This window comes from Xenococcus sp. PCC 7305 (assembly GCF_000332055.1).
Lineage (GTDB): Bacteria > Cyanobacteriota > Cyanobacteriia > Cyanobacteriales > Xenococcaceae > Xenococcus.
On the sequence record NZ_ALVZ01000228.1, the window covers coordinates 1 to 57671 of the forward strand.

Genomic DNA, 57671 nt, shown 5'->3' on the forward strand with positions numbered 1-57671 from the left:
GATGAGGGATGAAGGATGAGGTAAAAGCCTTAATTATCAATTATTAATTTTTCCCCATTCGAGGACAAGCAATTTTCAATTAATTAGTCCTAAAGTACTAAAGCAAATTGGGAATATAGATCGATGTAATCAATATCCTAATTTTTTAATATTGAACTGTAAGCAATTATCAACTATGCATTAACTAGGAGCTTTCAAGATGAATAAATATATGTTTCCCGCGATCGCAACAGCCTTATTAATTTCACCCTTGGCGGTTAATGCCTTGCCCTCAAATCCGGGAACTAATAACTCGACAGAATCGCGATTGCCCATAACCCAATTGGCCCATAGAAATCAAAAAGGTGGTCATGGGAACATGAAGAAACTGCTAGAACAACTAGATTTAACGCCAGAACAATCCCAAAAAATTGACGCAATTCACGAAGAGTTTCACTCCGAAAATGAAACCTTATTTCAGGAAATGCGCAGTAACCATCAAGAATTGCGATCGCTACTAGCTAGTGATGCTTCCCAAGAACAATTGCGACAACAGCATCAAAAAATTCAAAATCTGCGTCAGCAATTAGGCACGAATCGCTTTGAAACTATGTTGCAAGTCAGAGAACTTTTAACTCCTGAACAACGCACTCAAATGTCAGAATTAATGGCACAATATAGGGGCAGAAGAGGTCATCATAATTTCCAGAATTAATATGTTATACCTCAATTCCATAGCATTTTCATTGATAAAGATCACCTGAGTACTCCAAAAAAATCACAGTCATTATCTCAAAACTCTTTCATAATTAACTCAATAATTAAGTTCAATAGATATGTTTATGACTTGAGAATAATGAAAAAACTTATTAGTAAGCTTGCAATGCTAAGTCTTGGTTTTACTGTAAGTTTGATGGCTGTGGAAACGACACAAATCAAACCAGTCCAAGCTCAAAGACTTTGTTACTCCTATAGAGTAACTCGCCCTAATGGCTTATATGTATATATAAATGGCGGAAGTCAAATTATCACAACTCTTCCTTACAACAATATCGTTAATGTGAATGGAATCAGTGCCGATGGATATTGGGCAAAAATTCAATATTTGAGGGTCGATGGCCAAATGGGTTATGGCTGGGTAGCCAGAGAATTTTTGGAATGCTACCAGGAATAAATTTAAGAAATATGGTTTGACAAGGTAAACAACGACTTAGTAGCTCTACTTGTTAATCAAGTAGGGTTTTTTTCTGCTGATTGGCCTTAAAAATTGCAATAATGATAAGGATCTTCACCGATGCAAAACCGTGGCGCAACCATTATCAGACCAATATTTCGACTTAATTGACCAAATTGTCGACAAAACTCTTCAGGGAAAAATTGCCTCTACAGAAAGGGTTTATATCATGTTAGAACGAGGGATTGAATCTGGTACGGGAGAAGTCTGGGAACGGTGCTTGGCTCAACGCATCGAGTCGACAAATAATCAATTAGATAAAAAACTCAAGGCAACAAGAGTTTTGCGAGCTTTAACAACTATTGAAACCCAGTACAAAAGATGGCAAAAAGCCCATCAACAACAAAATGCGATCGCTGATGCCACGGATCAGCTTCTTGGTTCTACCACTGAGCAGATAGTCGCAAACTGGATTCAAATTATTGATATTAATCAAAAAGAGCCTCTAAATCGCGATAAATTGCAACAATTAGCTCAAAGTTTGGAAACTTCTGTCACTAACCTTGAGAATGCTCAGTTAGCTCAGGATTGCCAACAAATAGCCACAGGGATTATTGCAGGCTTAACTACTTTTTCCCAGCTCGAAGATGATTTAATTAGCTGGATGTATGAATCGCAAAGGAGTATTGGATTTGCTAGGGAAAAACCGAACCCTTGGCGAGTTTGGGTGAAAAAAGTAGATAATCCTCTGCCAAAACAATTATTTCAAGCTCTAGCTGAGCAAAGAGCGATCGCAGACTTGGGAGGAGTCACCAACAACATCGAGTTACGAGGTTGGGTTGAGTTAGTGATTTTACTCCAATATATTCAACAAGGCTTGGTTGCCTGGTATGACAAACAGCCCTACAATGCCGAATTTGGCAAGCAACTTTCCTATAGTACTTTTTTGACTTTTGCTGTTATCTGGCTCGAATTGTCCCAAACTTTCACTAGCAATAATCGATTTCGCGAAGGTTGTTTCCAGATTATGCTACAAATTTTGCGTTTATTTGCGCTGAGGGATGATTTTCCTCTTTATAGCGGGATTTTTGTCTCTTTTTCAGGGGAATTTTTACAAAACACTTTGTCATATTTGAGCGAACCAATCCGGCAAATAGAAGGAAATAAGGAAAAAGGTCGGATTCTTACTCTGCTCGGATATTCGCAACGAACTCTGGGGCGCTATGAACAAGCATTAGCTTTTCATCAGGAGGCTATAGAAATTGCCAGAGAAGCTCAAGATAAATCCTGCGAAATTGCTAATCTCAATCATTTGAGCAGAACTTATGTGCAACAAAAAGATTACGAAACTGCGATTAACTACAGCCAAAGAGCGTTAATTATGGCGCGTCAAAGTGGCGATCGCCTAGGCGAAACAAATGCCCTAGTTAATCTTGGGTATAGCAAAGTATTTGCGGCGCGAGACATCGATGCTATGGATGCAGAGGTTTACAACGAAGCGATCCGCTATCTTGAGCAGGGTTTGCAACTCGCGGAAAAAGCTGAAGATCTGCAAACTCAGTCTTTGGTGAATAATAGCTTGGGAATTGCCTATGTAATTTTGGCGCAACCAACATCTGCGATCGCTTTTCTCGAAAAGGGGGTAAAACTCGCTACGATGGCACAAGACGTCTATTTACAAGGGCTGAGTTATAGTTATCTGGCAGAAGCTTATTACAGTATAGAAGATCTCAAGCATAGTATTTATCATGGATGTCTAGGTAGCTATCTCCTCAAACAAATTAATTCTCTCGAATGGCGCAAAAGTGCGGGGTTGATAACTATTCTTAAAGGTCAATTAGGAGATGCGGCTTTTAATCAGTTATTAGCTGAGTTGCGATCGCAAATAATCACTTTGATTGGAGTTGATGGTTACGATTATATTCCCCAACTTTTAACTGAATATTTAGAGTAAATGGTGAAAAAACTAAATTATTGGGTAGATTTGATGCTCCACCATGATACGACTTTGAGATAAGCTGTACGGTAATACCGTACGCCTAAAAGTTGTTCCAATGGATAGTATAAGTGTAAACAAGTTCCGGGAAACGTTGAAAGACTGTGTAGAAAAAGTGATTAATCAACATAACCCACTCAAGGTTACTCGCCGCAATGGGGAGGATTTTGTCGTGGTTAGTGCTGAAGACTGGGAACGGGAACAAGAAACCTTACAGGTGCTGCAAAATAGTAGTTTAATGAAACAAATTGCTAAGTCAATGGTCACCCACATGCAAGGACAGGGCTATAAACTAACTGATGAGGAGATCGATGAGATCCTTAGTGTTTGAAGGAGATACCTGGAAAGTGTATGAGGACTTGAGGCAAAAAGACCCAAAAATGCACAAAAACCTTCGTAAAATCCTCAAAGAAATGCTGAGAGGAAATCCCAAATCAGGACTTGGAAAACCCGAACCTCTTAAACATAATTTATCGGGTCTTTGGTCTCGAAGGTTATCACAAAAAGATCGGATAATCTATAAGTTTGATAGTGACTATATTTACATATTTGCCATAGGTGGTCACTATGATAATTTGGTCTAGTCTAGAATAAAATTAAAAAAACCTGCATGGGAAACAGAACCGAATATACTGGTTTAAAAATAATTAATGTGATGATTTCTCAATCTAGCCAATAAGTTTTTCGTTGAAAAGGATAGGTAGGCAGACTTATTTTTTTGCAATGACTATCTTTCATTAAAACGTCCCAATTAATCGCAACTCCTAAGACATAAAGTTGAGCTAACCCAGAAATCAATAGTTGCCGATCGCGTAATTCTGAATCTATGCCAGAATAAATCACCGTTAAGCTCTCATTAACTTCTTGGCTACCAATTGACCAACAAATCTCAGCAATATCTAAAGAAACAATCGGGGTAGCAATCAAAGATTGCGCTAAATCTTTTAAATCACCACTAACCTGCTCCACAAATTCCAGAGCAAGTTTCGGCTCTTGATTAAGATTGGCCTTACCTTGCCATAGGTCGGGGTACATTTCCTCATTAAGAAACTGAGTTAATTTTGTTTGTAACTCTTCAGTAGAAGTCGTAGTCGCAGCCAATCTATAGTTAAAATGCGATCGCCCTGTGTTAGCAGTCAAGCAGATATCTTGTATCGAATCAGTTGAAGTTATTAAATATTCTTGATAACGTTTCACCAACTCTTGAAGAGCCTTTTCACTCCTAGCCGATAAAGTAAACAAACATAAATCCTGCTCCCTTGTCTCCCCATCTCCCAATCTCCCCATCTCCCCATATCCCCAACTCCCCAACTCCCCATCACCTAAAACAACATGGGCATTCGTTCCACTAAACCCAAAAGCACTGACCCCGGCAATTCTGGGCTGTTCACTTTTTGGCCAAGCGATCGCATTTTGGGGAAGTTTAAAAGGTAAATTTTGCCATTCTATTGCCGAATTCGGCTTTTTCAAATGGAGATTAGCCGGAATCGATTCATTCTCCAAAACCAAGACTGCTTTAATTAAACTTGCGATTCCTGAAGCGGATTCTAAATGACCAATATTAGTTTTCACCGCACCAAGCATTAATTGCTGATTATTGGCAAACACAGAACTTAACGCTTCAACTTCGATCAAATCTCCCAAAGAGGTTCCTGTGCCGTGAGTTTCCAGATAACCAACTTGCTCCGCTGACACTTTGCTATTGGCTAAAGCTTGTTTAATTACGGCTTGCTGGGACAAACTATTAGGAGTGGTAATACTGCTAGTGCGGCCATCTTGATTAACAGCTGAACCGAGTAGCACAGCTCTGATATGATCTCGATCTGCGATCGCATCGCTAAGTCTTTTAAGCACCACAATGCCACAACCTTCCGATCGCACAAAACCATTAGCCGCCTCATCAAAAGTCTGGCAACGACCATCAGGAGAGAGCATTTTCGCTTGGGAAAAATTGATACTAACTTTAGGTGAAATCAAGCGATTTACTCCGCCAACTAGAGCTAAATTGCATTCGCGATCGCGTAAACTCTTGATCGCCAAATGAACTGCTACCAAAGAAGAGGAACAAGCCGTATCGAGAGAAATGCTCGGGCCAGTAAAATTGAAAAAATGCGATAAACGCCCAGAAGCCAAACTATGGGTATTGCCCGTGGTGAGATAAGCATCAATCTCGGATTGCTTTCTGCTTAATAATTGATGCCAATAATCCGTTGCCGAGATTCCAATAAATACTCCCGTTTGACTACCTTGAATTTTTTCGGCGGCGATCGCAGCATTTTCCAGGGCTTCCCAACTCACTTCTAATAAAAGTCTTTGTTGCGGATCGAGACTTGCGGCTTCCCTGGGGGCAATCCGGAAAAAACTGGCGTCAAATGACCTAAGATGGGGGACAAATCCACCATAGTTATTACAAATTTTTCCTGGGGTAGCAGATTGTGCATTGTAATATTGATCTTTGTCCCAATGTTCAGCGGGAATCTGAGTAATCGCATCTTGCTCGTTGGCTAATAATTGCCAAAATTCTTGAGGGTTATTGGCTCCAGGAAAACGACAACCCATTCCTACTACTGAGATCGGTTCATGCTGGGCTTTTTCGAGAGCGCCTAATTTACTTTGCATTTGTTTTAATGCTAGTAAAGCTTTTTTCGTAGGAGACAAGGACATAAATCAAGGATGAGGGATGAGGGATGAGGAAATAATTTTTAATTTTCAATTTCTTCAAGGAATAATTCTACTAATTCTTGAGTCGTGACGAGAATTTCAGGTTCTTGAGAGTATAAATCACGAGTGCGATAACCTTGGGTGAGAATTTTGTTCCAAGCTGCTTGTAGGTTTGCGATCGCGTCTCGTTCTCCCCATTGTTCTAGCATCATCATCGCACTAGCCAATGTACCCAAGGGATTGGCTTGGTTTTTTCCGGCAATATCGGGCGCTGTGCCATGAATCGGCTCATAGAGGCCAAATCCAGCTTCATTGAGACTGGCGGAACCAAGTAAACCAACTGAGCCTGCCAACGCACCGCCAAGATCACTTAGGATATCGCCGAATAAATTGCCTGCCAAAATTACATCAAAATGCTGAGGGTTGATCACTAATTGCATTGCCAAATTATCTACTAACATCGGCTCGACTGTAACGTCGGGATATTCCTGGGCAACTTCTGCAACTAAATCAGTCCAGGGCAAATAGGGCAAGGCATTTTCTTTGTGAGCAACTGTCAGTAAACCCCGACGTTTTTGAGCTTTGGCGAAGGCCACTTTAGCAATTCGTTTAATTTGCCAATCGTAATATTGCATGGTGTGATAGCCATAATTTCCCTGTGTATCTTCTCCTCTGCCTGCTGCTCCGAAATAGATGCCACTGACTAATTCTCTGACAAATAGGATGTCTACTCCCGATAGATAATCTCGTTTCAAACTGGATTTATCAATTAAGCTAGGAAAAGTTTTGACTGGACGAAGATTCACAAAAAAATCAAATCGTTTTCGGAGTTCGAGTAATCCGCCTTTGCTTACTGCACCAAAGAGAATACCGTCGGATTGCTCACATAATTGAGCTGTGGTTTCAGGAAAATAAGAACCATATTTTTGAAATGCCGATTTACCGATCACACCGTAATCTATTTGTAGTTGAAAATCATGTTTTTGAGCCAGTTTTTGCAAAATTACGAGGGTGGCTTCTACTACTTCTAGGCCAATTCCTTCTCCAGGTAGAGCTGCTATCCGATATTGATTATTCATTGCTAAAATATAAATTTAAGCTATTTTTATTATGCTTATTCTCTCTTAAATGGAACAATAAGAGACGCCGAAAAATTAAACAACGGCTCCTTCTATATGTCCATTAGCAGTAATATGTAAATTCAACCTACGACTGAGAAAATTAATAGCAAGGTAGAGTTCATCAGCTAAATCAACTTCTTGATCTGTAGCTAAAGAAAGCAATGTCAGTAAAGTTTCCAAGGTTTTGCGATCATCTGCCTCTTGGCCAATTGAGTACACTATTCTTGCCCATGTTACTTGGCTCACCTCAAATTTGGAACGCTCTAATAATAAATTGAGTAATTGGGGAATTAATGATTTAGTTACTAGCCATACAATTAATTCAGCGATGTCATTATGATAGTAATCTAAATCTTCTTGAGACAATAACCATAATAGCTTTTTTGATATTTCTTTAGGTTTAAAGATAGAAGCAGAATATATGACTTCTTCTACATTTCCTAAAATATCAGTCACCAAAATATCTGAATTATTTTCAAGTTCTGATATTCTGCAATTGAAATATCTTATAAACGTTAAAGCTATGGAATTATTATTTAATTTTTTGCAAGAGTCTGCTACTCGATGCCAGATATAACCTCTATAAGTGAAGTTCCTAATAAGTAAACCCGGTGGAATTATATTATTAAGTTTCTTATTGATAATATAAAAATCAATTTTATTCATCTCTTCTATTACTTCGCTCAAAAAAGGAATAACATCTTCTATCCTCCTCATCCCAAACGTTGCAGCTATTCCTGCACGAACTCTAAAATCAATATCAGGATTATCTAGTATTTTAAATAAAGATTTTAATTCCTTTAATGGAAGATTCTCCAAAGATTCAGTCAAAACAAATCTAGTTTGCCATCCAATAGATTCATCTTGAAGATATCCAATTATTGAATCAGCTAATTCCAATGTATGCTTTGAGAATTTTGCAGCCATAGCAACAGCTAATTTAGTCAGTTCATCAGCATGTTCACTTGATAGCATTGACAATAAATCTAAGGCCTGATCTAAATCGCTTAGTCTAAATATTGATTCTATAATTGCTAATCTGCTACCAAGTCCAATCGAGATCAAGGCAACTTCTCGTTCCTCTTGTTTTAAGATACTGATAAGCTCGGAAACCATAGCTTTTTCCCCTAATTCACCTAATGCTCTTGCAAGATTTGACTTAATAGAAAGAGTTATATTTGGATAAAAGTATCGCTGCCCTTTTAAAATCGATAGAATTTGAGAAGAGAGAAAACTTGCTTTCAACTTTATAAGGCTATCTATAACACCTTCAATTACAATCTCATTCGCTTTGGCCTTATCTGTCTCTTTTTTTACAAAATCTATTAAACGTTCCGAAGTTTGATGAGAACCATAATTACCAAGAGCAATCGTAATTGCTTTTCTTCGCCATTTATTTTCTTTTGAATTCTCAAGAATATCAAATAGATAATTTTCTAGCTTATTTCCTCCAATTTCCATCAAAACATTAGCGGCATTTTCCCAGTCGAATGTGTAAGTCGAATTTGATAGTAAACTTTTTACTTCAGCAATTATTTTCTCTCTCAAACCGCGTAAACGAATAATGGGTGTCCCAACAAGACATCTGGCTGCTAAAAGTAGATCGCCATGAAAAAAATTATCCTTAATTGCTAATTTACCTTTGGGTAATATTTGAGTACTAATTGAGTGACCTAAAATCCCTAACAGTAATGGTGTTGAATCTGCCATCATTCCTGACAACAGCAAAATTACTTCTGTGTACCAAGGATCTCTCCGATAAAGGATGATCTTTGGTAAACTTTCTTGAAGACGATCCTTTGCAGCTAAAGCAGTTAAATATTCTTGAAAAGTTAAATGTAGAAACCCATGCCAACCAATAGCTTGTTCTTTGAGCAAACCATATTGAGCAGCAATTTCTTGAAGAATAGCCTTATTATTATCAGGTTTAATATTAATTGCTTTTAGAAAGTTGGCAATTATCGATAATAGTTCATTCTCTGGGAAATAACGTTTTCCTTTATTATGAAAATCCCAGGCTAGTTCTTTTAATAAGTCAAGTTTGCGATCGGTAGTAAAGTTGCTAAAACGTTTGATATTGCGAGATGCATCCCATTCTCTTAATAGGACTTCCAAGCAACGTTTGTATAATTCTGCACGACGTTCAGGTAATTCTAAATCTTGTTGATAAACAATAGTAATTAGAGAAAGAATTAGAGGATTAGCAGCTAAAGTTTGCATTCGAAGATTACCCGATAATGCTCTTGTTAGTCCATATCCTCGTTCGTGATCATATTTAAACCATTTATCAATGAAGAATTGTATTTGCTTCCAACTAAAATCTAAAACCTCAAGGGTTTTGAAATTTTTTAATCCTCTACGCCAGCCAGCTTTACGACAAGTAACTATAATTGGAGCTTTTGGAAATCTTGTTTTTAATCTATTAATCTCTTGTATTGCTAAATTATAAGCAATTTGAGCTTCTTCTTCGTTTTCGCCACCTAAGACTTCATCCAAGCCATCGCAGAGGAATGCTACTTTACCACTATCCAATTGTTCAGTTAAATAATTAATTGCTTGAGAAAATTCATAGTTACGATCGCATTCGGTAGCTATAAATTCAAATAAATCATTTGTTGAACTTGCAATAAAATTACCTAAGTCTACATATAAGGGCAAGTAAGGTAACTGATTTTCATCGCGTTTTGCCATCTTCAATACTAGGAAACGTAGCATCGTGGTTTTGCCCGCACCTGGATCTCCCAACACAATAATATGAGAAAATTGTATTAAGGCTTCTACTGGCGACATAGCAGTAGTCGATTTTTCAGTGAGATGTAATTGCGACTTTTGTAGTAATGCGTTAGGGTCTCCTTTAGCTGAGGAAACAATTTCATTTTGATTTTTGTAACTTAGTAATTCTTCTTCTTTAATACTTAACTCTATGTATACACTTTCCAAACTGATTGAGCTAGGAACATTTGGCAAGTTGCAAATGCTAAGGCTGCACATTTCTGTAATAATTGTTTGACGATATTTTTCAGCACATTGTGAAGCTGTTTTTTTGAGTTCTTCCTTAGCTTTTAACTCTGTTTTTGTTTCTTTATTTTCTTTTTCTTGTTCTGTTTCTTGTTTTAATCGATGCTGTAATCTAATTTCTTCCAACTTAGATTTTCTGCTGTAACTTAATCCGTAGATGGTAAACCCACCAGTTATTAATGCAGCAGTAATCCAACCTGTCCACTTAATCCAATCCCCTTCGTTACGTTCCACAAAATTAAGATTTTTCTCAGGTTGATGAGTTGTAGGCGTAGATTTATTCGGTGTTTTTGTTGGCTGTGATGGCTTATTAGTGGGAGTCGTATTTGTAGATTTTGAGTTTACTGGTTTCTTGGGTGTTGTTGTCTGAGATGGTGAAGTGTTTTTAGTAGGAGAAGTAGTCGAATGAGGGGAAGAAGATTGTGATTGTTGAGCAAAAGAGGGAATTGCCGATAAAAAGCTAACTAAAATAGCAACCGAGAGAAAAATTTGCTTTTGATGTCCCTGCTTCATTTATCTTTGGAGGAATTGTTATTCAACTAGGTTAACTCAAACAATTAATTACCTTTCTGTTGCAAGACGCAATCAATATTCAATAAATTGAAATCTTCTGTGGATAACACAGAACAAGGTTTGACAAATTCAAGCAAGATAGGAGAAGAGCCTGATTCTAAATCTGCGATCGCGTTTCTCGTCACATCCGACCAAGAACTATTCATTAACCAATTATTATCTAGTAAATATTCGGTTGTAAAAGCTGTATTATCTAAAAGCAAATAATCGACATCGTATTGCTGAATAAGGGATTTTAAAACTTCGATATCAGGGCTATATTGAGCTTGGATTAATGCGATCACTCTTTGTTGAACTTGATTGTAATAACTAGGATGATAAGCTAGGGCAAACTCTTCTCCTACTAAAATAGATCTCTGAGTAAATGCAGGAATATTATTAATTTCCTTACTTAAAGAAGCAACAATAATGTCTTTAGGTTGCTCGGCCAAATACTCATAGATTTCCGAGTTTGTTCCAACACGCCAATTTTGAAACCCATAAATAAAAACGTAGGGCACGGCAGGAACAATAATTATAGCGAAACTAAAAAGAGTAATCAGGGTGATTTTAATTTTCTCTGATAACGTCAAAGATTTGTTTGCTCTGATTTTTTTTCTTACCCAAGTTTTGCCCAAATCGAATAGTATTGTGATGACAATGCTCGTTGCGATCGCCAAAACAAAACGTAAACTATGGTAAGTATAACGACTAGGTAAATGTAGTCTTGGCAGCAAAAGATGAGCCAGCAGAAACATCAATAAAGATGCAATAGTGATCTGTTTTAAAATAGCTATTTTCTGAGTAATTAAATTAATAACTGGCAATTTAGTCTTAAGTAACCAAGGTAAGGCCACACCTAACCAGATTATTGTGGGGAAGATCGGAAGATTGAGACCACTAGAGCCAGTAAACCAATAATCGAGCCAGCCACCACCGAAAAAGGGACTTCGACCATCAAGATTGAACTCTGGCATTTGCTGCATTTGCTGAGCGGAAACCACAGTTGCTAACTCGGCTGCTTTTTGAGTGATTGGGTAAAGCGCGATCGCAGTGACAATTAATCCTAATATCCACCAACGAAGGCAGAAGGCAGAAGGCAGCCCTAAAGGATACCGCTTCGCATAACGGCAGAAGGGTTCTCTTTTAATTTTCGTCTTGATTTTACTGTGGGGCAAAAGTTTAATTAAAAAATTACCATTATTTTCGAATAAAACCAGAGTTATAATGGTTACTTCAATCAACAATAACTGAGGATAAAATAAACCTTGCAGTAGCATTAATACTAAACAAGGAATTAATTTGTTTTGAGATAAATAATATAAAAAAGCTGCGAATAAAGGATAAAGAAAAGCCCTAGGAGTTGCCGAAACTAGATCGTCATTGAGCCAAATAAGTTGAGTAATAAATAAACTACTAAAAAATCCACAAATTCCAATGGGCAATATTTCGAGAGTAAATAAATAGACATAGATAGAAGTAATTAGCCCCAAAATTGGAGGTAAAATCTTTGCCAAGACAAGAGGTTCAATCCCAACTTTAGCTACTGAGAAATATAACGCTTTGTAGCCAACAGGAGCCAGACTTTGAAAGTAATTGGCAATAATATCTTGCGAAAATAATTCTGGATCGACAAATCTTTGTAACCAGACTACATGCTGCCTAGCATCATCTTGAATTATGTAATCTTGGCTGAAAACATAATAATAAAACCATAAGCCATAGTACAGGGCAAATACTAAACTTATCCCCAGCCAGAGATTAACAGAAGATTTTTTTTGTCGATTGTTTATTTTCTCCTACCCTCCTCAATTCTCCATCTGCCATCTGCCATCTGCCCTCAAACAATCAATACCATTTCAATTTTAAAGGTTTTCTCTTCGGTACATCCTGAGCTTTTTCTACTAACCAATCAGCCTCTTTATAAGTTCCGAAAACATGATCCCACCAATCGACTCCCAAGCCAAAATTATGATGCCATTGATCATATTCGTGATGGACATAGTGCACAGGCATTTTCATCCAAAAACAAGCCTTGGGATTATCATGCTGCAATTGATGAGCATAGGCCGCGAAAATTGCATAGGCCAATGAGCCAATGAGCCAGCTCCAACCAAGCTCCCAAGAGAAGGGAAAAAACGTCAGCATCGCTAGGCAACTAAATTTTACATACTCGACTAATTCCAAGAAAAAACCTTGTCCGGTATTTTCAATGTGATGTTGGGGATGGGGGGGGAATGCTTTGGGGTAAATATGCATTAAGCGATGAGCGAAATATTCGACTAGGCTGGATACGATGAAAGCCGCGATCGCAAATAAGATGAGTGTTAAGACATGAACTAGGTTAACCATGCAACTTTTTTGTTAGGTTTATAGTGAGAGCTATATAAATTGATAAATACTTATAATCGATAACAAGAAATTAATCAGAAATCAACCTAATTTTAGAATATTTAATGATTTTTGACGTTATCATTACTTAAAACGAAGGTCTTCTCCGCAAAATGATAGGATAATTGCTGAAAATTTCATCTTTGGAAATCATTTGAAAAAGTTTGAGTTTATAGTAGATGGACCACCCGTATCGCAGCAAACTCGGAGGCGGCAACGATTAAGAACTTGGAAAGAAAATGTGCGACAAGAAGCTGAGAAATATTGGTTGTCAGAAAACAAAATAGCTAATGGGTTCGTTATGCTACAAGTGACTTATTTTTATGATTCCGTTGCTATGGATGTGGATAATATTGTTAAACCAATTCAAGATGCCATTATTGGATTAGCTTATATTGATGATAATCAGGTGACTGATATTCTCGTTAGAAAGAGATACTTATTTGGTAAATTCACAATGGTGAATATGACTGAGACTTTACTGGAAGGGTTTGTTCATGGCAACCAGTTTTTGCACATTGTTGTAACTGATGCACCTGATCAAGAGGTGATTACTTAAATGTTAATATCAACATCAAAGATAGAAAGAAAGCAATTATTGCAAAGAGCTGAAGAATATCGAGATAAAGGTTATGAAATCTTATTTCATCCTAGCTCAGAAGACCTCCCCGATTTCCTAAAAAACTATCGTCTCGATCTGGTTGTGAGAAATAAAGATGAGACAGTAGTGATTGAAGTCAGGTCTCGTGCTTCACTGAATCCTGCTTCCACTCAATATCTACGCAATCTGACCAAAATAATAGAACAGCATCCTGGTTGGCGATTAGAGTTAGTCATGACTAACCCAGAAGACGCCATATATTCAATAAAAGCTGAAGGGTCTTTCAAGGAAGATGAAATAAAGTCCCGTTTGGCAACAGTCCGTCAGATTTCACAACATGATCTAGAATCAGCTCTTTTATACTCCTGGTCTCTAATCGAAGCATCTTTAAGACTCGTTGCGGAAAAAGAAGGACTAAGTTTACAGAAATTTGATTCAAGGCATTTATTGCAATCATTAGCAACGGAAGGAATCATTGGACAATCTGAATATCAAATACTAATGAATTCGTTTTTATTCCGTAATGCGATCGCACATGGATTTAAAACTACACCTATTCCCCAGAATCTTGTTGACGATTTAATTAAAATTACAGAACAACTACTCCAAGAATTTCATCAGTAGTATGCTCGTTAATCAATTTTTGTATTCATATTGTTTATTTGTGAGTCATACAACATGTGTAAATTATAAGGTTCTTGCGAAATTGACTGAATATACTCTGAACTTAGATAACTAGGATAGTCGGCATTTTCTGCAACATAACTTTCAAAGAAAACTAAAGACAAAATATTTTGATAATTTTTCGTAATTCGCGATGTCTCAGCTTGCGAAGATGACTGTTCTTTGGAGGCCGTTGTATTGGCGTGAGGCAATTTTTCCGAAATCACAAGATAGCGATCGCGATTGGTCAAGGCATTAAAAGCAGGAATTTGCTCATCCAACAAAGATGTTAGAAAGTCTTTATCGACAACTTGCCAGATTGTGGGAATGTCAATCTTAGCCAATTCTGCTTCCCCAAAAAGACTTTTACCAAATGGAACAAACAGAAAAGCGGCCTTAATCCGTTCATCTTTGAGCGATCGCGTTTCTCTGGGCAATTCTAGGGCACGACATTGATACAAAATCGAAATATTGAGCAGGTTTAACGGCTGAGCACAATCTTGTTCTAGTTGCTCAAAATTGATTTGCGCCCCGGCTAAGGACATTGCCGTCGTGCCACCGAGCGAATAGCCGAAAATCCCAACTTGCTTGAGATTAAGCCTCTGAGGAAACTCTACTTGCTGGGTTTGCGCCAACTCATCCAAGATAAAACTAATATCTAAAGGTCGGTCGATAAATTCTGTGGCATCAAAATTTTCTTGATATAACCAATTGCGAAAAGCCTTTTCTCGTTTGCGATCGCTACCTGGATGATCGAGAATTACGACGGCAAAACCATAGGAGGCGAGATGATGGGCTAATTCTTTAAAGCGATCGCGTTTAGCTCCCAAACCATTAGAAACCACAATTACAGAGATTTTACTAGTAGTTCCCTGGGGGAGATAGAGATCTGAAACTAAATTGCGATCGCGTTGATGATCGTAAAATTCTCTAGTTTGTTTCGTAACCGTAAATTGACCATCGGAGCTAAAGTCTGGACTATTTTTGCCGATGGCTTTTGATTCTAATGTTTGTTCTTGAATACTCGCAATAAATTTTGCGGTGTCTTTTTCGCTATCAGAGACTTGCTCAACCAATTTAATTAATTCTGGAAGATTTAGCTTAATATCTGTGGGGAAACTTTTTAAAAAATCAATAAAATTAATCCCCTCAGCAGATGCCGCAGCTTGGACGACAGAAGCTCTCAGGCCATAAAAGCCGTTGATATCATGAGGTATTTGAATAATATTTCCAATACGCTCAAATAATTTGATACCAACGGAAGTCCTCAAATAACGATAAACTAGCACCGGATCGACTTCGTAGCTTTGAGTGAGAAATTGTTGTAATTTTTTCCTTTGTTGAGGCGAAATTCTTTTGAGGTAGAAATTGAGATTTTTGGTGATTTGTCCTTGCTTGGCAAAAAGTTCTAAATCAGCAACTTTGACTTCAAAACCCAGCAAACTATAGTTGAAATTAATGATTTCTGCGGGAATAGTTGGAGATGCTAAAGCAACTGCATTAATTAAGGTCGCAAACATTACCAGCAGGCTGTACTTGGCTAATTTCAACTTTGGCAACATCGGTTTTTATTTTGATTCATGATTCATTAAAATACTTGTCTATTAACTGTTGGCTACAATTAAAATTCCTCAACACTTCTTGTAAGTCACCTCGTCTCACATTATCTTCGATTAGACTTATCGTATCTTTTACTTGTTCTAATCTTGGTGCTTTGTTTTGAGTTTTATTTAATTGTTCAAGTTTTTTTTCGAGTTCTTCTAGCTTACGACGCAGAGAAAGATCTGAGCGCAAATAATTTTTTAAATAATCAAATCCAGAATTTAAATCGTTACTAGACTGATTCAGTTCTATTTCTACATCATTCCAAAATTTAGCAGTATGGCGAGTTTGCTCCTTGGCAATCAAATTATAAGCTATATCCACAAAGAAATTATAAACAGGCTTAAGGCTAAAAGATAAAGTGCCAACCTCTGTACTTGCATTTAAAATTGCAACAAATCCAATTCCTAAGACAATAGCCTCAAATACCAGAACGATATCGATTTTAGGTTTAGAATTAAAGTCACTAATCCACCAAAATAATAAAGTTGGTGTAATAAATTGTAAGAATAACCAAAGCCAAAAACCTGAACTCTTAAGAGGCTTGAAAAAGGGGAGAAATCTGCTTTGTTTATTAAATTCCTGCCAAGCAGCAATAACATTTACTATTCCAGGAAAGATCGCAATCAGAATATATAATCCCCATTCAGTAAGAAACTTCTGCACTTTTTTCTAAGCCACCTCAATAATGGGATGGAGATAGAAATAGCCCAAAGAAGTAGTAGTCAGATAGGTATTTGTTGGATCTATTTTAGAGGATTGATTTCTAGGTATCAAAAAAGGAAAGATTTTACGTAAAGTACTTTCATGAAGAGAATCTATTTTTCTCTCTTGCCACAAACGCTTTACAATCTGATAGGTTTGCTCTTCATCCATTTCCAAACGATAAGCTAAGTTTTCCACTGTTAAAGGTCTCAATTCTAAGGCTTTAAGAATAGAAATAGTTTTTAAATCAGCTTTTGCTTGGGCATCGGAAACTGCCGTTTGCAATGTTTTGACAAATGAATCCTGACTGCCTTGCATTTTTTCAACCATTTGTTGAGCTGTAGCGAGGAAATCATTTGAGTAGAGTATTTTGTAAGCAATATCTTCTAGCGATCTGCTCTCTTCGAGTGCTAAGCTTCCACCGCCATTAATACTAAATTTATCTCGTTCCTGCGATCGATATTGCCTTTGCAAATTGGAACGTGCTGTTTGATAAAACTTACTGAATTGAGGATTTTTTTCGACTAATGGAGCTATTTTTGAAATCGCGTGACTAGGATTACTTGCCAAATCGCCAGCAATTGCTTGAACTTCTTGTTTTAACTGTTGTGGTAGAGGAGTTTCAACTTGAGTCAAAGCAATTAAGAAGGCTTGGAGTGTGGTTTGCTCGATAATGTTCATAAAAGCTTTCCGCCAGTGCAAGTAAAAGCTGCCCAATAATAGGGATCATCATAAGGTCTGTGATTTGTATCCATTCTATCTGACTTTTGTTGAATGTCTCTAATAAAATCTTGAAGATAGGCGTAAACGTTGGGATGAGTTGCTCTAATCTCTTCGGCTAGTTCTTCAAGCCAAATTTTTAGTTCAGAGTAAGTGAGCGATCGCAACCAAGCTTGTGCTTTTTTAAGAGCAAGAGCAGGGGTCTTTTTCTCTAGATACAATTGGTAAAAGCGAATCATCAGCCAAGCACTAGAAATTTCTTCCACTGTCCACAATGTACTTAGAACAGCAGTTGCACCTGCTTCCAAAAATCCACTAACTAAACCAACATATTCGGTATCTATGGTTTCTTGACCTGTAATCGCTGTCTCGCAGGCCGCCAGGCTAATAAGTTGATAGCTTTTTAAATTGAGTTGGCTAATTTCTTGAGCTGTGATTTGTTCTTTTTGGGCAAGAGTTAAAGCCGAATTTTGCGGTTGGTGTTGATTGTAAGCACCATGTCCTGTGAAATGGAAAATATTATGATTTGCTTTTAATTCTGTTTTGAGTTGGGAATTGTTTACTGTGTCGAGGTGAGTGGCTTGGGTAAACATCGAATTGATCAGCACAGATTCAATTGCGGCATAGGGTAAATCGTTGGCAGGATTTTCTATATTTAGGAGAGATGGTTGATTCTGATGGGGTTGTTTCTGTTGCAGCGTCAAAGCAATTTGCAAACTAGGGAAATAGTTAATCGTTGATTCGGGGTTTGTCAGAAAAGAATCGAACAGAAGATGTAGCGGCAAACGATGTAGGTCTTGATGGGGAATCAGAATTAATTGAGTGATGTCTGCTAGATGAGATTCGATAGTAGGAATATCGAGAATAATCTTGAGTTTAGCCAGTTGGGAAAACATTTCCGTTCGCCAACTATGATTACGACGCTCTGCTTCGGCGACTTTTTTGTTTTTGCCGCGATAATCTTGGTATTGCTGATTCCATTCTGCTAGCCAAGTTTTATATTTTTGGAGGCGTTTTAGAGAATGGGGAAGTTGGGTTGGTTCCTGTTGTTCTATGGGTTGGGATAGGATAATTGGTTCGGCAAGATTAGCCTTGAGAATAAATGTGTTGAGGGACTGAGGACTGAGATGCCAATAAATTATGGCGGTTTCTGGGGTTAATAGCTCTTGAATTTGTTCGTAACCAGGGCAAACAGTCTGTTCTTGCCAAGTATGGAGCAGATTATCTAGGCAAATGTTTTTGCTCAGTTCTGCACTTGTCAGGGCTTGAATTATTTGTTCTTGCTTGATTAAGATATCGACGCTTAATTGGTGGAAATCAATAAACTTGAGTTGTAGTTGTTTTTTAATAGCAAAGGATGGAGTCTGATTCAAGAGATTTTTCAAAACTTCTAATCCTTTGAGTCTTAATTGCTCTGCGGCTTCGCTATTTCCGAAACCTAGTTGAACTTTGATTAGATTTTGTAGGACTTCTAAATGTTCTTTGGGGTAATCTGTCTCGGTCAGGGTTTCTAAGGCATGATTATAATTGACGACTGCTTTATGCCAATAATCAAAAGAACGAGAATGTTCTCTTCCCTCTAAATAGTGAATATATCCAAGAAGGGAATGCAACTTTCCCCATCCTAGAGAATGAGTTTCTTGTTTTATTGCTTGATCTAATTTTTCTTCTGCTCTGATGATTGCATCTTCATAGCCCCCTATGTTTAGCAGAGTATCGAAATAATGAGAATGAGAGAATAAGTCTTGTTTGAACGAATAAATACTTTTTTGTGAAAAAGGTTGTTGAATGAATTGAATTAGTTTTTTGGAAATAGGCTGCTGAAATAGGTTATAAAGTTCTTCTGGAGGATCTTGGCTAATTCGTTTAATTATTCTGATTGAACAATCATTATCAAAAGCTTTAGCTAGTAAAAGCTGGGAATCATATAGAGAAGTTTTTAATTTAACTATTGTTTGAGATAAATCTAATTCTTCCAAGCTAAGAATTGTTCTTTGGGAAACTTGGCTGACTTCCAGGAAAAATATGCTAGCAAAATTTTTTGGAATAGATGAGCTTTGGCATGAGGATAAATAAAGATGTCTTATGTAGTTATAGCAAGTCATATAATCGTCAGGTTTGAGCTTAAGTGCTTGCTCATAAAAGATGAATGCTTCTCCCTTTCTATTTAATTTAGACAGTGCACCACCACAGCTGCGCCAAATTGCGAAATCGTCAGGTTTGAGCTTAAGTGCTTGGCAATAAGAGGCTAATGCCTCTTCCTCTTTATTTAATTTAGACAGTACTGTCCCACGGTTTGTCCAGGTTAGATACTCATCAAATTCGAGTTTAATTGCCTGATTATAGGAGGTTAATGACTCTTCATATCTTCTCAAATCATATAATGTCCGACCACGTTCAAACCAAGCAACCCAAAAGGAGGGATGAGTCTTAAGTAATAAGTCGAAAAAAGCTAATGCTTCTTCCGTTCTTCCTAAATCATTTAGTGTTCTGCCACAAAATAGTAAAAACAAACCAAAATCAGTATCAGGATCATGATTAAGTGCCTGGTAAAAAAAAGCTAATGCTTCTTCATTTTTTCCTACTCTACGTAATTCAACTCCTTGGTCATAGAAATATCCATAATTCTGTAGTTCAGCACTATTCTGCTCTTTCACAGTTCCAACTAAATTTAGGGGTGGTTGCAAACCAGGCTGAGAAGGAGTTATAAATTCATAATTATTAATAGTTTCAGAATGTTGTCTTTTCTCATTCTCAGTTATTGCACTAACCAAATTTTCTCCCAACTCTCTCGCTACTTCCCTCAATTCATCTCTAGCAATTTTGCTCAGCACCAATAATCGATGCCCCAACTCCTGATGGGACTCTGGCTGCAATAACCAGCGCTGCCCAAAACTCCTCAGCCAACTCGCCAACTTCTCTGGCTCCAGATTATTCCCAAACAAAAATCCTTGAATTTGTCCCCAATTTCTCCCCTGAACCACTTCTTCCAGCAGCTCCGCCAGCAAATTTTCGTATTCTAAATCGCTAAGTCCAGGTTTCAGAATAGTAGATTCATAAGCATTCACTTCTGGTGCTTTATTTTGCCCAAACCAACCTTTGATCCATTTCCATAACTTATCGAGAAATCGGAACATGCTTTGTTCAACTCAATACCATGGTCAATATTAAATCTACTTTTGTTAGCCTTCCTTTTCAAGCTCAATTACGATTATTAACACTAAGGGCGATTGGCCAATCGCCCCTACATCAATGGTATGTTTTTCCCCAGAAATCACCTAAGTCCTTCTGCCATCTGCCATCTGCCATCTGCCATCTGCCTTCTCTAATTCTTATCTTGAGAAGCTTGATTTTTATTCTTATCGACACTAACACCGCGATATTTCAATTTATATTCTGGATGTGGCTGCACCGGCAATCGGGGATCATTAATATGATAGGTTTTCCCTCGATAGGTCCCCGTTAACTCTTCGCCGTCAGAATTATCCTTTTGCTCTACTTGTTGTTGCCCAAGCTCTTGATGTCGAGAAGCATGAATATGATAAGTTTTACCCCGATATGTTCCAATTAGTTCTTCACCGGCAGAATTGTCGTTTTGTTCATCATGCTCTGCCTGTTTTTGCCCAGACTCTTGACTCGATTTAGACTCAGATGCCAGTTCATCTTCCCCGACCGGTTGCCGCCAAAATCCATAGGTACTGAGAAGCGCGATCGCAAGAACGACTAACTTAACTTCCCAAGGCGCAATCACTAAGCTTAAGATAAAACTGAAAAATGTTACTGAACCCATCAAATAACTAATTTCATCTGAAGCCTTTTTGGCAATATGATTGGCGGCAATGCCAGCTACTAGAGGAATTAAAAAAAATAGGTTCATCTTATCCTTATGATCGCGCGTCTAAAAATATTTTCCGGTTCAATCACTTACACTACTATAAACCTGAAATGGATTAGTGATTAATTTGCTACAGTTTGAAATCTAGACAGCGTCTTTTCCCAAGCGCAAAGCAATCAAAGAGCCTTGCGAAAAATAATCTTATCATCACCAGCTTTGTAAAACTCGCGAATTCTGGCCTCTTCTTCATAGCCCTGTTTGCGATAAAACTCCCGAGTTCGCTCAAAACCTGGCAGCCCCGAAGTTTCCACCAGGAGTAGGCGATCGCCGCGTTCTGTCAAGATTTTTTCCACATAGTCCAACATGGCCCCACCAATGCCTTTTCCTTGATAGTCGGGGTGAACCGCAATGAAATACAAATTCCAAGCTCCCTCAGCATAAGGCTCTGGTGCATAGTAGGCAACGCCTCTAGGCTCACAATCATCATAGGTAATCCAACAGGAATCACTATCTGGGTTGCCGTCAAAATATTCGGCCAACATCCCGCCCAGCTCCTCCAGTTCTGGGGGACTAAACAGCCCAACAGCCTCGGCAATAGCGATGAGCGCTTTCTGGTCTTCGGGGGTAGCAAGTCGAATCATAACCTTGGTAAACCTGAGTTCGATGAGTACAAAATTTACTAGTTCTGGATAAGGATTTGGGGATTTGGGTATGACGTTGGGAAAGTTGAAATATGACTGTTTTTAACCTAACACCTAACACCTAAAACCAATCTTTGCGAGTCAATAAATTACCAACTCATTATAAAATGTTTAGCTCTGAGAAAGCCTTTGTACTGCTTCCCCGCCCAAAAGGCGATCGCATGTTTGCAAAATCTGGGGAATTTTATCCCGATGAGGACTATTCTTTAAACAAGCATCTAGATTGAATCTGGCGACATTTTTCGCTTGGGCACCAGGAAACCAATGACCTCCATTTTCTAATAAGTTATATCTTCCCTTGCTATATTCATGCATATCGTAGGCCAATGCCAAATTGCGCAACCAAAGAATCACCGGAATATTAATCCTGCCTGGAGTTTCTTCGTGGCTTGGCAAACCAACGTGCCAAGTTCGATACCATTCTTCCCCCAAAGCTGCGATCGCACCTTGTTCCAACTGCTCTAAAATCTTGGGTAAAATCGACTCAGCTTCGGCAATCAGAGGCAATACTTTTAGATGCTCATCAAAATCCGAGGGTTTGGCCGCACCGAGGCTAAGGGTATGAACCTGAGGATGGGACAAACAAAAAAGATCATTAAATACCATGGGGCTCAACGGTTGACATAATTCCACAAGTTTCGCTGGCGGATCATATAGTTTGCCTCCTTTATCGGAAGGACTAATAATAAAGACGCCCATATCCTGTTGATTAGCCGCTGCGATCGCCGACCAATTTGTTTGATTAATGTAATACCAATGGAGATTCACATAATCAAATTCCCCGGTATTAATCGCCTTAGTAATAATTTCGGTACTACCGTGAGTAGAAAACCCGACAAAACGAACTTTGCCTTCGCGCTGCAATTGTCGTGCCACATCCAAACAACCACCAGATCTGAGAGTGTCATCAAAAGTTGCTTGATTGTTAATGCCGTGAATTCCCAGTAAATCGACGTATTCTAAACCCAAAAACTTCAGAGACTGCTCAAAGTTACGACGAAATTCCCGGGGATCTTCACGGGGGCCTACTTTCGTTTGCATTATAAACTGCTCTCGGGGAAGGCGAGGTAATAGCTTCCCTAGTTGCATCTCCGATGTGCCATAACCTCTCGCTGTTTCAATATGATTAATTCCCAGTTCCAGCGATCGCAAAATAGTTGCTTCAAGATTGCGTTGATTAGCTTCAGGAATTTCGGATTCTGGGATATCTCGCCAAGCATGTTGATATCTCATGCCACCACAGGAGAATATTGGCATTTGTAATTCTGTGCGACCAAACCTTCTGTATTGCATTGATTCAATGACTAATCTATTTTTCTCGAATTCAATTTAAACTATAGCAATCCTGACTAAGTAGTTGCATCCTGGTTGATATAGGGAACAGGGAACAGGGAATAGGGAATAGGGAACGGGGAACAGGGAACGGGGAATAGGGAATAGGAAGATTTTTGTAGTTAATTTTGCCTGGGCATTTTATGTGATCTTTGTCTATTTGAGATCGTTTTCAGCGAATTTCTGAGCTGCTTTGGGAACAAAAGCTGCCACCAAAAAGCCGAAAGTGATGTAGAGACCGCCAGAGCTATCACCTTGAGATCCTGAATTTCCAGCATTGAGCACCGTCAGTAAGCCAAAAATAATTGCTCCGACCAGAGCCATAAAGCTCATTAGTCTCACCGAAGAACTATTTTGATCATCTCCTTCAAAGAATCCTGCTGTGTTTTGATTTGATTCTTGGTTTAAGGTTTTATTCATTGCTAATCATCCAAATTCTGTACCGAAAATATACCCACTTATCTACTTGTGAAGTACATAGTAAATTTATTTCAAATTAAAGTATCTATAAAGTTACAAATAATGAATTGTCATTGTGACAAATAAGATACAGGATTGTAAAGTAAGTAATTACTCTATCAGAGTTATTCCCGAGAAAAACCCATTACCCATTACCCATTACCCATTACCCATTACCCATTACTTATTACTTATTACTCATTACTCATTACTTATAACTTACTCTCCTTATCTTAATTTTTTAAACTCAAACAATACAAAATATGACACTAGAAAATTCTCAAAACAACCAACCAGAATGTATTGAAGTTCCCGAAGGTCAATCCTTTGTGGTTGATTTTAACACCGAAAAAAATATTCTTACTGAAGATGTCTGGTTTGCCGAAAAAATAACAAAGCCAGTTATCGCCGCACTAATCGGCGCTGAGCATCTTGATGAAGGTTCTTCAGCTGCTTATAAAGTACAACTAGACAGAGCCTTAGATGTCGATACTTACTATGATATTCAGATTAATAGTGGAACAGCCCAACAAGTGGGCGATCAAGAAGGTGTCGATCGCCAAGATATTATTTGGGGTGGGGTTTACGACCTCAGAGATTCCCAGGGCAATATTGTCGAGGTCATATACAATCGCGTGCCCAACGGTCAATGGGCTTCTGATGGCAATCGTCCTCAAGTGGGGCCTGACGATGCGAATTGGGATTTCTCCGCGATTCAAGACGGTGAAATAATAGATAGCAATACTCTACGTGTTAAAGTTGCTGCTGGCCAAACTATGTCGGAAAGCTTTGATATCAAAGCCTGGGCGGAAAAAATTACTGTTGACCGCAATTTATTTAGTACTTCAGATGCCGAAGAGGGAACGGAGACTTTTTCCCTATCAATAGTCGATAGCAGTGGATCAGATCTGCTTCATCTAGGCGCAGATCTTGATGTTGAGATTAAAGATACAACCGATGTCTATGGAGTTAGCCCGATCGCTTTCGATCTTAATGGTGACGGAAAAATTGGCGTGACGGGAGAAACTACAGCCCAAGATAAATCTGGAATTGACCATATTGGCTCAACTGTAGAATTTGATATTGATGCTGATGGAGAACTAGATACTATCGAATGGCTCTCAGGCGATGGAGACGGCTTCTTAGTAGATAATCGCGATGGCAATGCCGCTTCTGAGATGAATGGCGCGCGGTTATTTGGCGATGAAGGTGGTAAATATACTGATGGTTATCAAAAACTCGCCCAACTTGATAGTAACAACGACGGCAAACTCAATGGTGAAGAATTAGACGGACTAGAACTATGGGTCGATGATGGCGATGCCCAGGTTGCAGCAGGAGAATTTATGTCCCTAGCGGATAAAGGGATTCATGAAATTTCTGTAGTTGCCGATTATGTGCAAAGCGATCGCGGAGAAACTTTAATTCGTTCTACAGCAACTGCGAATGCCGAGACTTGGAATGATGTTAGTTATTCTCTAGAAGGGATTGATGCTAATGTTTTTGAGATTGATACCCAGACTGGAGAATTAACTTTCAAACAAGAAGCCGATTTTGAAAATCCCCTCGATGCAGATGGCGATAATATTTATGATATTACTGTAGTTCGTAGCTTAGATAATGGCAGTGTCATTCGCCGAGATACCCAGATTAAGGTTCAAGATGACCTTAGCGATCATGGCAATGGCGAGAATCAAGACCCCGATGCGGTAGATGATTTTGCTAGGACTAATATTAATACCAAAGTAGGTGTTCGGGTTTTGGAAAATGATTCTGACCCAGAAAGCGACCCCCTAAGAATCAAATCTTGGACTCAGGGTAATCATGGGGTCGTCAAACGCAATAATAACGGCACCCCTGATGATACTACCGATGACAAACTAGTTTATTTCCCCAATGAAGGTTTCACGGGAACTGATACTTTCTCCTACACCATTGATGATGGTTTTGGTGGGATGGACAGCGCTACGGTAACTGTTGAAGTTGGCAATAATGGCGGCCCTGGCAACAATGCGCCCGATGCGGTGGATGATTTTGCTAGCACTAATGCTGAAACTAAAGTTGGAGTTCGGGTTTTAGCCAATGATTCTGACCCTGATGGTGATCCTCTAAGAATTAAATCCTGGACTCAGGGGAATAATGGAGAAGTGAGGCGCAATAATAATGGTACCCCTGATGATACTACTGACGATAAGTTAGTTTATTTTCCCAAGGAAGGTTTCACCGGAACTGATACTTTCTCCTACACCATTGATGATGGGAATGGGGGCCTGGATAGCGCTACGGTTACCGTTGAAGTTGTTAATAATGGCGGCGCTGACAATAATGCGCCCGATGCGGTGGATGATTTTGCCAGCACTGATGCTGAGACTAAAGTTGGAGTTCGGGTTTTAACTAATGACTCTGACCCCGATGGTGACCCCCTCAGAATTAAATCCTGGAGCCAGGGGAATAATGGGGAAGTTAAACGTAATAGCAATGGCACGCCCCATGATACTACTGATGATAAGTTAGTTTATTTTCCTAATGAAGGATTTAGTGGGACGGATACTTTCTCCTACACCATTGATGACGGCAATGGAGGCATGGATACTGCCACTGTCACCATTGAAGTTGAGCCCGCCGAACCCGCAGAAATTATTGCTAATCTGGTCGGGACAACTACCATTGATGAAGGAGAGCAAGGTTCTTATAAAGTTCAGTTAGATGAAGTGAGCGATCGCGATCGCAGTTTTACCATTCAAGTTGATGATGGTACAGCTAATCGCATTGATCAAGATGCTTCTGGTCAAGATATCATTTGGGGTGGTTTCTACGATATTAGACAAGGCATTGGTGGTCCGGTAATTGAAACTATCTATGATCGTGTGCCGAACAGTACTGACCCTAGCGACGGCGATCGCCCTGCCACTGGTCCGGGAGATGCTAGTTGGGATTACACCCTGTATCAAGATGATTCTATTAATCAAGGGAATACCATTACAGTTACCGTTGCCGCCGGAGAGACCATGTCCAATCCTTTCCAGGTTGCAGCTTGGAAAGAACAGGTTACAGTAGACCGCGATGGCCCAAATGCTACTGGCTTTGTTGAAGGTACTGAGAATTTCTCCCTAACTGTTATCGAAGCAGACAATACTAGATTTGAGCAAAGTTCTTTGCAGGTTGAGATTCAAGACAAATCTCACTATGGTTTTGTGAGCCCCATTGCGATCGACCTTAATGGCGATGGCGTTAAAACCATTAGTATCCAACAAGGTGTCATGTTCGATATCTTAAATACCGGAGAACAAGTGAACACGGGCTGGTTATCAGGTAACGATGGATTTCTTGCTGTGGACAACGACGGGAATGGTCAAATTGATAATCAAAATGAACTATTCGGTGGCAATGGAGTTGGGGAAGCCTTTGCCAAACTCGAATCCTTTGATTCTAATGATGATGGCGTAGTGAATAATGCTGATGCCAACTTCGACCAAATTATGGTTTGGCAAGATCAAAATGAAAATGGCGTTACAGATTTTGGGGAATTACAATCTCTGACTGCTGTTGGAGTTGCAACTCTTAATCTGGACTATCAATCTAATTTCACGTTAGATGAGCAAGGAAATCTTTTGGGAGAGCGAAGTTCTGCGGTAATGGCTGATGGTCAAAGTAGAGAGTTAGTTGACGTTTACTTTGAAGTTTAATGATTAGTTAGGGGTGATTGGCAAATCACTCCTAAGTTTGGAGAATACATGCAAATAAATGAGATAATTTTTCTGGATTAACTAAAAAGTAAAACTGATGAGAAAATATTGGCAAGCTTTAATCGCTTTTGCGTTAGTAATCTTACTGAATGTCATAGCCAGTCCCTCAGTTCACTCCCAAGAAGATACCACCACTGGGGATAAAATCGATGGTTTTCCTGTGCTTTTGGCCGATGAAACCCTGTTTGTGATCCAAGCCAACGTCGGATCATTCTCCTCTGAAGAGCGAGCCCAAACCATTACAAATCGCATCCAAAGAGTTGCCGAGGATGAGTCAATAGACCTCAATTTGCTGAGACTTGCAGAACAGGATGTTACCACAAGTATTTTTATTGACAAAAAAATACTAGTTACGCTAACAGAGGCCGATGCCAAGGCCGCCCAGATATCTAGAACCGAGCTAGCCAATGAACATCTGGCCAAAATCCAAGATTCCCTGCAAACCTATAGACAAGAGCGCAGTGCAAAATACCTAATTAGAGCAATTATTTATTCGGTTATTGCAACGGTTCTGTTAATTCTTGTTCAGTTCATTTTAAACAAAATATTCCCCAGAATTTATAGTTTGCTAGATTCTTGGAGGGAAAGCCGAATTCCGAGTATCAGAATTCAAAATGTGGAGCTAGTCAGGTCTTCTTTATTGACAGTCGTCTTAAAGCGTCTAGTGAAACTAATTCATTGGTCGGTGATTTTGTTTGTTCTATACCTCTATTTTCCTTTTGTCTTTAGTTTCTTTCCCTGGACAAAAGCATTAGGTAAAAATCTCTTCAGCTATCTTTTTGCCGCTTTCGAGCAGGTTTTTCAGGGCTTTATCAACTATCTCCCCAATTTATTCGTAATCGCAGTTATTATCCTCTTTACTTATTATATTATTCGCTTTGTTAAGCTTATTTTCGGAGAGCTCCAGCGGGGAGAAATTGCTTTTCCCGGCTTCTATCAAGAATGGGCAGCCCCAACCTATAAATTATCTTTTTTCCTGATCTTGGCTCTGGCAGTGGTTATTGCTTTTCCCTATCTACCTGGCTCGGGCTCTCCTGCTTTTCAAGGTGTTTCTCTGTTTCTGGGTTTGTTGCTGTCTCTTGGTTCTACCGCTGCTGTTGCCAATATTGTTGGCGGAGTCATCCTCATTTACACTCGTGCCTTTGAAGTAGGCGATCGCGTTCAGATCGGCGATGCCGTGGGTGATATTGTCGCCAAAACCCTTCTGGTCACTCGTTTACGCACGCCAAAAAATATGGTGATTACCATGCCCAATTCAACGGTGCTTTCTAGTAATGTGGTCAACTTCAGCGCAACAGTCCGAGATCCCGAAACCCCACCCTTGATTCTCCACACGACAATTACCCTGGGCTATGATGTTCCCTGGCGAAAAGTCCATCAGGTGTTAACGGATGCCGCGATCGCAACCGAGCATATTTTGAGTGACCCCGCTCCTTTTATCCTACAAACTAGTTTGGATGATTTTTATGTTAGCTATGAGTTGAATGCCTATACAAACCGTCCTCTGATAATGTCAAATATCTATTCTCAATTGCATCAGCATCTTCAAGATAAATGTAATGAAGCAGATATTGAGATTCTCTCACCTCACTACTCTGCACTGCGAGATGGTCATCAGATTACTATTCCTGCAAATTATTTACCCAACGACTATAATGCTCCTGGATTTAGGATGGCTCCTCCCGATAAACCAGATAACTCATGATCGAGAAGTCTAATGAATCATTATAGAAGCCAAGTCATTAAAATAACGGGAAAAGTAACTATATAAGATGAAAATTGCTATTTTGTCGCAAGATGCTACTCTCTACTCAACTAGAAGGCTTCGAGAGGCAGGGGAAGCTCAAGGACATAATATTCAGGTGATTGACTATCTGCGTTGCTACATGAATATCACCTCCCATCGACCTTCCATCGTTTACAAAGGAAAACCTTTAGAAAATTTTGATGCGATTATTCCCCGAATTGGCGCATCCCGAACTTTTTATGGTACGGCTGTGGTTCGTCAGTTTGAGGTGATGGGAGTTTTTGCGACAAATGAATCCCAGGCAATTTCCCGTTCTCGCGACAAATTGCGTTGCTTACAAATTTTGGCTAAGCAGGGCATCGGGTTGCCGGTAACAGGCTTTGCCCATGCTACCCAAGATATTGACGGTTTGATAGAAACTGTAGGAGGTGCACCCTTAGTCATTAAGTTGCTCGAAGGTACCCAGGGAATCGGAGTGGTTTTAGCCGAAACTTCTCAAGCGGCAAAATCTGTTATTGAAGCCTTTCGTGGTTTGGATGCCAATATTCTTGTGCAAGAATATATTAAAGAGGCTAAAGGAGCTGATTTACGTTGTTTTGTGATTGGGGGCAAGGTCATAGCATCCATGAAACGTCAGGGAGCAGCAGGAGAATTTCGTTCTAATCTGCATCGCGGAGGCCGAGCTACTAAGATTAAATTAACTCCCGAAGAAAAAAGTACTGCAATTAGGGCAGCAAAAGCCATGGGGTTAGGTGTGGCTGGAGTGGATTTGTTGCGTTCCCATCATGGGCCAGTAGTAATAGAAGTTAATTCTTCTCCTGGCTTGGAAGGAATTGAAAAAGTCACCACAATAGATGTTGCTGGCAAAATAATTGAATATATTGCCAAAAATGCTGAAGCGAGCAAAACTCGAGATCGCATTAAATATTAGATAATTCCATTCCAGAACAAGACTTTGAACGATAATCCCCAGGAAAATACGATTGAAATTGCCAAGGAAATTATTCCCCCAGGGCGATCGCGACGCTTGGATCTCCCCGTGAGCCGTTTGCCGACCCAAACTTTGTTATCGCTTCCCGTGACTATTGTTAATGGCCTCGATCCAGGCCCGAAATTATGGCTGAGTGCAGCGATTCACGGAGATGAGCTTAATGGGGTAGAGATCATTCGTCAGGTATTGGCACAAATTAGACCCGAGAAGTTGCGAGGAACTTTGCTGGCTGTCCCGATTGTTAATGTTTTTGGTTTTATTGAGCAGTCTCGTTATCTTCCCGATCGCCGAGACCTGAATCGCAGTTTTCCTGGTTCTGAGAAGGGTTCTTTGGCTTCTCGTTTAGCGTTTTTGTTTATGCGAGAGATTGTTAGTCAGAGTACTCACGGTATTGATTTACATACAGCGGCCATTAATCGAGTAAATTTACCTCAAATTCGCGGCAATCTCCAAGATCCCGAAACCCATCGTTGCGCCAAGGCTTTTGGGACAAAAATTATGCTCCATGCCAACACCAGAGATGGCTCTTTGCGCCAAGCGGCCACTAAGAAGGGAATCCCTGTTTTACTATATGAAGCAGGGGAAGCCTTACGATTTAATGCTGAGGCGATCGCGATCGGAGTTCAAGGCATTTTGCGGGTGATGAATTGCTTAGATATGTACGATTTAGCAGAAACTGTTTCTGAAACTGAAACAATTGAAGTTACGAGTAGCAAATGGATTCGGGCCTCTCGGGGTGGGATATTTCATTTAGGGGTAAATCTTGGGGAAAAAGTCGTTAAAAAGCAAGAATTGGGCTTTATTACCGATGCTGTGGGGGAATCTCAGATTAAAGTTCGTGCCAGCGTCTCAGGAATCGTCTTGAGTTACAGTTTAAATCCCTTGGTCAATCAAGGTGATGCGATCGTGCACTTGGCGATTATCAACTAAATTTTCTGCTTATTAAGCTTCTTCTTAAAGTATCCATAAAGCTGCCAATTTTATCTAAACTTCTAAGAAATCAATACTTAGCCATCAATGAATAGTACTTAATAACAATTATTTACATGAGAAAAAAATTACCCCAATTCCTCTTAGTTATTATTATTTGGTTAGGTTTGTTCCTAATACCTGCTTTCGCACAAGCTAATGACCAAGAGACAATAGAAATTGATGGGCGACAACTTTTTGAAGTAGCCGATTATGATACATTTCCTGCAGAAGTACGAGCTAATTGGGTCAATTATCAAATAAAAGCAGTAGTTGAATCGGGTGAGAAGCCACAAACTACAATTGAAATTCGCAATAAATTGCCAATTATTATTTTAAATAATCGCTATTTGTTAACTGTTACCCGAAAAGATACTTCTCCAATCAATTCTCCTCGGGAACAAGCTGACATTTGGGCAGATAAAATTACTCAAGCAGTAGAAAAATCTCAAAAAGAAAGGAATGAATCCTATCTAACTCGACGATTATTTTTGGCTTTTACTCTCCTGGTTCTATCATCTGTAATTAATTGGTTGTTAGGAAAATTTTGGCAGAAGGCAATTTATTTTTGTTCGAAAATTTTCAACTTAGATCGTAGTAATTCAGAATCAAATAAGAATAAAGCCTTAACTTTAGGGTTAAGTTTTTCTCTATTATTAATCAGGATTAGCCTGTGGTTAGTCGCGACTATTTATATTACTAACCTTTTTCCCCTAACCAGATCCTGGAGTTATCGAATTAAAACACGTTTGATAGAAAGCTTTACTATTTCCTTGATTTCTATTGGTAATAATTCTTATTCATTACTTGATTTTTTATTCTTAGCTGTTTTAGAAATTACTTTATTTATAGTAGCCAATGTTCTAGCTAATTTCCTGCTGAAGCGAGTGTTAATACTAACTCAAATTAGTCGCGGAGTACGAGAAGCGATCGCTCTTGTGGTTAAATATGTTTTTATCTTTATTGGGACTATTGTATTGCTACAGGTTTGGGGCTTTGATCTTAGTTCTTTAACGATTTTAGCTAGTGCTTTTGGGGTAGCAATTGGTTTTGGGTTTCAGGATATTGCGAAGAATTTTGGTAGTGGCTTAGTTTTGTTGTTTGAACGTCCAATTCAAGTTGGTGATTTTGTAGAGGTTAATCAGTATGCAGGGATCATAGAATATATTGGCCCTCGTAGTACATTAATTAAAACTCTAGATCAAATCTCGATTATCGTCCCAAATTCTCGTTTCCTAGAGAGTGAAGTCATTAATTGGAGTCATAATAATCCTATTTCTCGCTTACATATTCCCATTGGAGTTTCCTATGATTCTGAAGTTCAATTAGTTAAGACAGCGCTGTTAGAAGCAAGTAAAAAATGTTCAGATGTATTAAGTTTTCCTCCTCCTCAAGTGCTACTTTTAGGGTTTGGCGATAGTGCCATCAATTTTGAATTATTAGTCTGGATGGCACAACCTCAAAAACAATCGATAATTAAAAGTGAACTTTATTTTGCTATTAGTACATCTTTCAACAATCATCATATAGAAATTCCTTATCCCCAACAGGATATCAATTTACGTTCTGCCATATTTCCTGTCCCAGGAGCAGTCGAAGTCAAAAATTCCCATGAGGATCAAGCTGGTTGAATTGCTTAAAAAGAGTATAAATAAACACATTTACTAGAAACAGTCAATTAAGCATAAAGTAGACGGCCTTAAACATTTTTAAGTAACGTGAGTTCGATGAGTACAAAATTTATTAGTTCTGAATAGGGACTTGGGGATTTAGGGAAAAGCCTATTACTTGGTTTTTTAATTTGGAAAATTTAATCAAAAAGAAAATTTGTCGAACTGAAGTTCAAGTAGAGGCTAATATTTTTTGAGTTTCGGATCTTCCTGCTTGGCGCAACTTTCTCATCATCTGAAAACTAACAAAAGTAATGGCTAGCCATTGCCCCAAAACTCCTAAGATTAAAGCTGAAACATTTGCGTATTCTATGCCGACAAAAGGAACACTAGAAAAGAACCAAGCTAGTGGGACATTTTGAGGTGTCACATCGGCGATCGCAAACAAAATTGGTGGCAGCAGGATCAATAGCGAAATCGTGATCGATGTCCAGAGCACTCTTTTATGGCTTTTCATGAGCAACATCCATTGCACAATCACTGAATACAATAAAATCATTCCCATCGTTAAAACAAACCCGCCGATAGCCTCGGCTCCTGCTTTTTGTGACGGAAATATTAGCAATCCCATTGCAATAATAATTATCGTAATGGCCGCATTAATTGCGATCGCAACTGAAGAGGGACTTTTCTCGCCAAAAACTAATTCTTGAACTAATGATTTGCCATTTTTGCTCAGTTGATGTCGATATCTTGCCCAATCATATAATTTTTGACGATGAGGACTCAAAGCAGCAACCAATCCTAACAACATCGCAAATAATAGGCATTGTAAAATGATGAAATTCTCAGCAAGCTTGTTATAGTCACCATTAATTTGCAAAGTGAATCCCAGGGAGATCGCGACAAACCATCCTGTGATCCAATAGCTTTGTTTTTTACTAAAAATAGTACTAGTTGGGTTATGGAAAAGACGTGTTGCCCCCTGCCAAAGCCAATAAGTCCATAAACAATAGTTGAACAGAATAAAGCCCATTCCTGTAATTGCGTTTGACCATAAATGCTGACCGTAAAATGATAACTGACTTAAAGAATTAAGATCAATATAATCTACTAAATCACCAGCAACAGAAATTGGCTCCAGCACATAAGTCAGTGCAAGAATGGGGTTAAATATTAATAGCCATTCTGCCAGGGAATTATTAATGTCATAATTATCAAAAAATATACAAGTAGTTATCAAAAAAAAGCAAGCAACAACAAATGTTGCGATCCAAGGTTTTAATTCTGATTTTTCCATTCTTACCAAGGCAAATAACCCGGAAAAACTATAAACAAAGGCGCAACCTGCTATAACAATAAGATCAAAAGATAATATTAAATACCAAGGAATATTTGCTTTCAAAGCAGATATCAAATGTAAAGGAAAGATTGTCGCAACAAAAAAATTAACCAGTATGGGAACTCCCACTATTTTCCCAAATAATATCTTGCTAGCTGATTGGGGACTCAGACGAATAAAATTTAAGGTTCCCGTTTTTTCTTCTTGAACAAGATCGGCAATTATCATAAAAGTGCTAATTACTAAGAGAATGACAATACTAGCAATAGTGAAAAAGATAAAAATATCATGCCAAAATAATTCCCAATTTATTGACCAACCCTTAATATTCTTTAGACAGAGAGATTTGGTGGCATGGTTATCTCTTAGACCTGTACAGTAACGACTATATTGAAGTCTTTTCTGTGCTATATCTGGTAGCTTGCCAAAATAAAGTGCGACCACAAATATCTGCACCAGCATAGAAAGTAAAGAAGTAATAAAAATATTTTTGCCACTTATTTTACCTATGATTTCCCGAAATAGCTGGGGATTAGCTTCTAAAGGATTAAAAATTTTTAATTGACCCCTTCGTAATGTCTGGAGTTTTTTATTCATAATTTTTAAAGATAATTTAAGAATAGAAATATTTGTCACTTAACACGAATCAGCGAGCTATTCACTCGGAATCATAAAAAATTAAAAGTAACTTGTAAGGACAAATTGGGCTTGTGGAAATAAAATTTCTACAATCTGTATTTCAAAAAAATCTCTTCTAAGTCTTCTTGCGCACAAGTAAATTCTAGAACAGAAATTCCTGCTGCGATAAGAGACCTTAATAACTCTACTCTATCCGCTTCTGCCCCTAAAAACCCAACTTTGAGACCATTTTTCTCTGGAATGTCTGACCATTCTGTCACCGAAGGATTATTTTTGAGTTCTTTTTTCAGTACTGTCAAATCTCCCAAAATGCTGATCATCAAATATTGATTGGACAAACGAGCATAAATATCAGTCAAAGATGCAGTTTCTACTAAAAAACCAAACTCCATAATCCCGATAGAAGTGCATAGTTCGGCCAGGTCACTCAATACATGGGAAGAAATTAATACTGTCATGCCCGCTTCCTGTAGAACCTTAATAATCTCGCGAAACTGCATCCGCGCGATCGGATCTAAACCAGACACAGGTTCATCCAATAATAAGATTATTGGTTCATGAATAATGGTTCTGGCTAAACTCAATCTTTGTCTCATGCCCCGAGAAAGAGTGGCAATTTTGCTTTTATGCTTATGCTCTAATTGGATTAACTCTAATACTTCATAAAGGCGACGACGGCGACGCTGCGGTGTTAGGCGGTAGAGTCTGGCAAAATAATCGAGATAATCCCAAACTGTCAGTTCATCGTATAAAGGATAATCATCCGGTAGATAACCAATATGCTGCTTGAGCATTGCACTACTGCTATCGAGGAGCAGGCGATCGCCATTTAAATAGATTTCGCCACAACTAGGCTCCATTGCCGCAGCTAGCATTTTGATTAATGTCGTCTTTCCTGCCCCATTGGCTCCAATGAGGCCAAAAACTTCCCCAGCCTGAATCTCTAGGTCAACGTCATTAACCGCAATCTGATCTTCAAACTTTTTCGTTAAACCATAAGTCGCGATCGCCTTAAACATTAAGTATTACATTGTGTAGTCAATCTCAATTCTGCGCGATTTCTTCAATTCTGTCGAGGCGAATTTTTGACCCGTCGCTAACTTGACACCAATCAGCACCATCAAGAGCATAGAGACCGATTATTTGACCTCTGACATGGGCAAACTGACCTTCTTCATCAATATAAGTGAGGCAACATTCTTTTTTTTGAGAGAGAATCTTTGCTAAATGATCATTTAAATCACAGCTTATGGGTTTATAGTTTAAATCACAGCTTTCAGGGGTATGGTCACTCATTATTATTGTTGCTCGGTATTTTTGTTGACAAAAATCAATGAGGCTTGCAAAAGTTGTCCTGAAATCATCAAAAACTTTTTTACGGAGAAAATTAATTACAAAATTAACCGTACTCAATTAATTCATTGTCATCCTAACGCAATTTTATTAACAAAAAGTAAAGTTTTCCTGGCCACCTATTTTTTTAAAACCTTAGTTAAAGTTAAAACACGGCTTTTTAGTAACTATTTGTTAGCAAATGTTAGTAAAATTTGAATAAAAGTATCACACAACGCTAAGAACTAATAATTTTTTCCCGATTTGACGAGGAAAGCATTTTCTGGTCATTATTATCTTATAAGTTGAAGCTATAATTTCTATAACTATTAATTATTCCATATAAGATAAACATTTACCTAGTTCTGTGCTCCTGCAGAGTGGCTTGACAGATTTTATTTGTCGAATGCACACCAGGAGAAAAACACTCGTTAGATTTAACTACAATTATACTTAGGAAGATTGCTAGAGTGACTCAAAATTTAAAGCACTACTATTATAAGACTTTAGGATTGGAGCCAGGAGCTTCCCTTGATGAAATCAATCAAGCTTATAAAGACTTGGCATTTATTTGGCATCCAGATCGTCTTCCTCAGGATAATCAAAGATTGATTGAAAAGTCAGCAGCGAAGTTGAAAGAGATCAATCAAGCTCGGGACTTTTTGCGATCGCTAAGCCATAAGGAAACGGTTACTTCTCGAACCACTGAGTCTAAATCCTACTCCCAAGCTACTAAAAATCAGAAGTCGCCTTTTTCGAGGGAACGTCGCAATACTTATTCCTATTCTAGCTATCATCAACAAAATAGAGCTGCTTCCAGCAATGGCAGAAATGCCAAAAGCAATACTAGCAGTAGTAGCAGAAATGCAACTAGCAATCGCAGTTACTCTGGCAACGGCAATTATCACAGTAATCGTAGTTACACTAGCAATAGTAATTATTACAGTAAAACCAGCAGCAACAATAGAAATACGAACAACAATAGCAGTTCTTCTGGCAATAGCAAGAACTCTCACTACAGACCTTACTACAAAGACCTCGCAGGAGCTGATATGAGTGGGGCCAATCTGAAGGAAAAAGATCTATCGGGGAGAAATTTAAAACAAGCAAATCTTTCCCATGCAGATTTGACAGATGGTTTCCTCCATAAAATCGTCTTAGAGGATGCAAACTTAAAAGGAGCTAATTTGTTTCGTGCCAATTTATTGGGCGCCAATCTTCGAAATGCTAATTTACAAGAAGCTAATCTTATTGGTGCAGACTTGAGCGGTGCAGATTTAAGTGGTGCTAATTTGAGTGGCGCAAAAATTGGCTTCGGCAAGAAAATTATGGTCAAATTAACTGGGGCAAAACTGACAGGGACAATTCTACCTAATGGTAATGTTCATTAAAGTAGTTGTGTGAAACTAATTATCTAGTCAAGAGAGGTTTTAGGGGTTAGGTTTTAGGTTTTAGGTCAAAAATGGTAAATGTAAATGTAAATGTAAGTGTAATTATTCCTGCTTACAATGGCGATCGCTATATTGAAGGCGCGATCGCTAGTGTCTTGGCACAGACTTATTCTGATTACGAACTAATCATTGTTGATGATGGCTCTACTGACGAGACGGCTCAGGTGATCAAAAGCTATGGCGATCGCATTAACTATATCTATCAACCAAATCAAGGAGTTGCCCAAGCCAGAAATACGGGATTAGCAGCAGCCCAGGGCAAATATATTGCCTTTTTGGATCAGGATGATTTCTTTTATCCCGAAAAATTGGCTTCTCAAATGCAGCTTATGGAGCAAAAACCCAATTTGGGGATGATTGGCAGTGGTTGGGAAATTGTTAATTCTCAAGGAGCGGCGATCGATATTGTGCGACCCTGGGATGAAAATCGGGAATTAAATATTAAGGATATCATAATCTGGAAACCAGTTTTTCTTGGTGCTATGTTATTTAGTCATGCATGGTTAAAACAAACTCATGGTTTCGATCCGAGGTTAGAACAAACACCAGATGTGGATTTAGTTTTACGTTTAGCGGCGATCGCTTGCCCTGCCTATTGGCTCAAAGATATTACGGTGGGTTATCGTCAACATGAACGCAATGCTTCGGGGAATACGCTGTTGCAAGCAGAAGAATTGAACTCAATGTTAGAAAGATTTTTTAGCGATCGCAACTTACAACCCCAGGTCAAAGCACTGGAACCGTCTTCTCGTTATCAAAGTCTGGTTTGGAGTTCTTGGCGACTTTATAGCACAGGAAATATTACTGCAATGGCCGATTATTTGGCTAAATCTTGCAACTTTAGTAATAAGCCCCCTACGCAAACAGTTATGCATTGGATAAAATCTTTTAAGAGCCTTTCGGAACAATATGGGGAAACTATTGATATTGCCGGTCTTTGTCAGTCTCCAGAATGGCAGAATCTGATTAAAAATTATGTTTTTTAGACTAAGCATTCAGGTGGTTCTATTGGGATAAAGCCATTTAGAAAATAATCGGGTCATTCTTGGCATAATCACAAAGGTCATCATTAAAACCATAATTGCGCTAGTTATCAGAATTCTTAATAAGAACGGTAATGAGGTTAATAATGGAATCAAAGTGAAATTAGTCAATATTTTAATGGGCACGATAGTCAATAAAATGATTGTGGCCATTTTGTGACGTGGCGGTGGAGTTGAAGATTTTGCTGATTGTAAAGTAAACCAAGTTTCTAAACCAGTAAGTATTTGAACTGTTGGTTTTTCCAAACACAAACTTTCTGCCCGTGCTAACCATTGACGACGACATTCCGATTCTTGCCAGATTCGGAGATTACTAGCGCGATCGAATTTGAAAACAATTTTATATTCATTGTCTTCAGGAGTACGGGGACGGGAAATATTTACGCCCAAATGCCCTTCAAAAGTTGCGGCAGCGGAAGTGATACCAGAAATAAATTCTTCAAAAGCTGCTTTACATTCAGGTTGAACTTTCCGTGAAATAACTACAGTGACAGGAGGATCAAGAGTATCGAGCTTTTCGTTCATATTAGAAGTTTAGTAAGATATTAAAAACCCGTACTTAATTGGTACGGATCTCGCATGGTTTCCATTAAGCATCATAACTAGAAGCGTTGAAATTTCCCACTTCTAAGGGCTGCTGTGCATAGGGCAGACCTAAAATCGGGGGGAGGTTGCAGCTTTTCAGTCACTGAGCCGCTAAAATAGCATTCCCTGCTAGTCATTTTATTTTCCAAACATTATGAAAATTACAGCGGTTTGCATAACTAATTGGGACAACTCATCTTCTTGAACCGAATGATCTTTAGACTTTAAATTTTTCTTGTCACAGACTGACACGCAAACCGCTGTAGAACCCTAACAGATCATGTTCAAATTTTTTTATCCTACAGAAAGAGTAATTTGCCAGTCTATCTCTTCTAATTTTTCAAAGGAATAGTTCAGTTGACCACGTCTGCCAAAATCTATAGTGTAAAAATTTCTTTTAGGTACTTGAATAATATCAAACTTAAAAACGCAAATCATAGAAGAATAAGAACTGCTTTCAGGATGACTACCAGAACCTGTTTGACCAGTAGCAATAATGGTTCCTCTATCATCTTTAACTGTTATTGACATGCCTGAATCAATATCATTATATCCTCCCGTACCATAACAGGTGTCGTCATATCCTCCTAATTTACTATCTATCAACCTAATACTTCCATTAATACTATACAGAGGAGATTTCGCAATTACTAAAGTTACAAACTCTCCTTGTTTTATTGGTGTTTCTGGAGATGGATTTTGAGTTAAGACCTGTCCCTCAGGTACATCGGCTATTTCTTTTTCAACTGTTTTGACTTGTAAACCTTGACCTACTAAGACACCTTTAGCATAACCAAGTTCTTCTCCTGTTACTGAAGCAACTTTAATCTTTCCGCAGCTATTCAATAGGATTAACAGAGGAATAATAACGCTTATACTTATTTTTCTAATTATGGGCAAGAATAAATATCATTTACTAAGAGCTAGAAAACTACTTAATAAATTTATACTGTAAGCTTATCTAACAAGCTGTGATTTCAGTTAAATGATTTTTAATTTTTACTTAATTTATTCAAAATTCTCAAGATATGTATTTTTACTGACTAAGTTACCTATCCTAATTGGGAAATATATATAAGTATTCAAATCTACTTTGATTGATAAAAGGCAAATAACCATAAAACTACAATATAGGAATCTGGTAATTTTTTCTAAAGATCTATCTTGTCAAATAAAACAATGAGCAAAACAAAAAAAAATCGAGCAAATTCAAAACAATATAAATTCTTTCACGATATCTTGAGCATTGACATGTTGCAAGTTATAGCTTTCTCCCTTATGCTAACAATCTTTATATATGGAGTGAGTCTTGTATTCATCAACTCTTACATCGGAGATTTATTGTATAAACGTGGTTTTACTCAATATATTGTTGTTTTAATGGCCAGCAGTGTCATAGTTTTTACTTTATTAAAATTCATAAAAATTAGTTCTGAATGGGAAAAATTATCCAAAAATTTAATTCCTGAACATATTAATTTTGAAAATCCGAATTCTTATGAGCTTGCTAATCTTCAAAAAAACTTAAATCAAAATAAAAGTTTTATTGCTATTCGTTGTAGTAGAGTCCTAGCTTCTTTTATTAATGGAGAAAATAGAACAGCAGTGGCAGAATTTATCTCGGATGACTCTTCATTTTATACTGCTGCTTCTGCATCTTCTTATGTCTTGCCTCGAATTTTGATATGGGCAATTCCAATTATGGGCTTTGTTGGAACTGTCGTAGGGATTAGTTCAGCAGTCAATGGATTTACTAGTTTTTTAGGCAGAGCTGAAGAAATTGAGCAAATAAAAGAAGGAATTGGATTTGTAACTAGTGGCTTAGCAGTTGCCTTCGATACAACTCTTTTAGCATTATTGCTTAGCGTATTGATTATGCTTCCTCTCGTCGCAGTGGAACGTTTTGAATCGCGATTACTATTAGCAGTTGATATTTATCTTAACGATCACTTGCTTTTAAAACTAAAGAATAAAATACAGAACCCAGTCGAACAATTAACTACTAATTCTGGTCAAAATTTTATTGAGGAAGTAATAAAAATTGAAGAAGCAAATATTCAGCTGATAGAGCAAATTGAATTAACCACCAAAGGTTTAGAAAATAAATTAGTTACCATAAAAAATTTACAGCAAAGTTTAAATAATGACTCAAAATTTCTAGGTTCATCATCTCAGTTAGATAGAATTTTAGAACGAGTAAGCGATAATCTTGAACAACTTGAACCTGTTCTTAAAGAATTAAGTCTACCTCGCCGTCTTATACTAGTTGAAGAAAAAAATAATATACAATAATAATGCATTACCGCCCTACTTCCTCTTCCTCAGAAATAGAATTATTTCCTTTTCTTTCTGTTTTATTTTGTACTATTGGGACTTTAATTTTAATAATTATTCTATTGGTTACTCAGACTGCTGGCAAGACAAAAAAAGTAAATATTATTGCTAAAAAAAGTAGTTCAATAACACAAAATAAAATACCTCGCTATATTGAATGCCAAAGTGATGGTGTTATTATTCATCCTGGTAAAGAGTTTATTTCAATTGACAATCTTAAGCAGAAAAGTTCAGATTTTGATGAGTTTCTTTCCAACATAAAAGCTCAAGAAACAGAGTACCTCATTGTCGCTATTAGACCAGATGGCGTTGAAATATTTAAAGAGATTAGAGAAGTAATTGAGTCAAAGAATATTGATATTGGCTATGAGCCAATAAATCAAGACTGGGAACTAACCATCAAATAGAAATAATTTATGAAAACTAGGAAATATTTAAATCAAACTCAGCAAAGCCAGAATTTGGACTCTTTTTTAGATGTTCTTACTAATACAGTAGGAGTGCTAGTATTTATTTGCTTATTTGTATATCTTGTTACTGCTCAAGCGACAACAACAATTAGAACTCCTGTTGTTACTAAAAGTGAAAAAAAAGCTCGTTTTTTTGAGGTGCGCAATCAAAGGGTCAATTATCTTTATGATGAGGAAATTGATCGCCAACTTAAAAATTTAGTCTCTTCTTTGCCTACTTGTTATAAACCTGATATTCCAGATCATATCAGCCTTGGTTTATATGATTACTACTTAGATAAAATTCGAGATTATCGTTCTTGTACAGAAAAAAAAATTGCAACAATAGAAAACTTTCAGACTACCAACAAATATTATTCTGTTGCAATAGTGGGGCAATCCATAGTTTATGAACCCAAGAGCTCAGTTAAAGGAGAAACTTCAGTCGAATTGAGCAAAAATAATTCTGAGTTCAAAAAAATACTCGATAACATAAATCCTGAAACCGAATTTTTGGCTTTTATTGTCAAGGCTGATAGTTATGAAACTTTTAGAGCAGCTAGGCAAGAAGCTTGGAATAGAGGGCTAGATGTAGGCTGGGAGCCTCAAACAGTAGATGCAGAAATTGCATTTCGGATATTTGGTTCTGGAGGTAGAACCATTAGTATTCAATAAAGAGTTAACTAATTAATAGATCGTTTATAAACTCTGCAAGTTAACCTAATATTAAACTCAAAAATTACATAATTTGAAGTACTATTATCTACTTTAATTAAAGCAATTTTTTTACAAAATTTATGCTCTATATAGTATTATTTCCATAATCGCGAAACGTTGGCCTTCAGTTGACCGCATTTCCAGCTAACCAACCTGTCGTCCAAGCACTTTGAAAATTGAACCCACCCGTAACCCCATCTATATCCAAAACTTCTCCTGCAAAATAAAGACCAGGACAAATCTTACTCTCCATGGTCTTAAAATTAATCTCTTTAAGATTCACTCCCCCACAAGTCACAAACTCTTCCTTGAAAACTCCTTTCCCCGTGATTTGATATTTCCCTTGAACTAATTCTAGAACTAATTTATTTAATTCTTTTTTACTTAATTCCGACCAAACTTTTTCTGGTTTAATCCCTATATAATTTACTAAATTTTGCCAGAATCTTTTAGGAATTGAAAAAGGACAATAGGTAATAACTTTTTTCTTCGGCATCGAAGATTTGATCTTAGTTAACTCTTGTTTCAGAGTTTCTTGATTATATTGAGGCAGTAAATTAATCTCTAGAGGCAAATTATATTTATGGTCATGCAATACTCTAGCTCCCCAAGCCGATAACTTGAGAATCACAGGAGCACTCAGACCCCAATGAGTAACTAACAAAGGCCCTGTTTGTTCGAGTTTAATTTTGCCTGTACCAAGTAACTTAACTTTGGTATCAACAACCGTCACTCCCGCTAAGCCTTGTAACCTGGAATCTTTAATGCCAAAGGTAAATAGAGAAGGGACAGGTGGCTCGATATTATGTCCTAATTGTTTTGCCCAACGATAACCAGATGGATTACTACCCGTGGCAATTAAAACCGAGTTACAAGTTAAAACTTCGCCATTTTTTAAAATAACTTGCCAGCCGCGATCGCGAGCCTTTTTAACAGATTTAACAACTGTTCTCGTTCGTAAACCAACTCCTGCTTGCTCTGCGGCTTTGAGCAAACAATTAACAATTGTGGCCGAATCATCCGTAATCGGAAACATTCGCCCATCGGCTTCAGTTTTTAATTTTACTCCGCGAGATTCAAACCATTTGACGGTATCCTGCGGTTGAAATCGACTAAAAGCACCTCTTAATGCCTTACTGCCTCTCGGATAATTTTGAATTAATTTTGCAGGCTCAAAACAATGATGGGTCACATTACAACGACCGCCACCAGAAATCCGAACCTTTGCTAAAAGTTGACTCCCAGCCTCCAAGATAGTGACCTTTGCCAGAGGATTATTCGCGGCACAGGCGATCGCACCGAAAAAACCGGCTGCCCCACCACCAATCACAATAAGATCACTATCCCGCTGATTTACCATCTAAACTGTAACCACTGCCTCTTCTGGTTCTTTTTTGGTTGCTAAATAAGCCGCAAGTTGCGCATTGATCTTATCGCGCACAATTTGCCGATATTCTGTGAAATGCTCGATATTAGCGCAAGATACGAAATAAAGAGGTACCAGACTAGGGCTGCGAAGAAAAATTCTAATAATGTTGTACCAAAATTTCCAACGAGTCGAACGGACAATTCCTTGTCGCCAACAAATAGTTAGCAGTGCTTTAAGAGTTTTAAAATCTATGCTGCGCTTACTAGAATGTTTAGGTGCTCCTAATTTGAGGTAATAGCGATAGGTGCGATCGAGAAATCGCGCTGGATCATACAATGCCCAAAACCCATTGACATATTCTCGGGCAATCTCTTCAATCGGTCTAGTGGGCACAAAGTTCATCAGGGTAGTTTGGTTAATATTTGCCCCTTGATTCAATAATCTGCCTTCTTTTTCTAAGCGATGCCATAATGCTGTATTGGGTAAGGCTTGCAACATACTAAACATTGCCATGGGAATCCCAGTTTGTTCAACGAACTGGACAATGCGATCGCCAGCTCCCGACTTTTCATTATCAAAACCAATAATAAAACCTGCCATAACTTGCAATCCGGTTCTGGTGATTTTATCTACCGACTCAGTTAAAGGATCACGAGTATTTTGATATTTTTGCGTCAAGGCAAGACTCGCCTCATCAGGAGTTTCAATTCCCAGAAAGACTTTTTTGAAACTGCAATCTACCATCAATTCCATCAATTCGGGGTCGTTGGCCAAATCAACAGAAGCTTCGGTATCAAAACTAAAAGGATAATCCTTTTCCTTCATCCAAACTCTTAATTCTTTGAGTAGTATTTTAACATTGCGCTTGTTGCCAATGAAGTTATCATCCACCATGAAAACTCCGCCTCGCCAGCCCAAATTATAGATAAATTCCAATTCCGCTATGATTTGTTTCGGCTCTTTAGTTCGAGGTTTGCGACCGTAGAGGACGATGATATCGCAGAATTCACATTGAAAAGGACAACCACGAGAAAACTGCACCGACATATTGTCGTAGGCATCCAACTCCAACAAATCGTAGCGAGGAATCGGAGTTTCCGTTACCGCAGCTTTTTCTTCACTACGAAAGACGCCTTGCTTTGCCCCTTGGTTGAAGGCTTCAACAAAAAGGGGAATCGTAATTTCCCCCTCATCCAAAATCAAATACTCAGCCATTGCCACTTCATCAGGTAAAGATGTGGCATAAGGCCCGCCCACTGCTACAGGAAGACCATGAGCTTGAGCTTCTTGGATTCCAGCAATCATATCGGTTTTTTGGACAATCATCCCCGAAATGATCACCAGCTCGGCCCATTCCCACTCTGCGTCTGTCACTGAGCGGACATTGCGGTCTACTAGCTTATATTCCCATTCTTTAGGAAAAATTGAGGCGACAGTGATTAATCCCAAAGGAGGCAATAAGGCTTTGCAGTCTACTAAAGCCAGAGTTTTTTCAAAAGACCAAAAACTTTGAGGGAATAGGGGATATAGTAATAAAGCTCGCATAAAGGTATTTGATCTATATCAAATTACATATTTGGGACAATTCTACCCTCAACTGGATAAAATCTCAGGATAATTAATTTTTTTGTCCTTTATTTCAGGATTTTGGGCTGAAATCATTAGCGCGATCGGCGCGGAAGTCAAGAGTCAAGAGTCAAGAGTCAAAAGTCATAGGCTTGAGCGTTTACTAATGTCCTAATCCGTTGATCACTAATGACTTAATGTCAGACAAACTTATTCATCATCCTATGTCAGAAAATTGAGGAATTCATTTAATATATATTGAACGGGAATATCAATGGGTTTTATCAGTCATCAATGACCAATTATAATTATATTCAGCTAAGTATTTGGGTTAGAATTTAGTGTGGATAAAAGATCTACAAAAATGTCATCTCTCTATAATCGCGATTTTAATCTCTGGATACAAAAGACTGTATCGAATTTAAAAAATAAGGATATGGGTGTGATCGATTGGGAAAATTTAATCGATGAAATTGAAGGTATGGGCAAAAGCGATCGCCGTGCTTTACGAAGCTATTTAGAAAGATTAATCGAACATTTGCTTAAGTTAAAATACTGGGATGCAGAACGAGATCGCTGTAAGCGGGGTTGGAAAATAGAAATTCTAGAGTTTAGATCTCGTATTGAGAGAATTTTGGATGATAGTCCTAGCTTAAAAAATTATTTGACGGAAATTTATCCTAAAGCTCATCGATTGGCGGTGGCTAGAATGTCGATTCTGTTTGATTTACCTAATGAGGCTTCGATTTCAGAAGCTTTTGCTCTATCTGACAACTTTAGTGATAAATTCTAACTGTCGGTTCGCTTATTTTTCTGAGCCATTCATAATTATTATGATTACAATGGCGAAAAAGCTTATATTATAAGGTCTTCAGGGGATATAGTGATTTTAGTTATTAGCGATCGCATTGAAAGCAGGATTCTTCGTTGCTGTATACAGGTCAAAATATCTTTAAAAGCTTATAGCCTATGGCTTATAGCTTATGGCTTTCAATATAATCTGTGAATTTTTTAATCCACACCAGGCGTATTATACAGTTTAGTAATAATGCTAAGTAGTTTCCCTAAAAGGCATTAACATGCGCGATTCAATTTCCGACCAAGTTCTTCGCGATACTTTGACTGCTGCTTTTTCACATTCGACCATCAGCAGATTGGCATAGAAGTAATTATCTAATGCTCTTAGTTCTTGCTCGGTTAAATCCACCATTTCGGGAGTGAGATGAAAAGCTTTGAGCCAGGTTTTAATCATTTTTTGCGCAAAAGCTTGACGGATTTCCCTTGCGGCCGAATCATTTGGGATTTGCTGTTTAAGTTCTTCTGTTTTCCTGATTAACAGAGGATAGTTCACGTCTCGATAAATTTGAAATTTTTCTGACCATTTAATATATCTAGTAAACTGTTTAATAGCGTAAGCGAGAGCGTTAGCGAGAGCGTTAGCGTTAGCGAGAGCGTTAGCGTAAGCGTTAGCGAGAGCGTAAGCGTAAGCGTTAGCGAGAGCGTTAGCGTAAGCGTTAGCGTTAGCGAGAGCGTAAGCGTAAGCGTTAGCGAGAGCGTAAGCGTAAGCGTTAGCGTTAGCGTTAGCGAGAGCGTAAGCGTTAGCGAGAGCGAGAGCGTAAGCGTTAGCGAGAGCGATCGCCCTTTTCCCTAGGGGTTGAATATCACCTGATGAATTATCTGCTATTCTTTTAGTCCATTCTAGAAGTTGATGTAATTTGTCAGTATTGATGAGCTTTTGAGTCTCCTCCTCCATAGAGACTAAGAAATTACTAGCATCATTTTTTAGACCAGCAACCAGCAAGAATACCTCTTTCCAGCGTTTATCAGTTAGATTTTGAGTAATTAATTGCTGAACGAGACTATCATCCTCATTGATATATAAAGCAGTCAAATATTCCTGTAAAGTGAGATGGGAAAAAGAATAAACATCCTCGGCACGTTGCACAAAAATGCCTTGTTGAGCTGCGATCGCATTAAGAATTTTCTTGCCATCTAAATATTTAGGATTATCAACCGTATCCGCTAAAAAATCATTTATCGATTTAATTATCTCTTGCTCATCAAAGAATAATTCGTCATTTTTGAAACCTTTATAAGCAATTTCTGCCAGCATTACCTTCTCTAAATCGGTATGCAATCCTTCATAAATAGGTTCTTGATTGATGCGTTTTTCTGCTGCCCATTCATCTAACAAAATATCTAAAGCCTTGTTATAAAGACGACTACGAGTGGGCGGAAAGCTTTGTTTACGGTTATAAACCAAACAGAGAAAAGTTAATAACAATGGGGTTTGGGCTAATTCTTTGGCTGCTTTGTTGTTCTCGTTGTCGAGAGTCTCCCAACATTTTTTAGCGGTTTCGGTTTGTCTGTCGAGTTCGGTACTAAACCAATTAGTAATAAATTGCTTGATTTGAGCGTCATCAAAGTCCGCTAGCTGAATAACTTGGAAATCATGTTGGAAGTTACTACGGTATGCGGCAATGCGACAGGAAGCGATAAAGCGATTTTTCTCGTAGCGTGTCACCAAATTATCGATCGCATTCATCACCGAGTTGGTAAATTCGTTGGGAACTTCGTCCAAGCCATCGAGCAAAACCATCAATTTCCCTGTTTCTAGAGCTTTAAGGGCAAATTCTTTTGATGGAGGAAACCCAAAATGTTGAAATTCTTCGGCGATCGCGCTAATTAAATCAACTTCCTTATTAGCAAATTGCTTTAACTCCAGCATTACAGGAATGCAGTCGTGCAGAAACACTTTTCTATCTTCGTTAAAAGCTTCTAACCCCAAGCGCCGGAGAAAAGTAGATTTTCCTCCTCCAGGGTTACCCAAAACCATCAAATATTTATGGCGATCAGCTACGGTGAGACCGTCTTCGGGGCGACATTCTCTTTGCTGAAATCTACGCTGGTTGCTTTGGCGATAAATGTCTTCGAGATCTGCGATCGTTTCAAATTGCCGAATACTTGAATCATTAAGAACCCGAACGGGAGTATATACCGATTCTAATGCTATTCCTTGAGGCATTCCCAATAGTTTCAGCAAACCATACTTGCTTTGATATTTGTCTGCGTATTTTTTAAATGCTTGGGCCGCTTGATGCTTATCGCTAATAACTTTAACAACACTGCCGCCTACATTCTTAGCAATCTCAAAGAGAGTCCCTGTCATGCTTCTGGCAAAAGGGGCTTCAAAAGTATCGATCGCGCCACCACTTAAATATTCCTCTGGAGTCATAACAGTTCGCTTGCTCTAAAGATTAGGGTTTTTCCTCGCTATTGATCGTTAGTTTAAGCTCTAATTGGTTTTGACTCTGAAAATTAAACTAATTTTTTAGCAAAATTATCGCGATCGCCTATGAATTTTATAGTTTCATAAACGCGATCGGCAAACTGTATGTCTGCGTTAGTTAGGGTCATGCTAAAGAATCTATATCTTGATATTGATTCCAGGTCACTCTTTCAACAACATCATTCGGCTGAATATTATAAGCATCACATATACGTTCTAGAACCCTTATTGAAGGCAAATGTTGGGGATTATTGTATAGCCCATAAGCTGTTGTTTGAGCTACACCCGTGTCTTTTCTAAATTGATAGACGCTAATTCCTCTAGCATCTACCAGCGATTTTACTTTATTGATCATTGGCATTTAGTAATAATACTATCAACACAATATACCAAAAAAAAATGATATTACCAATTTATTGATATTGTCAACAATATGGTAATGTATGAACACAACAAAAGACGGCTCTGTCTGCAAAACTAACCGCCTTTTGAATTCACCCCTAATCAAGAGGATTCTTATGACTCAATTCTATCAAATAACCCTCGAAAAAGCGATCGCAGATTATCGACTAGGCAAACTAACCACCTTTGGCCTAGTAGACTATTACCTCAAAATCAAATTTGCCCCAGGCTGGAAAATATCCATCGATCCCAGAAAAGCGATCGAAGAGCTGGGAATCACCATTCATCAATTCCGCAGGGCGATCGCCAAAATCAAAGAAACAATTGCGATCAACCTCAAAACTACCTTTCAAATAGTCGGTGAAATGCCCGCTGAAAATGGGAACACGCCAAACGTTAATCGAGTAACACCTCGCGTCAACGAAGTCACGCCTGGTGTAAATCATGTCACGCCAAGCGCGAATCGTGATCGGCAAACCCCCAATAAAAACAAGGCTTCCAGCGATTCCCCAGATACTAGATCAAATACAAATCATATTCCTCTCTCTAAAATCGAGCAAATTCCGGCAGAAGAAAGAGAGAAATTTTTGATTTTTGCTAATCAGAAAGTAGACGAACTCCCAACACGCCCCACTTTGCCCAAAAGATGGATTACCGCTAATTTTGATGAGTTGTATTCAGAATGGAAAAAACAAGCCGTTCCTGAAGTACAAAAAGCGACAAAAGACAAACGATTCGCTGAATGGTATGACCTGATGCATCAGCTTGGGCATGTGACTGGACAAAGAACCGAAAACGGCGTGCAGCTGGTTCAAGTCGTTGGTACTGGATGGATTGAGTACGAACGCAAAGCCAAATCTTGGACACTCGAATATTTGAAAAAATGCGTGTCGGGTAAATGAATAACTATCCTCAACTTTCGCCGCTCAAGCTGCGGGAAGAAGCCCAACCAGGATATCAAGCAGAATCTTGGCAGCCGACTTGGAACTGTTTTTGTTGCCATGACACAGGTTTTGTACAATATTCACTAGTTAAAAAGATTATTAAGAATTATGTACCAGACAGACATAAACCAGTTGAATGTAACGCTAGTAGCTGTAATATACGTTTAGGAGAAACGCTCTATGAGACCAACACTTTAGATCGAAGATTTGACCCTGAGATTTGCGATCGCCTAGACGCAGAAGAACGTCAGATCTGGAAAAAATGGCGTCACGAAAAGCATAGGAAGCGACTAGAATCATTAGAGTTAAATTGCACTAAAAATCTTCGGGCTAGAAGTAGAACTCAAGAAGAACAGTTTGAGGTGGAACGCAGACATCAAGAGATGAGGAATAACTATTGAAAAGGGGAATAAAGCGATCGCGATCCTGAGGCTTAGTTTACCCACTATTATTGGTTAGATATGAGTTAAAGTTTCTCATGAGCATCTGACTAATCTCGTCGCGCGATCGCCACACTAATGACTCAATCAATAAGAAGATTTGCAATATAATTTACATCAGTTATTAAAAAGTAATCAGCATAGTGGAAAAGTCTATTCATCATGAATTTTATCTGTGTTAATCTGCGTTCATCTGTGGACAATATTTAATTAAGTAACAGATATATTGATTATTAGATTTAATGTGATAAAAACCAGAGTTATTAGATTGTGATTGTTATGCATATAGAAGCACTGGAATTAGAAAATTTTCGAGGCTTTAATAAAATATTCTTAGAAAAGATACCAAAAAAATTAGTTATAATTGTTGGGATTAATGGTGCTGGAAAATCTAGTATCCTAGATGCAATTTCTTGTTTTTTATCCTACATAATTTATTGCCTGAATCCAGAAAAGAATCTTATTAATGTACCTAAATTATTGGAAGATAAAGATATTAACAATGAAAGTTTATTCACGAAATTACAAATAAAAACTAATTTTGGTTATTGTCAAATTCACAAAAAAAAGGGAACTCAATGGCAAGACACTACAGTAAGTGAGAATTCACATGCTGATCTCAAAAAACACCTTGTATTCATACAAAAAAGTTGGCAAGAAAATTCTCAATATAATATTCCCTTATTCGTTTATTATCCTGTTAATCGCAAAGTTGCTAATATATCTTTAGAAACTCCTAAGAAAGATTATTCCAGACAAATTGATGCTTATTCTCAAGGAAGAAAAGGATTAGTTATTGATTTTAGTGGCTTTTTCCAGTGGTTTCGACAAAGAGAAGATATCGAAAATGAATTCAGGCTAAATCAAGACAATAATTATCGCGACAAACAATTAGAAACTGTGAGAAATGCGATTTTGCAGTTAATGCCTAATTTTACCAGTTTTAGAGTTAGAAGATCTCCCCCACCCTTAAGCTTAACGTTAATAAAAAATGGAGAATCCTTAGTAATAAACCAACTTTCTGATGGAGAAAAATCTTTAATCGCAATGATCGGAGATTTAGCAAAAAGATTAGTAATCGCAAACCCTAGTTTAGATGATCCTTTAGAGGGAGAAGGTATAGTACTAATCGATGAAATTGAACTGCATTTACATCCTCAATGGCAAAGAGAAATTATTCCCAAATTACTAACTATTTTTCCTAATTGTCAGTTTTTTATTACTACCCATTCTCCTCAAGTCTTAAGTAATGTTCAAAAAGAAAGTATTTTTATTTTAGAGGATTTCAAAGTCTTAGCAGAGACTCCCCATAGTTATGGTAGAGACAGTAATTCCATTTTGTATGATTTATTTAATGTTCCTAATCGCCCGCAACATACCCAGGAAATTATTGATAAAATGTTTGATTTGATGAAAAATGAAGATAAGTATAGTCTTAGTGAAGCGAAAGAATTATTGAGAGAATTAGAAGCTAGTTTAGGGGAAGAAGACACAGAAATTATTAGAGCAAAAACTCATTTAGACTTTGTGGAGAGTTTCAATGAAATTGATTAAAAAAAAATCAAAAGACAAATTCTCTAACTCAGTATATAAAACAAAACAAAAATAATGCCAACTATAAAGATTTAGATAAACAAACCAAAGAAGATTTAAAAAAATCTCTACTAAAAGAACAAGGATATATTTGTTGTTATTGTATGAAGCCTATCTCTCAAGATAAAATGAGGATTGAACATTGGACACCTCAAAGTGATCCTCTCTTAGTACAAAATACCCAGTTGACACTAGAATATTCCAATTTACTTGCTGCCTGCCAAGGTGGTGAAGGAGGATTCAAAGCTCAATATCATTGTGATAAAAGCAAGGAGAATGATTTGATAACTATACATCCTCAAGATAGAATTAATTTGCCTTTTCAACAAGGTAAATCTAGCGGCATTAGTTGTGAAAAATTAGTTAGGTTTAATTTGGGTAACGGCAAGATTTCCTCAGATAACAAAGTAATAAACCAAGAACTTAATGAAATTCTATGTTTAAACAATCAAAATTTAAAAGAGGCAAGAATTATAGTACTAAAAGAGTTTCAAGAGCTCCTGAACAAAAAATACCCTGGAGAGTGGAAAAAAGATACTTTAGAAAAATGGTTGGAAGTTTATTCTAGTAAATCTAATGGCAAATATAAACCCTATTGTCGAGTAATAATAAGTTTTTTAGAAGAACGCCTAAAAAAAACATAACAAATAATAATTTCTGACTCTTCAGAAACTAAAAAATCAACAAAATGGACTAAAGGTTTTGCTATCATTAATTTCTATTCTTTATTCCCGGGGTATTTTTTCCTTCTGCCCTCTGCCCTCTGCCCTCTGCCTTCACCCCGTCAGGGGCTCTTGAACAAAGGCTATAGTAATTGAAAAGCTACTATAAGGATATCTAGTTGTGTTGTCTATCAAAGAATTGCTAGAACTTGAGCTATTTCGTCAGCTTCCCGAATCTCGCCTCACTTGGATATGCGATCGCGCAGCAGAAATCAAGCTGAAAAAAGGAGATATTTTAGTTGAAGAAGGTGACCCGCACCGAGGATTTATGATTCTACTCGCTGGGACGATGGATGTTACCCGATTGAGTGAAGGAATCCAGATGCCGATTGGCAAACACCAAGCTCCGGCTTTTTTTGGGGAAATTCAGATTCTCTCGGACGATTCTGTCCCGGTAACAGTAAAAGCCTTGGCGGATTGTCGTATTTACGAAATTAACCCAGAAGATTTTCTGGTAACCCTACACGAATGTCGTGACTTCGAAAGAATTATCTTTAAGACTATGCAAAAACGTCTTAGGGGATTAGAATCATTCATCAGAAATCGCGAAAAAATGGCTGCATTAGGGACCTTAGCTGCAGGGTTAGCTCACGAACTTAACAATCCTGCGGCGGCGGTAGTTCGTTCCCTCAAAGCCGTTACTCCGGCCATCTTAGAACTAGAAAGAATGAATCTAGTTTATGGACAGCGCAATGTCGAGGACGACCATACCGAACAATGGTTTCAAGCTAGAGAGGATGGTTATGATTTTCTGCTCAATCATCGTTTAGAACCATTAACCCTCATGGATCGCGAAGATATATTGCTTGACTGGTTAGAAAATTATGGGGTCAAGGATGCTGGAAAACTAGTCGCGCCCTTGGCCACTGCAAATATTCAAACTCAGCTTTTAGATGAGCTCACAGCAAGATGGCATGACGACCCGACAGAGTTGAGGGATATGGGCATACGCTGGCTAGCATTATCATTTGATGTCATGATGATGATCCAATCTGGGTTACGAGGTGCAGAAAGAGTATCTGAATTGGTTCAGTCGATGCGTTCCTATTCTCATTTAGACCGAGGTGCGAAGCAAATGGTCGATGTTCATCAAGGGCTCGAAGATACGCTACAACTTTTGTCCCACAAATTAAAGCAAGGTATTAAAGTCAATCGTGTTTACGATCCGACTCTCCCTCAAATACCAGCCTATGGGAGCGAACTAAATCAAGTTTGGACAAATTTAATTGACAATGCGATCGCTGCCATCGACGGAACAGGGATAATTGAAATCAGAACCATGAATAAACATGATTGCCTTGTGATAAAACTCATTGATTCTGGGGCCGGTATTCCCTCAGAAATTCAATCCCGCATTTTTGAACCGTTTTTTACGACTAAAACAGTAGGCAAAGGTTCTGGTTTAGGTTTAGATGTTGTCAGAAAAATTGTGGAAAATCGTCATCGTGGGACAATCTCAATCGCATCGGAACCAGGAAAAACCTGTTTTAAAATCTCTTTGCCCAAAAAAACAGAACAACAGACTAATTAGATTACCAATAACTAACTTTTATATGAGTCAAAAATTGTTTCCATTTTTGAGCAGGGCGATCATAAAAAGTAAAGATATCACCATAGGCTACATTGGCATTTTTATGATGCAACCAATGTATTTCAGGAGTAGTAATAAATAGCAACTGACATAACCAAGAAATTGCTTTAGGAGTTTGCCAATTAATAGCAGAAACATGTCGCCAGATGACATGTAATTCTCCCAGGATTATGCTCAAAATAGTTCCTGCGGGAGAAATTTGCCAGCCAAGAGGCAAAAAAATAAAATATGGCAAAGCACCCAAGAATCCATCTAAAAGGACTAAAGGGTTTTTGGTAAGTACTGCATAATGAATAAAACTGCGATTTTTTCCGTGATGAACAATGCCATGAAACTTGCCGAAAACATGTTCTGGAACATGATATAAAAACGTAGACAAAAAATCGCCAATTAACAACAATAACCAAGCGACTAAAACAATTTTAATTATTAGCATGACCAACTCCTCATCTACTGGAGCAATGCTAATTATTTAAAGTTAAGAATATTTTGTTGTTTATTTAAGTTTTAAATATTTTTAGTATATTAAAATGTTAATTAATTGTGATTTTAATATATACTTTACTTTATCTTAAATTAGCCAGGGTTTGCCCTTTGCGATAGTCCAAGCTCAAAAAAGAGTGCAGATAAAAGAAGACACCTCGCTATACTCGAAGGATTAGCCGTGGGAGGATGTCATATGCCAGAGGATTTGAGTAACCTGCAAATTATCAACAACTTTTACATTAGTCTTGACGAACAAAGAATCTCCCGTCACAGAACTATTCCGCAACAGGTTAACTTTGATTTTAATTCGGAAAATTTATCTGCGATCGCAAGAATGCAGGTTAACCATAATTCTCTATCTTTCGATTCTGGTCTTATGGCTAATTTAAGATATTATAGTCTTCTGCAATGCCATAACATAATGCGATCGGGCCTAACTTTTACCAGCTATTATTGCCAAGCTGAAAAAAAAGTAGCAGTTATCAGTAGTAACATTTCAGTTCAAGGTCAAATATCTCAGCAAATTCGTCAAGACTTTCTCGTTAATCTTTCTTTACTAGAAACAATCACTAAAGCTCATTACTGGTCTATCGAGCAAATACTCAAGCAATTACCATTTAACTATCAGAGAAAAAACTCTTTACTATCCTGGATTTTAGCTTTATTAATTACTTTTGTGCTGGCAATCCTAGTATTTTATGTTTTGTCTAGCATGTTTTTTACTCAGGAGATCGCTGCAATTATCACTTCGCTGATCGCCATTATTACAATTTTGTTACTCATTAAATTTAGTATTCAAACTTATATTAAAAAATTTCTGTTCAAATTAATTCTAGAACAATTATTATTTGGCTTTTTTTCCCATAACACTGCCAGAAGAGAGTTCAGCATAGCTCTTATGGAATACTTCAGTTAACTAGCACTTTAAATCTTTAATCTTTAATTTTTAATCTTTAATTTTTAATTAAAATGAGGTTATCCACACTAGTATTTCTTTGATAATCTGCAAAAATAAATGTAGTTACTCAAAAATTGATTCTCAAATATGAAAGTATCAATCACCTCAATCTATAACTGGTATCGTGACACTCTTCGCAATCCCAAATATCGTTGGTGGATTGTGTTAGGAACTTTAGCTTATCTCATCAGTCCGTTTGACATTTCTCCCGATTTTATTCCTATCGGAGGACAAATAGATGACTTAGTAATATTAACCTTGTTAGTTTCAGAATTATCTCAATTAATTCTGGATGGATTTAAATCTCGTAGTGAAAGTAAGTCGGCAGATGTTAATTTAGATTCGGAGGAAGTCAAAACTGTAGACGTGGAAGTAGAGACAGTTTAGATCTGAAAGGATGAGGGATTTTTGAGGGATGAGGGATGAAGGATGAAGGATGAGGAATGAAAAAATGCTAATTCCCGATCTTCAACCCCTACATTATTAAGAGATTACCACGGTAATTTACTACCATCCCAAGAGAAGAATTCTCCACTGTCAGCTAGTTTTAAATTTGACATAACTTCCAATAATAAATTGACGGTTTTTTCCACAGGAAATAATTTTTCAGGTGGAACATTTTTTTGAAAAGGTTGGGAAAGACGAGTAGCAGTTGTCCCAGGATGCAAAGCCACGACAATAGTTTTGGGACAACGACGACTGTATTCAATAGATATCGTTTTTAAAAACATATTCAAGGCTGCTTTAGAAGCACGATAACCATACCAGCCCCCTAAGCGATTGTCCCCAATACTACCAACTTTCGCCGAAATACTAGCAAAGATACTGCCTTCTTTATGTCGCAACAGTTTCATTAAATGCTTGGCAAGTAAAACTGCCCCAATACTATTAACCTGAAAATAACTTAGTAGATTTTCTGAGTTGATTTGCCGCAAACTTTTTTCTGGTTGCAATTCGCCTCGGTGGAGCATGCCGACACAATATATAACCAGATGTATTTTTTTTATTTCTGCACTAATTGCCTCGATACCCTGAGTAATGGATGATTCATTAGTGATATCTATTTCTAGACAAGTTAATTTATTAGGATGATCAGCAGCCAAGCTTAATAATTCAGTTGCCGTTTCACTATTGCGATAAGTAGCATAGATTTTGGCTACTTGACTATCTGACAAAATTTGCCTGACAAAACCTAGACCAATCCCTTGGTTAGCTCCGATGATTAAAACATTAGAATGCTTGGGAATATAATCGATTGTGTGCATTATTTGATGAATTCGTCCTAAAAACTGATTTAAGACTTCCGCGAGGATGTCATTAGGGAGAGTGAGCAAATTGCGAACATCTTCATTTTGCGTAAGTCCTCATAACTTATAACGCATTTTGATAGGCAATTACCGCTCATCATTAAGAGCGAAGCCTGACAATCAATCCTATAGAGAGATAACATATTGTTATATTAAGTCTTCAATTATAAGTAATTCCTGTTTACTAAAGTAGCTAAAAAATCTTTTCTAATTTTCTAATAAATTGATAATGAGAAGTTTAAATCAACTAAAAACTAAAATCGAGAAGAAAGCTCAAAGAGTTACTAAAAAAGTTACCAAAATAGTTAATAATCGCTCTATAAAGAGAGGGAAATACATGAGTGAACATGATAAAGTCGTTTTCGATCTCAAAGGCTATATCGTCAAACCAGCCGTATTAAGTGACACTGAAGTCAAGGTACTTCGGGATTTCGTTTTGCGTCAAAAGAATGAGCCAGAATCTTTAAAGCCTCATGAGCGCCAGCTACCTGGAGGCCCCTTTGCCAATCTGATCGATCATCCTGTGGTCATGGATATTT

Annotated in this window: 50 protein-coding genes (1 of these 50 running past the window's edge); 26 read left to right on the forward strand and 24 right to left on the reverse strand. The window is 37.9% G+C overall.

All coding sequences use genetic code 11. The features are described 5' to 3' along the window. Nucleotides 1-199 precede the first annotated feature (199 nt). The 5 genes from XEN7305_RS23200 to XEN7305_RS23220 all read left to right on the forward strand — a co-directional run bounded on the left by XEN7305_RS23200 (nucleotide 200) and on the right by XEN7305_RS23220 (nucleotide 3733). The gene (locus XEN7305_RS23200; protein WP_006511976.1) at nucleotides 200-694 is read left to right on the forward strand and encodes a Spy/CpxP family protein refolding chaperone; all 495 of its coding nucleotides are present in this window, start codon (nucleotides 200-202) and stop codon (nucleotides 692-694) included. A 141-nt stretch (nucleotides 695-835) separates the two neighbouring features. Then, the gene (locus XEN7305_RS23205; RefSeq protein ID WP_006511977.1) at nucleotides 836-1153 is read left to right on the forward strand and encodes an SH3 domain-containing protein; all 318 of its coding nucleotides are present in this window, start codon (nucleotides 836-838) and stop codon (nucleotides 1151-1153) included. A gap of 130 nt (nucleotides 1154-1283) precedes the next feature. Beyond that, nucleotides 1284-3107 (forward strand): tetratricopeptide repeat protein, encoded by a 1824-nt coding sequence (locus tag XEN7305_RS23210; protein WP_006511978.1) that lies wholly within the window; start codon nucleotides 1284-1286, stop codon nucleotides 3105-3107. 100 nt (nucleotides 3108-3207) lie between these two features. After that, on the forward strand, nucleotides 3208-3480 hold the full coding sequence (locus XEN7305_RS23215; protein WP_006511979.1) for a type II toxin-antitoxin system Phd/YefM family antitoxin: 273 nt from the start codon (nucleotides 3208-3210) through the stop codon (nucleotides 3478-3480). Continuing rightward, the gene (locus XEN7305_RS23220) at nucleotides 3461-3733 is read left to right on the forward strand and encodes a Txe/YoeB family addiction module toxin (RefSeq protein ID WP_006511980.1); all 273 of its coding nucleotides are present in this window, start codon (nucleotides 3461-3463) and stop codon (nucleotides 3731-3733) included. Before XEN7305_RS23215 ends, XEN7305_RS23220 begins: the two co-directional genes overlap by 20 nt. A 79-nt stretch (nucleotides 3734-3812) precedes the next feature. Here XEN7305_RS23220 and XEN7305_RS23225 read toward each other — a convergent pair whose 3' ends face one another. The 5 genes from XEN7305_RS23225 to XEN7305_RS23245 form a co-directional block, all read right to left on the reverse strand. After that, nucleotides 3813-5813, reverse strand: a complete 2001-nt coding sequence (locus XEN7305_RS23225; RefSeq protein WP_006511981.1) for a type I polyketide synthase — start codon at nucleotides 5811-5813, stop codon at nucleotides 3813-3815. A 38-nt stretch (nucleotides 5814-5851) separates the two neighbouring features. Continuing rightward, the gene (locus tag XEN7305_RS23230) at nucleotides 5852-6889 is read right to left on the reverse strand and encodes an isocitrate/isopropylmalate dehydrogenase family protein (protein ID WP_006511982.1); all 1038 of its coding nucleotides are present in this window, start codon (nucleotides 6887-6889) and stop codon (nucleotides 5852-5854) included. Nucleotides 6890-6964: 75 nt separating this feature from the next. Further along, nucleotides 6965-10462: an NACHT domain-containing NTPase gene (locus XEN7305_RS23235; RefSeq protein ID WP_006511983.1), complete on the reverse strand. Its 3498-nt coding sequence runs from the start codon at nucleotides 10460-10462 to the stop codon at nucleotides 6965-6967. A 44-nt stretch (nucleotides 10463-10506) separates the two neighbouring features. After that, the gene (locus XEN7305_RS23240) at nucleotides 10507-12018 is read right to left on the reverse strand and encodes a hypothetical protein (protein WP_006511984.1); all 1512 of its coding nucleotides are present in this window, start codon (nucleotides 12016-12018) and stop codon (nucleotides 10507-10509) included. Between the two features lie 331 nt (nucleotides 12019-12349). Further along, on the reverse strand, nucleotides 12350-12853 hold the full coding sequence (locus XEN7305_RS23245) for a sterol desaturase family protein (RefSeq protein WP_006511985.1): 504 nt from the start codon (nucleotides 12851-12853) through the stop codon (nucleotides 12350-12352). 193 nt (nucleotides 12854-13046) lie between these two features. On the opposite strand from XEN7305_RS23245, the gene XEN7305_RS27935 reads away from it, so the two are divergent. Next, nucleotides 13047-13451, forward strand: a complete 405-nt coding sequence (locus XEN7305_RS27935) for a RusA family crossover junction endodeoxyribonuclease (RefSeq protein WP_071591387.1) — start codon at nucleotides 13047-13049, stop codon at nucleotides 13449-13451. Then, a complete protein-coding gene (locus XEN7305_RS23255; protein WP_006511987.1) occupies nucleotides 13452-14117 on the forward strand; it encodes a hypothetical protein in 666 nt (221 codons plus the stop codon). It abuts the gene before it with no gap. 8 nt (nucleotides 14118-14125) lie between these two features. On the opposite strand, the gene XEN7305_RS23260 is transcribed toward XEN7305_RS23255, so the two are convergent. From XEN7305_RS23260 to XEN7305_RS23295, 8 genes are all read right to left on the reverse strand, one after another. Then, nucleotides 14126-15718, reverse strand: a complete 1593-nt coding sequence (locus XEN7305_RS23260) for an alpha/beta hydrolase (protein ID WP_006511988.1) — start codon at nucleotides 15716-15718, stop codon at nucleotides 14126-14128. A gap of 16 nt (nucleotides 15719-15734) precedes the next feature. Next, on the reverse strand, nucleotides 15735-16424 hold the full coding sequence (locus XEN7305_RS23265; RefSeq protein WP_006511989.1) for a hypothetical protein: 690 nt from the start codon (nucleotides 16422-16424) through the stop codon (nucleotides 15735-15737). Between the two features lie 6 nt (nucleotides 16425-16430). Next, a complete protein-coding gene (locus XEN7305_RS23270) occupies nucleotides 16431-17144 on the reverse strand; it encodes a hypothetical protein (RefSeq protein WP_006511990.1) in 714 nt (237 codons plus the stop codon). Continuing rightward, nucleotides 17141-20320, reverse strand: coding sequence for a CHAT domain-containing protein (locus XEN7305_RS27060; RefSeq protein ID WP_006511991.1), 3180 nt, complete (start codon nucleotides 20318-20320; stop codon nucleotides 17141-17143). The genes XEN7305_RS23270 and XEN7305_RS27060 overlap by 4 nt, the downstream gene beginning before the upstream one ends. A gap of 188 nt (nucleotides 20321-20508) precedes the next feature. After that, on the reverse strand, nucleotides 20509-21060 hold the full coding sequence (locus XEN7305_RS27940) for a DUF4278 domain-containing protein (protein WP_006511992.1): 552 nt from the start codon (nucleotides 21058-21060) through the stop codon (nucleotides 20509-20511). A gap of 134 nt (nucleotides 21061-21194) precedes the next feature. After that, nucleotides 21195-21659 carry a GNAT family N-acetyltransferase gene (locus tag XEN7305_RS23285; protein WP_006511993.1) on the reverse strand — a complete coding sequence of 155 codons (465 nt, stop codon included), beginning with the start codon at nucleotides 21657-21659 and terminating at the stop codon, nucleotides 21195-21197. Between the two features lie 171 nt (nucleotides 21660-21830). Beyond that, complete coding sequence (locus XEN7305_RS23290) at nucleotides 21831-23012, reverse strand: aldo/keto reductase (protein ID WP_006511994.1); 1182 nt, start codon at nucleotides 23010-23012, stop codon at nucleotides 21831-21833. Between the two features lie 195 nt (nucleotides 23013-23207). Continuing rightward, the gene (locus XEN7305_RS23295; RefSeq protein WP_006511995.1) at nucleotides 23208-23471 is read right to left on the reverse strand and encodes a hypothetical protein; all 264 of its coding nucleotides are present in this window, start codon (nucleotides 23469-23471) and stop codon (nucleotides 23208-23210) included. 302 nt (nucleotides 23472-23773) lie between these two features. Between XEN7305_RS23295 and XEN7305_RS23300 the strand changes: the two genes are divergently transcribed. From XEN7305_RS23300 to XEN7305_RS23320, 5 genes are all read left to right on the forward strand, one after another. Beyond that, the gene (locus XEN7305_RS23300) at nucleotides 23774-27196 is read left to right on the forward strand and encodes an Ig-like domain-containing protein (RefSeq protein ID WP_006511996.1); all 3423 of its coding nucleotides are present in this window, start codon (nucleotides 23774-23776) and stop codon (nucleotides 27194-27196) included. 97 nt (nucleotides 27197-27293) lie between these two features. Beyond that, entirely contained in the window at nucleotides 27294-28961 is a 1668-nt protein-coding gene (locus XEN7305_RS23305) for a mechanosensitive ion channel family protein (protein ID WP_006511997.1), read from the forward strand. Nucleotides 28962-29028: 67 nt separating this feature from the next. Continuing rightward, complete coding sequence (gene rimK, locus XEN7305_RS23310) at nucleotides 29029-29934, forward strand: 30S ribosomal protein S6--L-glutamate ligase (RefSeq protein ID WP_006511998.1); 906 nt, start codon at nucleotides 29029-29031, stop codon at nucleotides 29932-29934. A 24-nt stretch (nucleotides 29935-29958) separates the two neighbouring features. After that, entirely contained in the window at nucleotides 29959-30924 is a 966-nt protein-coding gene (locus tag XEN7305_RS23315; RefSeq protein ID WP_006511999.1) for a succinylglutamate desuccinylase/aspartoacylase family protein, read from the forward strand. 116 nt (nucleotides 30925-31040) lie between these two features. Continuing rightward, complete coding sequence (locus XEN7305_RS23320; protein WP_006512000.1) at nucleotides 31041-32594, forward strand: mechanosensitive ion channel family protein; 1554 nt, start codon at nucleotides 31041-31043, stop codon at nucleotides 32592-32594. Nucleotides 32595-32805: 211 nt separating this feature from the next. Here the strand turns inward: XEN7305_RS23320 and XEN7305_RS23325 are convergent, their stop codons facing one another. The 3 genes from XEN7305_RS23325 to XEN7305_RS23335 all read right to left on the reverse strand — a co-directional run bounded on the left by XEN7305_RS23325 (nucleotide 32806) and on the right by XEN7305_RS23335 (nucleotide 35850). After that, nucleotides 32806-34512, reverse strand: a complete 1707-nt coding sequence (locus XEN7305_RS23325) for a hypothetical protein (protein ID WP_006512001.1) — start codon at nucleotides 34510-34512, stop codon at nucleotides 32806-32808. 128 nt (nucleotides 34513-34640) lie between these two features. Further along, entirely contained in the window at nucleotides 34641-35573 is a 933-nt protein-coding gene (locus tag XEN7305_RS23330) for an ABC transporter ATP-binding protein (RefSeq protein WP_006512002.1), read from the reverse strand. A gap of 25 nt (nucleotides 35574-35598) precedes the next feature. Further along, nucleotides 35599-35850 carry a hypothetical protein gene (locus tag XEN7305_RS23335; protein WP_006512003.1) on the reverse strand — a complete coding sequence of 84 codons (252 nt, stop codon included), beginning with the start codon at nucleotides 35848-35850 and terminating at the stop codon, nucleotides 35599-35601. Nucleotides 35851-36356: 506 nt separating this feature from the next. Here XEN7305_RS23335 and XEN7305_RS23345 point away from each other — a divergent pair. Next, entirely contained in the window at nucleotides 36357-37277 is a 921-nt protein-coding gene (locus XEN7305_RS23345; protein ID WP_006512004.1) for a pentapeptide repeat-containing protein, read from the forward strand. A 71-nt stretch (nucleotides 37278-37348) separates the two neighbouring features. Beyond that, nucleotides 37349-38323, forward strand: coding sequence for a glycosyltransferase family A protein (locus tag XEN7305_RS23350; protein ID WP_006512005.1), 975 nt, complete (start codon nucleotides 37349-37351; stop codon nucleotides 38321-38323). 9 nt (nucleotides 38324-38332) lie between these two features. On the opposite strand, the gene XEN7305_RS23355 is transcribed toward XEN7305_RS23350, so the two are convergent. Further along, nucleotides 38333-38905 (reverse strand): antibiotic biosynthesis monooxygenase, encoded by a 573-nt coding sequence (locus XEN7305_RS23355; RefSeq protein WP_006512006.1) that lies wholly within the window; start codon nucleotides 38903-38905, stop codon nucleotides 38333-38335. A 354-nt stretch (nucleotides 38906-39259) separates the two neighbouring features. Beyond that, on the reverse strand, nucleotides 39260-39811 hold the full coding sequence (locus XEN7305_RS23360; RefSeq protein WP_040899340.1) for a PASTA domain-containing protein: 552 nt from the start codon (nucleotides 39809-39811) through the stop codon (nucleotides 39260-39262). 333 nt (nucleotides 39812-40144) lie between these two features. On the opposite strand from XEN7305_RS23360, the gene XEN7305_RS23365 reads away from it, so the two are divergent. The 3 genes from XEN7305_RS23365 to XEN7305_RS23375 all read left to right on the forward strand — a co-directional run bounded on the left by XEN7305_RS23365 (nucleotide 40145) and on the right by XEN7305_RS23375 (nucleotide 42423). Continuing rightward, nucleotides 40145-41257, forward strand: a complete 1113-nt coding sequence (locus XEN7305_RS23365) for a MotA/TolQ/ExbB proton channel family protein (protein ID WP_006512008.1) — start codon at nucleotides 40145-40147, stop codon at nucleotides 41255-41257. A gap of 104 nt (nucleotides 41258-41361) precedes the next feature. Next, the gene (locus XEN7305_RS23370; RefSeq protein WP_238569032.1) at nucleotides 41362-41706 is read left to right on the forward strand and encodes a hypothetical protein; all 345 of its coding nucleotides are present in this window, start codon (nucleotides 41362-41364) and stop codon (nucleotides 41704-41706) included. Between the two features lie 9 nt (nucleotides 41707-41715). Continuing rightward, complete coding sequence (locus XEN7305_RS23375; protein WP_006512010.1) at nucleotides 41716-42423, forward strand: hypothetical protein; 708 nt, start codon at nucleotides 41716-41718, stop codon at nucleotides 42421-42423. 166 nt (nucleotides 42424-42589) lie between these two features. Here XEN7305_RS23375 and XEN7305_RS23380 read toward each other — a convergent pair whose 3' ends face one another. Both XEN7305_RS23380 and XEN7305_RS23385 read right to left on the reverse strand, forming a co-directional pair. Then, nucleotides 42590-43825: an NAD(P)/FAD-dependent oxidoreductase gene (locus XEN7305_RS23380; protein WP_006512011.1), complete on the reverse strand. Its 1236-nt coding sequence runs from the start codon at nucleotides 43823-43825 to the stop codon at nucleotides 42590-42592. After that, entirely contained in the window at nucleotides 43826-45379 is a 1554-nt protein-coding gene (locus XEN7305_RS23385) for a B12-binding domain-containing radical SAM protein (protein ID WP_006512012.1), read from the reverse strand. 385 nt (nucleotides 45380-45764) lie between these two features. Between XEN7305_RS23385 and XEN7305_RS23390 the strand changes: the two genes are divergently transcribed. Continuing rightward, complete coding sequence (locus tag XEN7305_RS23390; RefSeq protein ID WP_006512013.1) at nucleotides 45765-46193, forward strand: DUF29 domain-containing protein; 429 nt, start codon at nucleotides 45765-45767, stop codon at nucleotides 46191-46193. 258 nt (nucleotides 46194-46451) lie between these two features. On the opposite strand, the gene XEN7305_RS23395 is transcribed toward XEN7305_RS23390, so the two are convergent. Next, the gene (locus XEN7305_RS23395) at nucleotides 46452-48635 is read right to left on the reverse strand and encodes an NACHT domain-containing NTPase (RefSeq protein WP_006512014.1); all 2184 of its coding nucleotides are present in this window, start codon (nucleotides 48633-48635) and stop codon (nucleotides 46452-46454) included. Nucleotides 48636-48813: 178 nt separating this feature from the next. Beyond that, on the reverse strand, nucleotides 48814-49050 hold the full coding sequence (locus tag XEN7305_RS23400) for a helix-turn-helix transcriptional regulator (RefSeq protein WP_006512016.1): 237 nt from the start codon (nucleotides 49048-49050) through the stop codon (nucleotides 48814-48816). Between the two features lie 157 nt (nucleotides 49051-49207). Between XEN7305_RS23400 and XEN7305_RS23405 the strand changes: the two genes are divergently transcribed. The 5 genes from XEN7305_RS23405 (at nucleotide 49208) to XEN7305_RS23425 (ending at nucleotide 54321) form a co-directional block, all read left to right on the forward strand. After that, a complete protein-coding gene (locus XEN7305_RS23405) occupies nucleotides 49208-49993 on the forward strand; it encodes a hypothetical protein (RefSeq protein ID WP_006512017.1) in 786 nt (261 codons plus the stop codon). Beyond that, entirely contained in the window at nucleotides 49990-50436 is a 447-nt protein-coding gene (locus XEN7305_RS23410) for a hypothetical protein (RefSeq protein ID WP_006512018.1), read from the forward strand. Before XEN7305_RS23405 ends, XEN7305_RS23410 begins: the two co-directional genes overlap by 4 nt. Nucleotides 50437-50754: 318 nt before the next feature. Next, the gene (locus XEN7305_RS23415; protein WP_006512019.1) at nucleotides 50755-52029 is read left to right on the forward strand and encodes an AAA family ATPase; all 1275 of its coding nucleotides are present in this window, start codon (nucleotides 50755-50757) and stop codon (nucleotides 52027-52029) included. A gap of 35 nt (nucleotides 52030-52064) precedes the next feature. Continuing rightward, nucleotides 52065-52712 (forward strand): retron system putative HNH endonuclease, encoded by a 648-nt coding sequence (locus XEN7305_RS23420; RefSeq protein WP_071591388.1) that lies wholly within the window; start codon nucleotides 52065-52067, stop codon nucleotides 52710-52712. Between the two features lie 199 nt (nucleotides 52713-52911). Next, nucleotides 52912-54321, forward strand: coding sequence for an ATP-binding protein (locus XEN7305_RS23425; RefSeq protein WP_006512022.1), 1410 nt, complete (start codon nucleotides 52912-52914; stop codon nucleotides 54319-54321). A 1-nt stretch (nucleotide 54322) separates the two neighbouring features. On the opposite strand, the gene XEN7305_RS23430 is transcribed toward XEN7305_RS23425, so the two are convergent. Beyond that, entirely contained in the window at nucleotides 54323-54817 is a 495-nt protein-coding gene (locus tag XEN7305_RS23430) for a sterol desaturase family protein (RefSeq protein WP_006512023.1), read from the reverse strand. A gap of 243 nt (nucleotides 54818-55060) precedes the next feature. Here XEN7305_RS23430 and XEN7305_RS23435 point away from each other — a divergent pair, with 243 nt between their 5' ends. Both XEN7305_RS23435 and XEN7305_RS23440 read left to right on the forward strand, forming a co-directional pair. Beyond that, nucleotides 55061-55783 carry a hypothetical protein gene (locus tag XEN7305_RS23435; RefSeq protein WP_006512024.1) on the forward strand — a complete coding sequence of 241 codons (723 nt, stop codon included), beginning with the start codon at nucleotides 55061-55063 and terminating at the stop codon, nucleotides 55781-55783. A 129-nt stretch (nucleotides 55784-55912) separates the two neighbouring features. Further along, a complete protein-coding gene (locus XEN7305_RS23440) occupies nucleotides 55913-56212 on the forward strand; it encodes a YkvA family protein (RefSeq protein ID WP_006512025.1) in 300 nt (99 codons plus the stop codon). Between the two features lie 104 nt (nucleotides 56213-56316). Here the strand turns inward: XEN7305_RS23440 and XEN7305_RS23445 are convergent, their stop codons facing one another. Further along, nucleotides 56317-57090 (reverse strand): SDR family NAD(P)-dependent oxidoreductase, encoded by a 774-nt coding sequence (locus XEN7305_RS23445; RefSeq protein WP_006512026.1) that lies wholly within the window; start codon nucleotides 57088-57090, stop codon nucleotides 56317-56319. Between the two features lie 271 nt (nucleotides 57091-57361). Here XEN7305_RS23445 and XEN7305_RS23450 point away from each other — a divergent pair, with 271 nt between their 5' ends. Beyond that, on the forward strand, nucleotides 57362-57671 hold the beginning of the coding sequence (locus XEN7305_RS23450) for a phytanoyl-CoA dioxygenase family protein (protein ID WP_006512027.1). The gene runs 533 nt beyond the window's last position; the window shows 310 of its 843 coding nt (coding positions 1-310); its start codon is at nucleotides 57362-57364; the stop codon falls past the right edge of the window.

What these genes read in the sequence shown, in the direction of transcription:
- XEN7305_RS23200 (WP_006511976.1), top strand. Translation starts at nt 200, where the DNA reads ATGAATAAATATATGTTTCCCGCGATCGCAACAGCCTTATTAATTTCA.
- XEN7305_RS23205 (WP_006511977.1), top strand. Translation starts at nt 836, where the DNA reads ATGAAAAAACTTATTAGTAAGCTTGCAATGCTAAGTCTTGGTTTTACT.
- XEN7305_RS23215 (WP_006511979.1), top strand. Translation starts at nt 3,208, where the DNA reads ATGGATAGTATAAGTGTAAACAAGTTCCGGGAAACGTTGAAAGACTGT.
- XEN7305_RS23220 (WP_006511980.1), top strand. Translation starts at nt 3,461, where the DNA reads ATGAGATCCTTAGTGTTTGAAGGAGATACCTGGAAAGTGTATGAGGAC.
- XEN7305_RS23225 (WP_006511981.1), bottom strand. Translation starts at nt 5,813, where the DNA reads ATGTCCTTGTCTCCTACGAAAAAAGCTTTACTAGCATTAAAACAAATG.
- XEN7305_RS23230 (WP_006511982.1), bottom strand. Translation starts at nt 6,889, where the DNA reads ATGAATAATCAATATCGGATAGCAGCTCTACCTGGAGAAGGAATTGGC.
- XEN7305_RS23235 (WP_006511983.1), bottom strand. Translation starts at nt 10,462, where the DNA reads ATGAAGCAGGGACATCAAAAGCAAATTTTTCTCTCGGTTGCTATTTTA.
- XEN7305_RS23245 (WP_006511985.1), bottom strand. Translation starts at nt 12,853, where the DNA reads ATGGTTAACCTAGTTCATGTCTTAACACTCATCTTATTTGCGATCGCG.
- XEN7305_RS23255 (WP_006511987.1), top strand. Translation starts at nt 13,452, where the DNA reads ATGTTAATATCAACATCAAAGATAGAAAGAAAGCAATTATTGCAAAGA.
- XEN7305_RS23260 (WP_006511988.1), bottom strand. Translation starts at nt 15,718, where the DNA reads ATGTTGCCAAAGTTGAAATTAGCCAAGTACAGCCTGCTGGTAATGTTT.
- XEN7305_RS23270 (WP_006511990.1), bottom strand. Translation starts at nt 17,144, where the DNA reads ATGAACATTATCGAGCAAACCACACTCCAAGCCTTCTTAATTGCTTTG.
- XEN7305_RS27060 (WP_006511991.1), bottom strand. Translation starts at nt 20,320, where the DNA reads ATGTTCCGATTTCTCGATAAGTTATGGAAATGGATCAAAGGTTGGTTT.
- XEN7305_RS27940 (WP_006511992.1), bottom strand. Translation starts at nt 21,060, where the DNA reads ATGAACCTATTTTTTTTAATTCCTCTAGTAGCTGGCATTGCCGCCAAT.
- XEN7305_RS23285 (WP_006511993.1), bottom strand. Translation starts at nt 21,659, where the DNA reads ATGATTCGACTTGCTACCCCCGAAGACCAGAAAGCGCTCATCGCTATT.
- XEN7305_RS23290 (WP_006511994.1), bottom strand. Translation starts at nt 23,012, where the DNA reads ATGCAATACAGAAGGTTTGGTCGCACAGAATTACAAATGCCAATATTC.
- XEN7305_RS23295 (WP_006511995.1), bottom strand. Translation starts at nt 23,471, where the DNA reads ATGAATAAAACCTTAAACCAAGAATCAAATCAAAACACAGCAGGATTC.
- XEN7305_RS23300 (WP_006511996.1), top strand. Translation starts at nt 23,774, where the DNA reads ATGACACTAGAAAATTCTCAAAACAACCAACCAGAATGTATTGAAGTT.
- XEN7305_RS23305 (WP_006511997.1), top strand. Translation starts at nt 27,294, where the DNA reads ATGAGAAAATATTGGCAAGCTTTAATCGCTTTTGCGTTAGTAATCTTA.
- rimK (WP_006511998.1), top strand. Translation starts at nt 29,029, where the DNA reads ATGAAAATTGCTATTTTGTCGCAAGATGCTACTCTCTACTCAACTAGA.
- XEN7305_RS23320 (WP_006512000.1), top strand. Translation starts at nt 31,041, where the DNA reads ATGAGAAAAAAATTACCCCAATTCCTCTTAGTTATTATTATTTGGTTA.
- XEN7305_RS23325 (WP_006512001.1), bottom strand. Translation starts at nt 34,512, where the DNA reads ATGAATAAAAAACTCCAGACATTACGAAGGGGTCAATTAAAAATTTTT.
- XEN7305_RS23330 (WP_006512002.1), bottom strand. Translation starts at nt 35,573, where the DNA reads ATGTTTAAGGCGATCGCGACTTATGGTTTAACGAAAAAGTTTGAAGAT.
- XEN7305_RS23335 (WP_006512003.1), bottom strand. Translation starts at nt 35,850, where the DNA reads ATGAGTGACCATACCCCTGAAAGCTGTGATTTAAACTATAAACCCATA.
- XEN7305_RS23350 (WP_006512005.1), top strand. Translation starts at nt 37,349, where the DNA reads ATGGTAAATGTAAATGTAAATGTAAGTGTAATTATTCCTGCTTACAAT.
- XEN7305_RS23355 (WP_006512006.1), bottom strand. Translation starts at nt 38,905, where the DNA reads ATGAACGAAAAGCTCGATACTCTTGATCCTCCTGTCACTGTAGTTATT.
- XEN7305_RS23365 (WP_006512008.1), top strand. Translation starts at nt 40,145, where the DNA reads ATGAGCAAAACAAAAAAAAATCGAGCAAATTCAAAACAATATAAATTC.
- XEN7305_RS23375 (WP_006512010.1), top strand. Translation starts at nt 41,716, where the DNA reads ATGAAAACTAGGAAATATTTAAATCAAACTCAGCAAAGCCAGAATTTG.
- XEN7305_RS23380 (WP_006512011.1), bottom strand. Translation starts at nt 43,825, where the DNA reads ATGGTAAATCAGCGGGATAGTGATCTTATTGTGATTGGTGGTGGGGCA.
- XEN7305_RS23385 (WP_006512012.1), bottom strand. Translation starts at nt 45,379, where the DNA reads ATGCGAGCTTTATTACTATATCCCCTATTCCCTCAAAGTTTTTGGTCT.
- XEN7305_RS23390 (WP_006512013.1), top strand. Translation starts at nt 45,765, where the DNA reads ATGTCATCTCTCTATAATCGCGATTTTAATCTCTGGATACAAAAGACT.
- XEN7305_RS23395 (WP_006512014.1), bottom strand. Translation starts at nt 48,635, where the DNA reads ATGACTCCAGAGGAATATTTAAGTGGTGGCGCGATCGATACTTTTGAA.
- XEN7305_RS23400 (WP_006512016.1), bottom strand. Translation starts at nt 49,050, where the DNA reads ATGCCAATGATCAATAAAGTAAAATCGCTGGTAGATGCTAGAGGAATT.
- XEN7305_RS23405 (WP_006512017.1), top strand. Translation starts at nt 49,208, where the DNA reads ATGACTCAATTCTATCAAATAACCCTCGAAAAAGCGATCGCAGATTAT.
- XEN7305_RS23410 (WP_006512018.1), top strand. Translation starts at nt 49,990, where the DNA reads ATGAATAACTATCCTCAACTTTCGCCGCTCAAGCTGCGGGAAGAAGCC.
- XEN7305_RS23415 (WP_006512019.1), top strand. Translation starts at nt 50,755, where the DNA reads ATGCATATAGAAGCACTGGAATTAGAAAATTTTCGAGGCTTTAATAAA.
- XEN7305_RS23430 (WP_006512023.1), bottom strand. Translation starts at nt 54,817, where the DNA reads ATGCTAATAATTAAAATTGTTTTAGTCGCTTGGTTATTGTTGTTAATT.
- XEN7305_RS23435 (WP_006512024.1), top strand. Translation starts at nt 55,061, where the DNA reads ATGCCAGAGGATTTGAGTAACCTGCAAATTATCAACAACTTTTACATT.
- XEN7305_RS23440 (WP_006512025.1), top strand. Translation starts at nt 55,913, where the DNA reads ATGAAAGTATCAATCACCTCAATCTATAACTGGTATCGTGACACTCTT.
- XEN7305_RS23445 (WP_006512026.1), bottom strand. Translation starts at nt 57,090, where the DNA reads ATGCACACAATCGATTATATTCCCAAGCATTCTAATGTTTTAATCATC.